We start from the raw sequence: 48,617 nt of genomic DNA on the forward strand, positions 1-48,617 counted from the left end.
TCTTTGATCATCCCAATGATTTGGACTTCCGTGAAACGGCTCTTTCGCATTCGTTTGCTCCTTCAAAAGGTTGAGCAAACTCTACATCAGAACGAGGGAAGTTTCGGGGGGCAGGTCAAAGGCTTTGCGCCAAACTCACTAATCGCCGCCAGTGGTTGCGTGTCGCCAGGGGAGAGCGATGCGCTACCTTGCTCTTTTTTGTCTACCTTGAATGCCTGCAATCTCAGCATGTCCTCGGTAATCTCAATTTCCGGTGGAAGCTCACGGTTAGGCAGTAAACGAGAAAGCCAGCCGCCATAAGAAGCCAGTTTTTCGAGGCTCGTGTCTTCCAGAGAAATTACCTGTGCAATGAAGGCATAAAAGCGGTTGAAACTCTTCAACAGCTGTCGAAATTCTTCTTGCCGCCCTTCGTCCTCATCTGCCTCGAAGCGGGCAACAGCTTGTCGGACAAGCCCCTCTAGGCGCGGTCGGTCTGCGGTGCTGAGCGCGCCTTTGAAATACGTCAGCGAAAACCGTTCGATCTCATCCCTGTCGAGATATCCAAACTTAAACAATCGCCCCTCCAAATCGTAGACTTGGTTGGGGTCTGACATCGCCTCGACGGTGGTCGCCTCGTAGAAGGGGCGGAATGCAGTCTGAATGTCCTCGATAGAGTTCTGGAAATCGAGAATGAAAGTGCGCTCTTTCCCCGCGCGGGTCCGGTTCAAGCGAGAGAGTGTCTGCACGGCCTGTAACCCGGAGAGCTTCCGATCAACATACATGGCGCAGAGCTTGGGTTGGTCAAAACCGGTTTGGTATTTTTCGGCCACGATCAAGATTTGGTACCTATCCGGATAAGGCGTCCCATCAGGCTTAAAGCCGTCGAAGCGTCCGGGGAGTTCAGTCTCGGCAAAACCATTGAGGTCAGCCTCGGTTGCGGGTTCGCCGTTCACATCCAGATCGCCGGAGAATGCAACAAGCGCTTTCAGGTCGGCATAGCCCTGCGACTTGATGTATGTCTGCACTCCGAAGAAGTATTTGAGTGCGTGCTCGCGGCTCTGCGTGACGATCATCGCTTTGGCTTGCCCGTTCAGCTCCTGCATGACGTGCCGGCGAATATGCTCGACGATGATCTCGACCTTCTGGCCGATGGCGGTCGGATGTAAGCTGGCATAGCGTGCGACCTTGCGCTGCCCCTTCCGCCCGCTCAGCTCCGGGTCATCCTCGATAGCCTTTTCGAGCTGATAGTAAGCCTTGTAGGTCATGTAATTCTGAAGCACGTCGAGGATGAACTTTTCCTCGATAGCCTGCCTCATGGAATACAGGTGAAACGGCTGGGGCAAGCCACCCTCACCTTTCACGCCGAAACGTTCCAAAGTCACGTTCCTCGGCGTTGCAGTGAATGCGAAGAAGCTGATGTTGGGCTGCGGGCCACGTGCCTTCTGGTATTCAGCGATCAGATCCTCGATGTCATCGCTCGAATTGGCGTCACGTGTCAGAGCATCAGTCATCGCCTGGGCACTCTTGCCCGATTGGCTGGAATGCGCCTCGTCTACGATCACTGCAAAGGTCCGGTTTCCCTGCCCCGATAGCTCTTTCAGGTGATCGGTCGAGAACTTCTGAATCGTTGTGACAATGATCCGTGCGCCTTTGGCGATGGCATCCTTCAGTTGGCGGGATGTACCGTCAATCTTCTTGACGACGCCAGTCGTCTGCTCGAACTGCGTGACCGTCCCCTGGAGCTGCCTATCGAGCACAACACGGTCAGTCACGATGATCGCAGTGTTGAAAACCTGATTGTCGGCCTCGTCATGCAGATTGATCGCATGATGTGCTAGCCAGCCGATGGTGTTGGATTTTCCCGAGCCTGCCGAGTGCTGGATCAGATAGTTATCCCCGGTGCCCTTGGCTTTGGCGTGCGCCATGATCTTGCGCACAGCGTCGAGCTGCTGGAAACGCGGGAAAATCATCACCTCGTTCTTGCCCGTCACTTCCATGACCATGAACTGTCCAATGACATCGAGGAGCACGGACCGCGAAAAGACCGCCTCACCCCATGCACCAGACTTATAAAGATAGGCAATGCGGTGTTCATCCTCGACATCAGGGTTGCCCGCGCCACCCTCGCGACCCCGATTGAACGGTAAGAAACGGGTCTTGCCATTCATCAGCCGAGTGGTCATCGAGACGTTGTCTTCGTCGAGCGCAAAGTGAACAAGCGCACCCCGCTTAAAGGTCAGAAGCGGCTCGCCCGCTGGAGAGCGGTCATCGCGATACTGCTTTTCAGCGTTGCGGAAAGTCGATCCGGTCAGAAGGTTTTTCGCCTCAATGGTGACAACGGGCAGGCCGTTGATGAAAAGAATAACGTCTAGGCGCCCACCGTGTTTCTGGCTGTATTCGACCTCATCTATCACAGACAGAATGTTGGCCTGATACTCGGCGACACGCTTGGGTTCCAAGGCGCTTGCAGGCCGGAAATAGCAAAGGCTGAGCGCAATGCCAGGGACGATCTTGATCCCCTTGCGCAGCACATCGAGCAGCCCGCGATCCTTCAGCGCCTTGTCGAGCTGCTTGAAGAGCACGCCTTCAGCCGAAGCGGCATAGTGCTGGCTGAGCTTCTTCCACGCTTCGGGCTGTGTGCTTTGGATGAAATCCAAGACAAGCGCCCGGTCCATCGCCAACGCACGATCATAGTCGGAGCTGGCCTGCCGACGCACATAGCCTGCACCATCGACCAACTCTGATATCAGATGATCTTGAAGGACTTTTTCCTTATGGAGCGAATGGGATGAAACAGGCATGTTGAACGGTCTTTTCTTTAAAATAGGCTTGGTTGGTGTGCAGAGATCGTATGTGGCCCACTGCCGTGGGGAACAAGGTCATTCCGGCGCATCCAGTCGAGCCAAGTGCTCAGGGTTTCTTCTGTGAAACGCTGTTTGGCCTCATGCCATTCTTCCCGAAAGCCGCGAATAATCCGGTCGCCGTCAGGTTGCTCCCCGTCGATAATTGCATCGTTCCAGACGGCGTAGAGCGTTGCGATAGCCTCGGTATTCTCGGTGCTAAAATCCTGCACGAGGCCAATAATCCGGCGCAGTTCGGCCACTCGATCTCCAAGCATGGCTTCCAGTGTCGGCTTGTGCCCCCCAGCATTGTCGAGAGGCGTGAAGGCGATCCTGCCACGCTGGCTACTTGGATCTTCAGCGGCATCGTAGAACCGATCTTGCCGAAGTCCCGCCTCAACATCGTCAATCATTGCTCCGTCATAAGGGCCAGCGGCGTGGCGACGGTAGCACCCGTTGATTTCGTTGATGTTGGCGTGTGCTTCCGCCAAGAACATGATTTTGTGAACCTTGATCCGGCCAAGATAGGCGACATTCCGGTGATCATGGATGATCTCGGCGGCCACCAGTCGGCGCACCTGGCTGGAATGGTCTTTCGGTACTGCCTGAGTCACCATCAATGCAGGCTGGTTACCATCAACCCCGACTTTCGTGCCACCTCGATCAAAGGTCTCTTTAACGTCAATCTGACCCGTGACTGCCGCAGTGATCAGGGCTGAACGAAATTCCCGCAACAGAGTTTCGGCGCGAGAATTTTTTTGCAAAAGCTCATCTTCTCGCTGTGCTCTCGACGAGATTTCATGGAGTAGCGCATCTTGCGTTTCCAGAGGTGGTATAGGCAAACGCATGTCTAGAAAGGCGTCTGGATACAAGCGCAATCGCGATGAATGAATGCCTTTGCTACGCCTTGTTGCTTCCGCAACAAAAGGCTTTGAGCGAACCATTTGATTGACAAACTCAGGTCGAAGAGAGTCTGAAATTGGTGTGTAGACGCCGTAAGAGGGGCTAATTAAGCCATGCTCTGAGCTAATCCCCATAGCCCCCATCCAAGCCCACATCGTATTGATGATCAGATCGCCAGGCGCAACAAGCTTGTAGCCCTCATTGCTCTCGGCCATGAACATATGAACGTCCTTTTCAGAACGTTTCGTCACACCGGTGATATGCGAAACAGTTAGAAGTTCTTCCTCTCCGGTCGCACTCCTTTTCTGGCTCTCACGAAAATGCACTTTGGCACGATCCGACTTCCAACCCTCTGGTAGGGTTTGAAGCCAAGGCACATCATCAGTCGTTCCAGTGATAGCCTTTGAAATCACGGCCAAACGCCGTTCGAGGAGCAGTTCAGCGAACTTTGATCTCTTCTCGATCAGTTGGTCGATGCGCGCGGTCTCGCGGTCGAGAAAATCCGCGATGGCTTTTTGGGTTTCAAGATCTGGATACGATACTTTGATCGAGCCGAGTTGCGACTGCGTAAGTTTATCCCGTGTAGATCCATTGATGTATTTCGCATATTCAACTTGGTTGAGGAAATAGCAGAGGAATCTGTCGTCAATAGCAGCTTTGACTGGCTTCAGGATGTGTATATGGTTGTTGGGCCAAATAGGCCCATCAGAAATGAAGGCAACATCTTTGTCATGTTCGAAGAATGGCGCGCCATCCTCTCCTATGAGCAGAACTCGTTCGCTGATCAGTGCTTCATCAACATGATCCACGATACCATTCGCTCCCCAATAGGGTACATCTCCCTGTCGTTCTCCCCTTTCTGTAGCGTTAAGTGGAATACGAACCGAATCTAAGTTCTTTGCTAACCAGCGCAGGCGTGTAGTTTTCATTGCGCTACCCTCCAAGCCGCTCTGGTCCGCCAGCCCGCCGGAAAGCCCATGCTGGCAGGATCGGCCAGCGGGCAGCCGTCGATCAGTGCGACAAGGCGCTTTTTCCATTCATTGTCCGGCGCGATCAGGGCCAGGAGGTAGTCGAGCATCACCAGAGTGTTGTGCAGATAGCGCGGATCGGCATCCCGCATGGCGACTGGAAGCTTGGCGGGAAATCTCGGTGCGGTCATCGTCACAGTAAAACGCTTGTTCCAAAGTCTGCCATGATGAGCGCAGATATTACGCACGTGACTGGTGTGATGCGCAACGGACGCGAGCACTTTCTCGTCAAGGCCGAAGGGTTTGGCAATGGCTTGCCGCTCAGCGCGAAGTTTGAGATCGCTGTAGAATTTTGACAAAAGCCCAAATGACATGACCTCAGCAGCCATCCACACAGGAGGAAGCTTGGGGGAGGAGTACTTTTTTCGATAGTGATCCGCAAAAGTATCGCGAGACCGGTTGAATTCCTTGCTCAGGTCAGCAACGGCCTTTGCGTGGCGCGCGATATGCGCATAGTGCCGCTGTTCCAGATAACCATGCGGTCCGTGGCTCATCGCCATGTGATGTGCCCATTGTGCGCGAAAAGCGACCTCAACACGCTCGATTGCATCCAGAACCAGCAACCGGAGCTCTCGATCAAAGATGTATAGCGCTAGGACATCTTCAAATGCTGTCCCTTTGCAGAAGGCATGGTCACCGTTACCAGCGGCGGGCACTTCGAAGGGTAGCCAGTAGGCTCGGAGCCGATAGTAGGAGATGAATTGCAAGTAGTGCTGAGCAAGCACGTCATCGCCGATTTCCATGCCGCGACATTTCAGCAGTTCAATTTGATCATCTATGGATACAGCAGGCTTTTCAAACTTCATGCGGCACCACCAAGCCGCGAAAGCGATGCCCTGAAAACAAGTAACCCGCCGGGGTGCGCAGTGCGAAACCGAGGTTCCGTCCGAGGCGTGGCGGGTCTTGTTGAGACAACAGATAGGGCAGGAATCCTACCAAAGCAATAAGAAACCGACCGGTCCGCGCCAAAAATCATGCCGCCACCTCCTTCAGGAGTCCAGCGATCTCGGCCTCCAACGCCTTCAGTTCCGCGTCGATCTCTTCAAGCGGGCGGGGTGGCACGTAATGATAGAAATAGCGATTAAAGTTGATCTCATAGCCGACGCGCCCAACCCGCTTGTCGCGGGCGTCCTTGTAACTCTCATCGACCCAGGCATCGGGCACGAAGGGCAGCACCTCGCGCTTCATGTAGTCGCGCCAATCTTCTGCCAGGGGCACAAGTTCGTGGTCGCGCAGATCGGTATCTGGTTCGGGGTTCCCGTTCTTGTCGGTGCAGATGTCGGCTTCGTCATCTCGCTCTGACAGTGCGGCCAAGATCGCCTTTTTAACAGGTGCCCCGATCTTCAACCCCGTGGTTTTCAGCGCCTTGTTCAGTGCTTCTTCGAAGACAGTCCGGTTGGTGAAGAGTTGATCGCCGATGGTAAGAAGCGCGGCCTCGATGGCCGCCTGGTTGGTTTCATCCTGCCGCGCGTAGGGTTTCTGGTTGGCCAGACGGGCAAGCCGCTCGGCGCTAACCTGGAAATTCAGCTTGAGCGGACGCTCAACGCGGATTTCGCGGTAGCCGAAGTCGGCAGTATCAAAGATGCTGGAGACCTCGCCTTCTCCGCTTTCGCCATTGAGGAAACCTGCATAGATGCGGACTATCTCAGCGCGGGCTTCCTCCGTAATTTCCCGGCGCTTGCTGCCCAACGACTTGCGCATGGATTTCCAGAAGCGTTCGCAACTGGCGTCGATGAGCTGCACCTTGCCATGCCGTTTAGCAGGCTTGCGGTTGGTGAGGAGCCAGACATAGGTCTGGATGCCGGTATTATAGAACAGGTCGGTGGGCAGTGCGATGATAGCCTCAACCCAATCGTTCTCAAGCATCCACCTCCGGATTTCGCTCTCGCCCGACCCCGCGCCGCCAGTAAACAACGGTGAGCCGTTCATGACGATGCCGATCCGCGAACCGATCTCGTCGTCGCGCATCTTGGAAATCATGTGCTGAAGGAACAAGAGTTGACCGTCAGAGATGCGGGGGGTGCCTGCGCCAAAACGCCCTTCCATCCCGAGGTTTTCAGCCTCGGATTTGATGGGTTCTTGGTACTTTTTCCAGTCCACACCGTAAGGGGGGTTGGAGAGCATGTAGTGAAAACGCTTGCCCGCATGGGCGTCCTGGGTGAGCGTGTTGCCGAAGGCGATCTGCTCGGGATCGTGCCCCGTGACCAGCATGTCAGATTTGCAGATGCCGAAGGACTCGCCGTTCAGCTCCTGGCCATAGAGTTCAACGCGGATGGCGTCGTTAAAATCCTTCAAAGCCTCCTCGGTCAGCGCCAACATCCCGCCAGTACCACAAGCAGGATCGTATACCTGACGGATGATGCCGCGCCCGGTGAGTTTTTCATCGTCGTTGGCGATGAGAAGCTCGACGATGAGCCGGATCACCTCGCGCGGAGTAAAATGTTCCCCGGCGGTTTCGTTCGAGATCTCCGAGAACCGGCGGATCAGTTCCTCGAAGAGGTAACCCATCTCAAGGTTCGAGATGGTGTTGGGGTGCAAGTCAATTTCACAGAAGCGTTCGAAGACATTCCAAAGAATACCGCCATCTTTCAGGCGCTTGAGCTGGTCGGTAAAGAGAAACTTATCAAGGAAGATGTCGCGAACGTTCCCTGAGAAATTGGTAATGTAGTCCACCAGATTGTCGTGGAGTTGACGGGGGTCTTGTCCGCGCAGCGTGTCAAAAGTGAAGCGGGATAAGTTGTAGACCCTCACATTGCCGCCCACCGCGCCAAACAGCATCATGTCGCGGGTTGCCTCATCTACCCTATCCGGCAGGGACTCTGCTGTGTCCAAAACATAGGTTTTCGTCAGTTCCAAAATGCAATCAAGGCGACGAAGCACCACAAAAGGCAGAATAACTTTGCCGTATTCTGACTGTTTGAAATCACCGCGCAAAATCTCGGCGATGGACCAGACGAAGCCACCTAGGTTTTGAATGTCTGCGGCCATCTGCTACTTACCCTTTTCTTCAGTGCCGGTGGCCGAGAAAGGCTCCAACGTGATCTTCGACGCCCTCAACATCACTTGGGCATAATCGTATTCCAGCTGGCATTGCATCCAGCCTTTTGCGGATGTGCCAAAAACCTTCTCCAGCCGCACAGCCATTTCAGCGGAGATACCGGAACGCCCATTTAGAAGATTGCTCAGTGTTCGACGATCTACGCCCAGTATTTGGGCTGCCTGCGTTACCGACAAACTATTCGCCGTGACGCAAACTCTTCGCACTTCAATCCCTGGGTGCATCATTCCTTAAATCCATTTCTGCTTAAGAGGGAGTAAGCTGTCTATGGACACTAGTCAATTCTGCGCCTGTTAGCCCATGATAATTTTTTGCTTATCACGCTGGCTGCGAGTCAGTCAGGCTCAACCAATTCTACATGGCTGACACCAAGCGCTTGGGCCAACTCGTACAGCGTAATCACTGTGGGGTTGCGCTTTCCGCGTTCCAAGCCGCTTAGATACTGCTGACTGAAGCCAGAACGCTCCTCAATCTGCTCCTGTGTAAGGCCTTTTTCTCTCCGTATCCGAGCGAAGTTCTGTCCAACTAATTTGCGCATATCCATGCGCAGGACGATTGTGGATTACATACTTTAATGTTATCAACTATAATATGTATTTGATAATGAGGACATGCAGTATGCACACCATCACCATTCATGCAGCTAAGGGCGGGTCCGGGCGGACGACGGCAGTTATGGCGTTGGCGTCGGGATTTCTGGCTTTGGGCAAGCGCGTGATGGTGATGGATTGCACCAGCCAGACCTGCAGGGGTCGAAAATGTCAGGAGCTTACCACATTGCAGGCATGGCTTGCTGCAATGGAGGCTTGCCGGTTTCTGCCGCCTCAACTGGAGTTAGCCGAATGCCCCTCGGACGAGCGTGTTGAGGATGCTTTGGCAGCCGCCGCGACACGCGGCTTTGATATCGTCCTGATGGATACACAGGTCTATCCTGAAGACGCCCTGTCGATGGCACTTGCGAAGGCTGATCTGGTTGTCGTGCCCGCTACAGGTTCGATAGAGGCGGGCCTCTCATCACAGAGCATCGATGAACAATTTGACTGCCCCGAACACATCATTGGCCTGATCACCGGCCATCGTCACGGTGGGGTAGAAGCTGCTGAGATACGTGCGGCCTTTGGCACGCTTCCCGTACTCCACTCAGAACTCCCTGTCTCAGAAGCGCTGGCTGAACAGATTCTGCATGGTGATGTCGCTCATTTCACCTCCATGCTGGCCTGCAAGTCTGGCCAGCCCGGATACGCCCGCTATCGCGAAGCGCAAACAGCCTGGTCCGAAGTACTTGCCCTGACCATAGAGCTCCAGTGGGCCCTGAAAGGCCTACGCCTTGAAGCCTTTGAAGGCGATATCTCTCCCTTTTCCTACATCAGAAAGTCCGTTGCATGATCCGTTTTGCATTTGTGCTTGGTTGTTGCCTGTCCGTTGCCTCCGCTGCTTTCGCGGAAAATACGTTGACCGCCATGCCAGCACCCGCTGAGCGTCCGTACCCCTATGAGATCCTCGGCCTGCAACCGGGCGATCCGCTGGATGATATTCTCGCTGTTTACGCTGAACGCAGCGACGCTGCCCCAACAAGCGAAAGCGAAGTTCTGCGGATACAATCCCCCGATGGCGCGGTGTTTGAGTTCACCTATCAGCTGCACTCACGGATCGGCGATGTCGGCATCAATGGACGCCTGGCCAAGGCAGCGCAGGATCAGATAACCGCGCGCCTGTCCTCGAATGTGATGGAGCAGCGTCCCATGGCGATTTATCGCAGCATTCGCCAGCCAAGTGACGAGTTACCCGAGCCACTGGAGCTGAAAGCCCAGATCGAAGAGACCTATGGTCCGCCCTCTCGCGTCGAGATCAATGGGCGCGACATGGTGCTGACCTATGCCTGGAGCACGGACGGCTTCATTCCCGACCTCGATGCGCTTGGACCGATCAGGCATGAGGAGACGACCCGTTCGGGCGGCAAGCTCATCACAGAATATGAGCTGTGTGGCTCGGCTCAGCACTATCGCAACACGGTCGAGTATCGGTTTGAGCACCCCCGCGACAAGCTGATCAAACCGGGCTGCATCGCGACCTTCAAAGTCAGCTATCGTGGTGAACCCGGCATGACCTCCATCACCTTCTCTCTGGAGGACTATGAGCTCGGCCGAATGCACACCGAAGAACTGGATCGTCAGATCGTCGAGGCGCTGACCGGTGAGGAGGTTGAAGCCTCGGACATGGATCTGTGATTTCCCGGATAGTCGGGCGGGTACAAAGCCGCTATGAACGCCACATGATCACAGTACGCGCAGATATCACCCTATTTTAGCGCCCGCAGAATGGCGGGCGGCTTCGAGCTGTTCGCCACGCGATGATCCCCCATCCCCGCACTGCCTCTGACGCCGCCGCCATTCATAACGGACGGGCATGACGGAGTTAAAGACATGACCAATTGGTATACGGCAGACCCGCATTTCGGGCACGAGAACATCATCAAGTTCTGTGACCGCCCCTTCCGCTCGGCGAACCACATGGATGCGGTTCTGATGCAGAATCTATGGGCCATGGTTGGGCCTAAGGATGCCCTGTGGATCGTTGGTGACTTTGCCTTTGGACAGAAGGCAAAGGATCGCGAATGGCTGACCAAACTGTTCGCCAAGCTGCCGGGAGCAGAGAAACACCTGATTGTCGGCAATCACGACTTGGAGCCGACGCTGGCATTGCCATGGGACAGCATCTCGCATCTGGCAGAGGTCAAGGACGGCCCTGACAACCAGATGCATACCTTGTGTCATTACCCGATGATCACCTGGAATCGAGCCCGGCGCGGTGCGCTGCAGATCTTCGGCCATGTGCACAAGAACTGGAAAGGCTCCAGCAACAGCGTCAATGCTGGCGTTGATGTGTGGGATTACATGCCGGTGCGCTTCGAGGATCTCGCGCGGCGCGCCAAGTCGCTGCCCCAGAACAAGCACTGGGCCGATGTCGAGCATAATGCGAGGGAGTTCTGAGATGTCCCGGTCTTATCGCAAGACGCCCATTTGCGGGATGACCGCCGCTGCAAGCGACAAGGCATTCAAGACAGCCGAGCACAAGCGGGCAATAAACCTATTCATTATAGAAATGGATCGTCATCGTGCAGGCGGCATCCCGCAAAGGGACTATAGCTTGATACTCTGGTGATCCGTAAAAAGCCTGCGCTGCTTCCATGCTAGGATATCGAAACACTGCAGCGATGTGCGGAGCCTTTTCGCTTCCCCGCATTGTCCCTTCAAATTCGCCCCGAACAACGACCTCAACATCATGCTGCGTCATCAGGACGGCGGCGGCAGAGACGTATTCGCGAAATTTCTGAGTATCTTTGACCTCAGCATATGAGAAATTCAGTACAGGCATCGGTGGTCCTCCACTTGGTCTTAAGTTGACGATTATCTGGTTTCGAAAGCGGGTTTGGATGGTTCAAATGGATACTTCCATTTGATGACGATGATCGCTGTAACAATGACCTGGACCACCGCAAACACCACCATCGCAGATGGAAGGCCGAGCATATCCGCAAGTGCTCCGCTGGCGATTACGGGAAGAGAGAAGCCAAAGTAGGCGTAGACAAATAACCCGGCTGTTGCGCGCGCCCGATCATCTGGTGCACGCAAGGAAACCTCAGCCAATGAGGCGAGATAGGTAAAACCGTAGCTCGCTGCGCTGGTGATGCAGGTGCCAAGAAGAACAAGTGCCAGTACCTTCAGCCAGACACCAGCCAGAAGAACCAGAAAACCAAGCGGGATCAGAATGAAACCTAGAGCGAGAGCACGCGCATTGGTTATGCGTCGTGCAATCGGCTGGCACAGGAACCCCACGAAGATGGCCAGAAAAATGACGAGACCGGTCCAACCTCCGAGATTGTTTTCAGCCAGTTCTAGCGGAACGACAGCAATGGTCATACCGGTTGTAGACCACGCCAGTGCCATCGCCGCTCCGAAGACCCACGTTCCTGCTGGGAACACCGGCAGGCGCAAGAGTGAAACCGGCCTCGGCTTGTCGATACGGGGCAGTGTCAGGGCAATCAATGCCAGTACCGGAGCGACTACGAAAAGCGCAATGTAGCTGGCTGGTAAGAGCGTATGACCTTGCAGGCCGAGACTGATACCGGTTGCCAGTGCGCTGCCGCCAAAACCAAGAGACGTAGCCGAAGTCACAATAAGAGCCGCGTTTCTAGCGCGATCTGCGCCCAGGATTTCAGTCATATAGGCGGTTCCGGATGTTGTCGCGAGGCCGGTGCCGATCCCGAGCATGAAACGTGCAATCACCAGACTGATCCAGCTGGGGGCTTGCACGAGAAGTGTTGTCGCAATGGTGCCAAGAATCAGTGCCAGGGCAATCGGAAACCGCCGCCCGATCCGGTCTGATAGGCCTCCGAGCAGCAAAAGCGTCGGCATAAGACCCCCCACATAGGCTGCAAATGCAACCGTTACAGCTGTCGCGCCCACATCACTTTCTGCCGCGTAGGAATCGTAGAGCGGGGCCTGTAGATTCACCGCAAATGTCACCGTAAACAGACCAAGGGCGAGAATTGAAACTGGGATCACTTTGGGCATGGGTGGACCTCGAAGATTGACTTGAGATCGAAATGCCACGATGAATAATATATGACAATTTTTCTATTGTACTAGATACAGTGAGATTATGAAGAAGCCCAAATACGTGCGTTTGGCAGATGTGCTTTCCAACGCGATCCAGAACGGCAAACTAGCTCCGGGCACGAAGCTTCCGACACATCGGGCCTTTGCGGAACAGGCTGGTGTGGCTCTTGCAACCGCGACAAATGCCTACAGAGAGCTTGAAAAGAGAGGTTTGATTATCGGTGAGGCCGGTCGTGGTACATTCGTGCGCGACCTCGGATTGCCTCCAACGCTTGGCGTTCAGCAGACTGCCGCCGACGGTCTTGTCGATCTTATCTTCAACATGCCTGGCGATGCGGGTGACGCGGAAATGCTGCGTGCAGGATTGCGGCAACTCGCAGTGGCGGGAGATCTGGAGGCCATGTTGCGCTATCAACCCCACGGTGGGCGAGCGCATGAACGCCGGATCATTGCCCGAAGTCTTACTTCAATTCTTGGTCCAACTGATCCGGAATGCCTTCTGATGACATCCGGCGCTCAGCATGGGCTGGCAACCATTGTATTGGGGCTGTTGCGGCGCGGGGAAGCGGTTGCGACCGATGCGTTGACCTATCCGGGCTTCAAATCCATCGCTGCCCTACAGGACCTCGAACTTGTTCCGGTGGAAGGGCAAGCCGGTATAATGGACCCTGAAGAACTGGACCGGCAATGTCGTGATAGAAAGATACGTGCGGTCTATTTGATGCCGACAGTCCATAACCCCCTAGGGTCAGTTATGGATGAAATGACGCGCCTGCGTATCATCGAGACCGCACAAAAGCATGACCTTCTGATCATCGAAGATGCGGCATATGCTTTTCTGGAGCCGAACCCGCCGCCAAGCCTGTTTTCACTCGCGCCTGAGCGAACGGTCTATGTGGGCGGTTTCTCGAAAAGCATCGCGACGGGGTTGCGATTGGGCTACGTGGTTGCCCCAGCCGCACATATCAACCGATTGCTCGAAATGATCAGAGCGACGACCTGGAATGCTCCGGCACTGATTTCCGGCCTAGTCACAAGCTGGGTCGAGGACGGCACACTCGCCAAATCCGAAGAGGCCCGAAAGCAGGACGGAGCGGAGCGCCAGCAGATTTGTCGAGCTGTTCTGGGTGAATCGGCAGCTCTCGGGCATCGCAACGCTGGCTTCGCTTGGTTGCCTCTTGAAAAGGGCGTTCGGGCCGAACCGGTGGTCACGCGCCTCAAAGAACTTGGCATCTCGGCGTCCGGTGCGGAACCCTTTGCAACAACGATTGCAGTGCCACAGGCGTTGCGGCTCGCTTTTGGCGGTATACCAATGGAGAAACTGGAAGGGGTGTTTCAGATCGTCCGTGATACTATCGACGAGGTTTCGGTATAGTAGAATTTTAGCAGGAGGCCTTCACACCCTGGCTGTGAAGGGCCGTTTCGGTCTCAATCGGATAACCGATACATACGCCCATTAAGGTGTGCGATCTCCGACAAACCTGCCGCCCGCCAACGCCGTAATCGGGCACCCTCTGGGACTACAATCACTGTTCGCCCCCGAAACTCGACGAGCTTGATGCCAACGCGCTCGCGCAGGGTTACAAAGTGCTCAAGCTCCTGACGTACCGCCTCTCTTTCCTCTATCATATTCTGGAGTTCAGCCCCGACTTCAAGAAGCTTGGCTTCAGTTGCGTCAACTTTCTGTGCCAAGTCAGCGTGTATCCTGGCGAGTTCCGTCTCACCTTCCTCTCGCACCGCTTCGATTTCTGCCGCGTATGTTGCACGCAAGAGGTCAGCTTCGTTTTCGGCTGCCGCTTTCACCTTCGCGCCAGACCACATCGCAAAGGAGACAATGATCAGCGCAAGAATCAAAGCGGCAGCGATACCGACGCGGGTTAATATCCAAATCTGGCGAAGGCGTTTCTCCAGGGCATAAGCACGCTCTTCAATGAGATCTGTTCGCGCATTCAATCCGCCGACAGACAATGACGCCTGACACACAGCACCTTTCAGTTCTTCAACGGCCTGCCCTGCATCATCTATTTCTGCTGTTCCGTTGGAGCGTCGTCTGGCCTCAAGGTCCGCGATTCTGTCATCGAGATTCTTTGTCACGGCTCAATACCCTTCGATACCGGTCTCACTACTGAATTCAAAGTCCCAGATTGGCGGTCGCGTTCGGATTTGATTTCTTCAGATGGCAATAACTGCGCGAGTCTCGACCAGACCCGACTGACTACGATAACTGCGTTCTGAATGATCGGAGCTATCTCAAGCTCTTGAACTTCGCGCCCGAGCTCAAGGTCCTCGAAACACAGTTTTGATTGCCGCCCATCGAACCGCACGCTCCCGGTCAGAACGCCAACCAGGACACGAGCTGTAGTCGCAGCAACATGCAAGACAGTATTTCTCAGAACCTCGCGCCTTTCCTGTTCGAAAGCACTGCGCTCGGATTGGACCTCCGCCACCCGATGTTCCAAACGCTTGGCTTCTTTATCCAGCTTTGCCTGAACTTCTTGCTTCATCGCAGCAATGTCCTCATTCGCCCTTGCGCGAACTTCTTGGGCCTCTTCTTCGGCTTGGCTTTGCGCTGACAAAGCTTCTGCAAACAACGCCTCAGCAGCATCGAGTTTTTTGACTATCTCCTCGGCTCTCCGGTCAGCATCAGCGTCGAGCTGTGCTTCAATGTCGGCAATTTGTTCAACACGCTCGGTCATCTGCCGGATCTGCGCTGCATCTCGTCGCGCTTGTTCTTTGCGCTGCTTCCATTGCTCCCGCGATAGCCGTTCCCGCTTTGGGCCGACGCGCGTCAACCCTGCCGGAAGGCCTACTTCGGCAAAGTACTGATCCTGCAGGTCACGGCCTCGCGCGCGATAGGCGAGGTTCCCGAGTTTTACCGCTTCCTTGGCCGATTTTCCGCTTTCTCTGGCGGTAGCTTCGGCGTCTTGCTTGGCTTTCCAGGCTGGGTTCAGGTGGCGCGCAGAACAACTGGGATCATCGAATGGCAAGATGAACGCATGGATATGCGGATGTTCTTCATCCACATGCTCGACCACGGAAATCAGGCGATCACCAAACGTTTCCTTGAGCCAACGGACGTTCAAATCGATCCAGCGCGCATAGTCCTCCCGACCAGCGGCTTCAGTGGCGACCTGCTTTGTTAAAAGAGGGTACGATGCAACAGCCGTCAGCAAAGTATGGCGATCTTTTCGGATACCGCGACGCGCAGATGTGCCGTCTTTCAGCGCAACTTCGACATAACCAGCTTCAACAATCACATCATGCTTTTCCCGCACTTGCTGAGGGGTTAACCCATAGATCAAATTTGGCGGCTCAGGGTTCTCAACGTGCTGACAAAACTCGGGCGCTCGGCCAGCTTCATCCAGTATCTGCTGAACACTTTGACCAATCTTGTTGGCTTTGCGCGAATAGCTTTGAATATGCAAAAACTGAGGGCCTGACATTATTGCCGACCCCAGTGAGATGAAACACAATATTGACCGACTATTGAGTTGATAAACAACTCGTCGGGCAAGACGCTGCGCCCCTGCACCCAGCCTGCGGCTTTGCCGCCGATCCATTCCGGATCGAAGCCACCGTTGGCGGCTGCAACACCAGCCCGCGCCAGCCTTTTGGTGGGCGCGCGGTCTGATGTTGCCAAATTGTTGTCAGCAAGCATGCGGGACCGAGCTATCCTAATATCAAACGGCATCTCGTTGCCTTTCGACATAGGTCATCAGTTCGCCGAACAGGCTATCTATCACTGCCCCTTGGCGTGCTTCCGATCTCGCCATACCAACAAACGCTGCCGCAGCGGTTTTTCGAACCCGATAGCCATCTGTGCGTTCAGTATTGCGATCAGCGATCATGAGGCAGAGTGCTGCTCGCTTCGGCCCTAAAGCGTCACAATGGCGCTGCCATATGCCCGTCTTGATCCCGAGCTGACCAGCCCTATCCCGCACCGCCTGCTGGATTGACTGCCAACTGAGCTGGCCACGGTTGTCTAGCGCGTTCCAGTACAGCTCGATGATCTCTCGCAGTGGCGCGCTCGCCAGCAGCGCCACTTGGGCAGGCGTTGTGCGGACCGGCTGAGTGGTAAGCCGTTTTTCAGCGGTACAAGTTTTATTGATATTTTCTTTACTTGTATTGAGTGCGGGTGAAATGTCGCACTGGTGGGACTTTTCACCCCTACGAATTTGTGCGGAAAAGTCCTCCCAGACTGCCTCCAGCGCTTTGGCCACCTGCCGCAGGCGTTCGAAGCTTTGAATGGTCGAAGGACGGCGATTGGGCAAGACCTCCTCGGCGGCTTCCATTGCACCCTCGAAGCACAGCCTGCGAATGTTGCCGAACAGAGTTTTGATCCGGATGCGAAGCCGTTCGGCCTCCTCCTCTTCAAATGCTGCCTTTCGTGCTGCAGCCTGAACTTCGGTGGCGCGCGCGATCAGGGGCGCGAGGTTGATCCCGAACTCACTGCCGATTTTACCATCTCTCCGGGAGCCGCCACGACGACTGTGGTCGGATGCCGTTTTAGCCAGCAGCCCTCTCTGAATCAGATCACCCTCAATGCGCGCGATCTGCCGTCTGTCCAGTCCGGCCTGAGCCGCAATCTTCGTGACCGAAGTCCAGAAGCTACAAATCCGGCCAGCGAGGAAGTCCTCGTCTATCGTGTTGGAGATCGCGACCTTCAGATAAGCGATTGCGCCTTTGCTGAGACCGAGCTGGCAACGTGCTCGTTCTATTAACCCAAAGAACTGCCAGCGCGTCATGCCCTCCGGCAAACCGCCATGTGTGAGGTGCTGTGTCATGACTGCACCTGCCATCCCGAGCTTGCGGGATTCTGGGGTTTCTGGTAGTGAGGAAGGGCAATGAACTTTTGTTTGTCGTCGGAAAGGGCTGCAACCCTTCCGGCGACTTTCTTTTTGATCGGTGTGTTCTCGGAAAAGTTGGAACCGTGCCTTGTAAGCCATTGATTCCTTATGACGGCACTATTTGGAACTTTCCGTTGTAAGCTCTTGTAATTTCGTGGTTCGCCCCGTTCTGCCGGGGTCGCCAAACCTGCCAATAAAATCAGGGCCTTGCGATTTTCACAGCGATGCGGTTTGCAACATCGTGCAGGATTTTGCAGCTTCTGTACGGGAACATGTAAAGAACACCCGTACAAATCCCGCACAGGATGAAGTGTCCTACAAAGAATTCTGCCGAACTCATACAACGAAAAATCCCGGCTCGGCGGCAACCGAAACCGGGATAAAATCTAAAATAAAAGCGTCCAGCTTTCGTCAGTACTGTACCTCAAGAACCGCCGTCAAAGCAACCGGCATTCAGGGCTGTCATCGGCTGTCAGGCGGTGCATCATGAGCGTTCGCCTTGTACACGGAGGCCTCCCCTCAGACATCACGTCTCATCAACTGAAGCGATTTCTGAAGCGAGCCAGAGTGTCGCTTGGCCTGTCAAAAGGTGCGATAGAGTATCTCGTCTTTGCCATCGACAACTGCCAAACATCAGATTTCCTTCAAGGCAGGATCTGTGCGATCTGGCATTCTCTGGAACGGCTTGCTCAGACCTTCGGGCTATCGAAAAGGCAGGTAGGGCGTATCGAGGCCGAGCTTGTTGACGCGGGGTTGATCCGTCGCACTTATCCTGAGCGTAAGAGCCGCTCCGGTGATCGAGTTGATGGTGTTATTACGCGCGCGGCGGGTATCAACCTCGCCCCGCTGATCGAACAAGCTGAGTATGTTCGTTTGTTGGTCAGCCGCCAAATGCAGAACGACGATGATCACAAGCGGCTACGTGAGCATATCCAAGGCCTCTTTCGGCAAATCAGAGAGCTGGGCAATGCTAATGCTGATGATGCCGCGACCAGCATTTTGCCCCGTCGTCGGCCAACAGAACTCACCGACATTGTCAAAATGCAGGAGGTTGCCGAAGCGCTTGAAGCGGTACTTTCCGACTTTTCGACGAACTGCGGTCAGCCAAACATGACCGTTGGGTCAGACGAAAATGTCCGACTCAATACGAACGAAGAAAAGAAAATCAAAACTCGTATGGCTGAGAAGCCGATGGAAGAACGCCGGTTGAACACCAGCCCAACCCACGCCCGGTTACTGGCTGGACCACAGTTGGCCGAGTACATTGACCTGTATGGCTGTGGTGGTCCGCTCGACTGGCAAACGGTCACAAGGGCTGCGCATGGGTGCGCCATCAGCACATGGGCAACGTTGAGCTGCATTTCCTGGTCCCACGTCTTGAGCTCTACGAGAACCGGTCATTCAACCCCGCGCCCCCAGGGTCGGAGCGCTTCTTCAATTCATTCCGTGACTATTGGAATTCCCGCGAAGGCTGGATCAGTCCAGAAGAGCCAGAACGGAAATGCGCATGATACGCCCGAGGGCCGCGCCCTGCTGACCGATTGGGAGGCGCCGATCAAAGGTGTGCCCCTGCTCATGGACCGGGCCTATGAAGGTGATGAGACGCGCCAGTTAGTGCTCGATCTGGGCATGGTTCCGGTTGTCCCTCCGAAGGCAAACCGGCGGGTCAAATGGGGCTACGACCGCACCCTCTACAAGAGGCGCAACGAAGTCGAACGCCTGTTCCGAAGGCTGAAAGGCTTCCGACGTATCTTCTCAAGATTCGAAAAGCTTGATGTCATGTACCGCGCCTTTCTGAACGTCACCCTCATCGTGGAGATGATTAAGTGTTAACAGGCCCTAGTAATGCGCGTTCGATTGTGTGCAGTTAGCCCAGGAGGATGGTGAACCCTTCATCGACACGGTACTCCTGCAAATTGTTACCTTCACCAACCCGGTCTATAACCATGAAGGTTTGCCCAGAAACAAGCGGGGTCAGCACACCGTGCCAGGTGTTTCGAAAATAGTTCACCGCCTGTCCTGATTGGGTCAGAAACGCCTTTGGATCATGCGGTTTTCCGTTGTCGTCCAAGGCGACGATGACCAGAAACGGATCTGGTGTCATCGGGATAAAGGCCTGCGACCCCAGCGGATGGCGTTCCAGCAAGTTGCATGTATAGGGCAATGTTACCGGCGTGCTGGCAAACAGGCTGATCGCAGCCCGGCCATCGCTGAAATCCAGCTTGGCGCGGTCATGAAACCGTCCGCAGCGCCCGTCATTGATGATCACATCGGGATCGCCGGACACCTCAAGCACATCGCCGAACGGCGCAAAGGCCTCTGCTGTCAGGGGCTGTATATGTATATCGGTCACAGGCGCAGGCCCGGATGCCGGTTCACGTCCTTATAGAGCAGATAGCGGAAGCGTCCGGGGCCGCCTGCATAGCAGGCCTGCGGGCAAAAGGCGCGCAGCCACATGAAATCGCCGGCCTCAACCTCAACCCAGTCACCATTCAGCCGGTAAACGGCCTTGCCTTCCAGTACATATAGCCCGTGCTCCATGACATGGGTCTCGGCAAAGGGGATGCTGCCGCCAGGTTCGAAATTGACGATGTTGACATGCATGTCATGGCGCAGGTCGTCTGGCTCGACAAACCGGGTGGTGGACCAGGCATCGGTGTTCGACATCGCGTTGGGCGCAACGTCTTTTTCGTTTGTGACGAAGGGGTCTGGCACGGCGATCCCGTCAACCGGTTCATAAGCTTTGCGGATCCAGTGGAACGTGGCCGGGCTGGTCCCTGGATTGCGCAGGGTCCATTGGGTTCCGGGTGGAATATAGGCATAGCCGCCCGGGTCCATCTGGTGTGTCTGGCCAGCAATGGTTAGGTTCAGGGTGCCGGAGACAACGAACAGAACCGCCTCGGCCCCCTGATCAGGCTCGGGCGCGTCCGAACCGCCGCCGGGCGCGACCTCCATCACATATTGGGCGAAAGTCTCAGCAAAGCCGCTCAGCGGGCGGGCGATGATCCAGGCGCGGGTATCGGTCCAGTGTGGCAGGGCAGAGGTGACAATATCGGTCATCACACCCTTGGGGATCACGGCATAGGCCTGGGTAAAGATGGCCCGGCCTGTCAAAAGCTGGCTTTGCGGCGGCAGACCGCCCGGTGGGGTGGCGTAGGTGTTCATGGCAGAATGTCCTTTAGCCGCAGTAGTGCGATGCGTTCCACCTGACGGCAGGCTTGGGCAAATTCAGTGTCCCGGTCATTGTCGATGCGGGTCTGGAAGGCAGACAGGATATCGTCCTTCCCCAGCCCTTTGACCGCAATGATGAACGGAAAGCCGAATTTTTCCGTATAACGGGTGTTAAGATCGGTAAACGCCGTGCGTTCCGCATCTGTCAGCGCGTCCAGTCCGGCAGAGGCTTGCTCGGCCGTGCTTTCGGCTGTCAGGCGTTTGGCGGCAGCCAGCTTTCCGGCCAGATCAGGGTGCGCCCGCAAAACACCCAGCCTTTCGTCGTTGCTGGCGGCGCGAAATGCACGGGCCAGTGCGTTTTGCAGACCTATGGCGGTATCATGCGACGGGCCGAGTTCCAGTTCAAATGCGCGTTCCGCCACCCATTGCGAATGCTCAAAGATGTTGCCGTAACGGGTGACGAAATCATCGCGGCCCATCTGGCTGGGGCGGTCCCAGGGCTTGGGCGCGGGATGTTCTGCCGCCCAATGGCGCGCGATGTCTATACGGCGCGGTAGCCAGACAGCGTCATGAGACTTCACGTAGTCGATAAAGCGCCGCAGCGCCTGCACCCGCCCCGGACGCCCGATCAGGCGGCAGTGCAGGCCGATGCTCATCATCGCGGGACGGCCTGCCTGACCTTCGGCATAAAGCGTATCGAAACTGTCCTTCAGATACGCATAAAACTGATCGCCAGAGTTGAAACCCTGCGGTGTGGCGAACCGCATGTCATTGGCGTCCAGCGTGTAAGGGATGATCAGTTGTTGGTGCCCGTCGACATCCCGCCAATAGGGCAGATCGTCGTCATAGGTATCCGAGACATAGGCAAAGCCGCCTTCGCGCGCCGCCAGCGCCACCGTATTGACCGAACAGCGCCCCGTATACCAGCCCAGAGGACGCTTCCCCACGACTTCGGTGTGCAGACGGATCGCTTCGTCCATATTTGCCTGCTCTTCAGCTTCTGTTGCGTCCTTGTATTCGATCCATTTCAGGCCGTGGCTGGCGATCTCCCAGCCCGCATCCTTCATTGCTGCGACCTGATGCGGCGACCGGGCAAGGGCTGTAGCCACGCCATAGATTGTCAGCGGCACCTCAGCCTCGGTGAACAGCCGGTGCAACCGCCAGAATCCGGCGCGTGCGCCATATTCATAGATCGATTCCATGTTCCAGTGGCGCTGGCCGGGCCATTGGGCAGCCCCGACAATCTCGGAAAGGAAGGCTTCGGACGCTGCATCGCCATGCAACACGCAGTTTTCGCCACCTTCTTCGTAGTTCAGTACAAACTGCACCGCGACAGCGGCCCCACCGGGCCAGCGCGGATCGGGCGGGTTGGGCCCATAGCCCTGCATATCGCGGGGATAGCGGGTCGTCATTCTGGATCACCTCGGCAAAGTCGTGCCGAACCTAGGCCGGGCGTGCGCGGATTGGCAAGGCAGTAGATTAGTCGATGGATGTAACCTCGTCCAACTGTCCAAAGCTGTGCTCCATGCCCTCTTCCATGCCGGTTTCCAGCATCGCGGTCATGGCTGCGGCGTCTGGCAGGCTCATTCGCAGCGTCATCAGGGTTCCGCTGCCATCTGCGACAAAGGCCGTCTCGATCCTGTTATCTGGAGTTGGATTAGGCATATGCATCCGTTCGACATGCAGAATGCGGTTCGGACGATCCATTTCTAGAAATTCACCAGTGATGGAGAAGCTTTGCCCCTCTGCATTCTGCCAGACATAGCGAAAACGACCGCCGGGCCGGGCGTCGCACTGGCATTCCAGCATTTGCCAGCCATCGGGACCTCGCATCCAGCGCTGGATGATGTCCGGTTGGGTATGGGCGTCATAGATAACCTCAGGCAAAGCGCGGAACTGGCGGGTGAAGACGATATGGTGATCGCCACGCTCGACGATTTTCAGCTTACTCATTGTGTCGGTTCCTCTGGGTTTGATGCAAGAACCTGATCCAGACGACTGTAGTTGCGTTCCATGGTGCTGGTGATCGTGTCGAGCCATTCTTGGATTGGGCCAAACGCGTTTGGGGCCAGCCGACAGGGTCGCCGCTGACCGTCAATGCGACGCTGGATCAAACCTGCGCTTTCCAGCACTTTCAGGTGTTGGGATACAGCCGGCTGGCTGATGGAAAAAGGGGCCGCGATTTCGGCAACCGTTGCCTCACTGGTCGCCAGCCGCGCAAGGATCGCGCGACGGGTCGGGTCTGCAAGAGCTGCAAGGTTCTGGTCTATCTGGTTCATATTTTGATTATCACTTATATAAGTAATTAATTATATTAAAGACACCAACACGTCAACCGCCCTTGCGATGGGCAAAAAATCCGTCCATTGCTGTGCCGCGCGGACAGGAGGACACCATGACCACCGGCTATCTGACCACTCATGTACTGGACACCGCGCGCGGCCTGCCCGCCGAAGGTATTGGTATCGCGCTGTATCGCGTCAGCGGCAATTCGCATAAGAAGATTGCGGAGGCTGTTACAAATGCTGATGGTCGCACTGACAGCCCGATCCTGCCTGCGGACAAGTTCAAAACCGGTGTTTATGAGCTGATTTTCTTTGCGGGTGATTATCTGGACAAGCACGGCCTGACCAATGCCGAGCCTAAGTTTCTGGATCAGATCCCGATCCGGTTCGGCATCGACGACCCAGACGCGCATTATCATGTGCCCTTGCTGCTCTCGCCGTTTGGCTATTCCACTTACCGGGGGAGCTAAGGCGCAAGATGTATGATCTCGTTGTTATCTGGGAATGGGTCGCGGCCTCGCTGCGCTGGTTGCATATCGTCACCGCAATCGCGTGGATCGGATCCTCGTTCTATTTCATTGCGCTCGATCTTGGCCTGAAGCGCGATATTCCCGGCCCCGCCGATGGCGAGGAATGGCAGGTCCATGGCGGCGGGTTTTATCATATCCAGAAATATCTGGTCGCGCCTGAGGCGATGCCCGAGCATCTGACCTGGTTCAAATGGGAAAGCTATGCGACCTGGCTCAGCGGTTTTGCGATGCTGTGCGTTGTTTATTATCTGGGCGGGGACCTCTATCTGGTTGATCCATCTGTGCTGGGTATTCCGGTTTGGGTCGCTATCCTGATTTCGCTGGGCTCCATCGCCTTTGGTTGGATCGCGTATGACCTGATCTGCAAGTCGAAATTCGGCGATGACAACACCCGGTTGATGATCCTGCTGTATGTCATTCTGGTGGCCATGGCCTGGGGCTATTCGCATGTGTTCTCGGGGCGCGCTGCGCTTCTGCATCTGGGGGCGTTTACGGCCACGATCATGACGGCGAATGTGTTCTTCATCATTATGCGGAACCAACGGATTGTTGTGGCAGACCTGAAGGCCGGACGCACGCCGGACCCGAAATACGGCAAGATCGCCAAGCAAAGGTCGACGCATAACAACTACCTGACCTTGCCGGTGGTGTTCCTGATGATGTCGAACCATTACCCGCTGGCCTTTGCGACGCATTACAACTGGATCATCGCCTCGCTTCTGTTCCTGATTGGCGTCGTTGTGCGGCACTATTTCAATACCAGCCACGCACGAAAGGGTACCCCGAACTGGACATGGCTGGTTGCGGCTCTGTTGATGTTGCTGATTGCCTGGCTGTCGACAGAACCCGGTGTGCCCGAGGCTGACGATGTCGCGCTAGAGATGTCGCCCCGTCAGCAGCATTTTGCCGCGACCGATGGGTTTGAGGAGGTGGTGGAGGTTGTGCAAACACGCTGCACCATGTGCCACTCCGCCTATCCGGGCTGGCCCGGTATCACCAAGGCGCCAAAGGGGGTTTTGTTTGATACCGAACAGCAAATCGCGGCACACGCGCAGATGATCTATCTGCATGCAGGACGCACTAAGGCAATGCCGCCGGCCAATGTCTCGGAAATGGAGACAGAGGAACGCGCCGCACTGGTCGCCTGGTTTCGCGCCGCGCAGGACAGGTAACCTGTGGTCCAGGTGAGAGAGAGCTTACCAAAGCGTATCCTCGTCACCGGAGGGGCCGGATTTCTGGGTAGTCATCTGTGTGACCGGCTGGTTGAACAGGGGCACGAGGTCCTGTGTGTCGACAACTATTTCACCGGCACACACAGCAATGTCGCCCATTTGCTGAACCGCCCGAATTTGGAGCTTTTGCGCCATGACGTCACCTTTCCGCTTTATGTGGAGGTGGACGAGATTTACAACCTCGCCTGTCCGGCCAGCCCGGTGCATTACCAGCATGATCCGGTGCAAACGACCAAGACGTCGGTTCATGGCATGATCAACATGCTGGGTCTGGCGAAGCGCTGTGGGGCGAAAATCCTGCAGGCCTCCACCTCTGAGGTTTATGGCGATCCGGTGGAGCATCCCCAGACCGAGAGTTACTGGGGCCATGTCAATCCGATTGGGCCAAGGTCTTGCTATGACGAAGGGAAGCGCTGCGCCGAAACCTTGTGCTTTGATTACCATCGTCAGCACGGGCTGCGGGTCAAGGTTATGCGGATTTTCAACACCTATGGCCCGCGTATGCATCCGCAGGATGGGCGCGTCGTGTCGAATTTTATCACTCAGGCCCTGAACGGTAAGCCAATCACGATCTATGGCGATGGCCATCAGACGCGGTCATTCTGTTATGTCGATGACCTGATCGACGGCATGATCCGGCTGATGAATACCGGGGATGAGGTGACCGGGCCGGTCAATGTCGGCAACCCGGATGAAGTCTCCATCCTTGATCTGGCGCATCAGGTGATCACGTTATGCGATGCCCAGTCCGCGCTGATCAACCGGCCAATACCAGCCGATGACCCGGTGCGGCGTTGCCCAGATATCACCCTGGCGCGGACGTTGATGGACTGGCAGCCGACAACCGGTTTGAAGGATGGGTTGGCCGCGACCATTGCCTATTTCCGGGATGTGCCAGCACCTACCGTTGCTGACAAACCTTCCTGATCATGTCCCGCATAGATGGGCTACGCATTTTCACAGACCGTTTCCAGATCAGATGCTTCCTGCTAAGCACTATTGACTAGATGGATTCCGCTATTCGATCACACACCGCCGCACCAAAAGGAGACAACCAATGCAAATTACGATGATTGGTGCAGGCTATGTCGGACTGGTATCCGGCGTTTGCTTCTCGGATTTTGGACATAACGTTGTCTGTGTGGACAAGGATCCGGCAAAGGTCGATGCGCTCAATGCGGGTGAGGTGCCGATCTATGAGCCGGGACTTGAAGACATGCTGCGGCGCAATACCTCGGCGGGCCGGCTGTCTTTCAGCACCGAATTGCCCAAGGCTGTGGCCGAGGCTGACGCGGTGTTTATCGCCGTCGGCACCCCCAGTCGGCGGGGCGATGGCCATGCGGATCTAAGCTATGTCTATGCCGCAGCAGCAGAAATTGCGCACCATCTTGACGGGTTTACTGTCGTGGTCACCAAATCTACCGTGCCAGCGGGCACTAATGCTGAGGTGGCCCGGATCATTGCCGAAACCAATCCCGATGCGGATGTCGAGGTTGCTTCCAACCCAGAATTTCTGCGCGAGGGTGAAGCGATTGATGATTTCATGGACCCGGACCGAATTGTGATCGGCATCAACTCAGATCGTGCAAAATCAGTTATGGAAGCGATCTATGGCCCGCTTCTACAACGCGAAGCGCCCATTGTGTTTTGCGATCCGGTCAGTGCGGAGTTGTCAAAATACGCGGCCAACGCATTTCTGGCCACCAAGATCACCTTTATAAACGAGATGGCCGCCTTGTGTGAGGCGACGGGGGCGGATGTCACTGCGGTGGCCAAGGCGATGGGCATGGATGACCGGATCGGCGCAAGATTTCTGAAGCCCGGGCCCGGCTATGGTGGGTCTTGCTTTCCCAAGGACACGCGCGCGCTGGCCCGCATAGGTCAGGATTTCGGACGGCCTCAGACGTTGGTCGAGACGGTGATTTCCGTGAATGAAGAGATCAAGCGCCGGATGATCGACAAGATCATGGAGCTTTGTGACGACAGCGTAAACGGCAAGCAGATCACTGTGCTTGGCGTGACCTTCAAACCCGAAACCGACGATATGCGCGAAAGTCCTTCGCTGACCATTGTGCCGTTTCTGGTGGGCAATGGGGCGCGGGTACATGTCGTCGATCCACAAGGTCGCCACGCAGGAGAGGCTTTACTGCCCGGGGTCGAATGGATGGAAGACCCTTATGAGGCGTCAAAAGAGTCAGATGCAATCGTCGTTTTGACGGAATGGAATGAGTTCCGCGGGCTTGACCTGCAGCGTCTGGCGGATGTCATGCGCACCCCAAGATTGGCTGATTTGCGCAACATTTATTCCTCAACCGCAGCGCGGGACGCTGGGTTCGACTATATTGGGATTGGGCGCGGCTTGCGCAAAGACATCGCTATTGGCGGCGTGAAACCAGCGCTAAAGGCTGTCAGCGATAGCTGATCGGTTTACAGTTCCGACAATTTGCGGGTTGGCAGGATCTGTTCTGGTTGGGTCACCAGTTCAATCAGCCCGCCCTCAGCATTGGTGAGCATCTGGTCGAATGCCTGGGCGAAATCTTTGGTCTGTGTTACCCGCTGTGCGGCAAAGCCATAGGCATGGGCCAGCGCCGTAAAGTCAGGATTTGTCATATCGGTGCCGCTGACACGGGTAGGATAGTCGCGTTCCTGATGCATGCGGATGGTCCCGTAGGTGCCGTTATTGACCACGATTGTAATGATCCCCGCGCCATATTGCCGGGCGGTGGCAAGTTCCTGACTGACCATCTGGAAACACCCGTCACCTGCCATACAGATCACAGGCCGGTCCGGATGCCGCAACTTGGCCGCGATCGCCGCAGGCAGGCCGTAGCCCATACTGCCGGAGGTCGGAGCCAATTGGCTGCGCCAGCCGCGATAGCGGTAGTACCGGTGCAGCCAAACGGCGTAATTGCCCGCGCCATTTGTCAGGATTGCCTCTGGGGGCAGCACGTCATTCAGATGCGCCATGACCAGCCCAAGATCGAGTGTATGCTCCTGCGGTTGGGGCGTTGACCAGTCCAGAAAGGCCTGCCGTGCAGCCTGTGTGTGATCGGACCAGACTGGTTGCGAGGGCGGGGTGGTTTCGCAAAGTGCGGCCAAGGCTGCCTCCATCCCCGCACAATAGGCAAGGGTAGGGGCAAAGACACGGCCTGGTTCCTCGGCGGAGGGGTGGATATGGATGATCTTTTGCTCTGGCACGCCCGGGTTTAGCAGGGTGTAGCCCGTCGTCGTGCAATCGCCCAGCCGTGCACCCAGAACCAGCAGCACATCTGCCTGCCGGACCCGCCCGGCCAATGAGGGATCAATGCTTAGCCCGACATGCCCGGCATGGTTGGGATGGTCGGCCGGCAGGCGATCCTGCGCGCGGAAACTGGCCCCGACGGGCAGGTTCCAATTTTCGGCAAAGCGCGCAAGGTCGTGGCGGGCGGCCTCTGTCCAGCCTTCACCGCCCACAATCACGAAGGGCGCTTGTGCCGTTCGCAGCAGATCAGCTACCTCGACTGCCTGTGCGGAGTTCATCCCGCCACTGACCGGCTCGGCGCGCGGCGGCACCTTGGTGTCAGCGGTGTCGCGCAGCATATCCTCGGGCAGACCGACCACAACCGGTCCGGGGCGACCCGACATGGCGGTGCGATAGGCCTGTGTCAGCAATTCAGGGATGCGGCCAGCATCGGTTATGGTGATCACCCGTTTGGCCATGGTGCCAAAGACCGCGCCAAGGTCAATTTCCTGAAATGCCTCCCGGTCAGTATCGCCCCGGCCAATCAGCCCGACCAGCACCAGCATTGGCGTCGAATCCTGCGCGGCCACATGCACGCCAGCCGCCGCATTGGTCACGCCGGGACCGCGGGTGACCATCACAACGCCTGGCCGTCCGGTCATCTTGCCATCGGCATCAGCCATGAATGCCGCAGCGCCCTCGTGCCGCGCGCCGACAAATACCGGAGCATCGACATCGCATAGCGCATCCAGCACCGCCAGATAGCTTTCGCCGGGGACACCGAACACCCGTTCCACGCCTTGGGCGCGTAGCACATCGACAACAAGTTCCCCACCCGTGCGCATCATTGATCCCCGAATATGTCTGCCATCAGGCGTTCCAGAAAAGCTGCATCTTCTGCGGTGAAGGCGTCCGGCTGATCACTGTCGATATCCAGCACGCCAATCAGGCCGGCCTGTCCAAAAACCGGCACGACAATCTCTGACCGGGTCGAAGACGCGCAAGCGATATGGCCCGGAAACGCGTCGACATCCGCGACCAGTTGCGTGGTGCCGGTTCGCGCCGCTGCCCCGCAGACACCGCGCGAAAACGGGATCGACAGACACCCATGCCCGCCCTGATACGGGCCAATCGACAGCATTTCCTTGCCTGTAACGCGATAGAACCCAACCCAGTCGAACCGGTCATCGGCATGGAACAATTCACACGCGACGGTCGCCATCCGCGCGATGATATCAACGTCGCCTTCGCATAAGGCGCGGATGCGGGTGGCAAGCTCTGATCGGTCTGTCATGGCGCGCATTTCGGCCCGATATAGAAGCCCCTGTCAAGCGGACCTGCGGGCCAAAAACGCATTCAGGCCGAAAACAATGACGCACCGTTCTGATTGACCCCGTTGGCCTGCCTTTGCTACCGAGTGTGGAAGCCAGCGAGGAGAATACCCCCATGAGCCAGGTCGAGCGTGAAAGCATGGACTACGATGTCGTTATCGTCGGGGCTGGGCCGTCAGGCCTGTCTGCCGCGATCCGGCTGAAGCAGCTTGACCCCGACCTGTCGGTCGTTGTGCTGGAAAAAGGCTCTGAGGTTGGGGCGCATATCCTGTCGGGTGCGGTGCTGGATCCATGTGGTCTGAACGCGTTGATCCCGGACTGGAAGGAAAAGGGTGCCCCGATCAAGGTGCCGGTGCGAAAGGACAAGTTTCTGTTCCTGGGGCCAGCCGGATCGATCCGCATCCCGAACTTTCCCATGCCGCCGCTGATGTCGAACCACGGCAACTACATCGTATCCATGGGCAATGTCTGCCGCTGGCTGGCAGAACAGGCCGAAGCGCTCGAGGTCGAGATTTTCCCCGGCATGGCCTGTTCCGAACTGGTCTATGGCGAGGATGGTCAGGTTGCAGGGGTGGTCGCCGGTGAATTCGGGATCGAGCCCGACGGCACCAAGGGCGACGGGTATGAGCCGGGCATGGAATTGCGTGGCAAATATGTCTTTCTGGCCGAAGGGGCGCGTGGGTCTCTGTCCAAGGAAGCTATCGCAAAATACGATCTGGATGCTGCGTCAGAACCGCAGAAATTCGGTCTGGGCATGAAGGAAATCTGGGAAATCAAGCCAGAGAACCACCAGAAAGGTCTGGTTATGCACACGATGGGCTGGCCTCTAGGTAAAAATGCCGGCGGCGGGTCCTTTATCTATCACGCGGAAAACAATCAGGTCTTTATCGGTCTGGTGACCCATCTGGGCTATGCCAATCCGCATCTGTTTCCCTATATGGAATTCCAGCGGATGAAGCATCATCCGGTCATTGCCAAGATGCTGGAAGGCGGCAAACGCGTTGCTTATGGTGCGCGTGCAATCACCGAGGGTGGATTGCAGTCGCTGCCGAAACTGACCTTTCCCGGTGGTGTTCTGCTGGGATGCTCTGCCGGTATGGTCAATCTGCCCCGGATCAAGGGCAACCATAACGCGATGTTGTCTGGTATTGCAGCGGCAGAGGCAGCAGTTGCTGCGATAAAGGCCGGGCGTGCCTCGGACGAGTTGACGGAGTACGAACAAAGCGTTCGCACCGGGGCCATTGCCAAGGATTTGTCGCGGGTGCGCAACGTCAAACCGATCTGGTCACGCTGGGGCACCATGGCCTCACTGGCGTTGGGTGGGTTTGATATGTGGATCGCCAATCTGTTCGGCGTTAATCCGCTGGGCACCATGAAACATGGCAAATCGGATGCAGAGGCCACCGGCAAGGCGGATAAATACAAGCCCATCGACTACCCAAAACCTGACGGCAAGCTCAGCTTTGACCGGCTGACAAATGTCAGCTTCTCAGCCACCAACCATGCGGAAGAGCAACCCTCTCACCTTGTGTTGACGGACCCGACCATTCCTATACAGGTCAATCTGCCCGAATATGCCGAACCCGCACAGCGCTACTGCCCCGCCGGTGTTTATGAGGTGATCGAGGATGCAGACGGCACGCCGCGCTTCCAGATCAATGCGCAGAACTGCGTTCATTGCAAGACCTGCGACATCAAGGATCCCAGCCAGAACATCACCTGGAAAACCCCGCAAGGTGGGGAAGGGCCGAATTATCCCAATATGTGATCTTGAAGCTGTGTTGCCTTCAAGTTGAGCGTTTGTAGCCTGCCGCACTTATTGTAATTGGCCGTCAGATTGCCATCTTTGGAATATACGCCTATCCTCAGGCGTTCTTGAGAAGAGGCAGGAGAGCAGCGGTTATGGATTTGCGCAGTGTTAAAGCGGGTGCTGTGGCGCTCGTTGCGTTGGTGGCAAGTGCGACGGGGCTTCAGGCTCAGGGTGTCGCGGGGCCATATCTTGCGGCCAGTCAGGCTGACCTACGCAATGACTATGACGAAGCCTCTGATTTCTATGCACAGCTTTTGCTGCGGGACTCGTCGAATGGCGTGTTGCTGCAAAATGCGCTGATGGCCAATATCGCCTCGGCACGGTTTGACCCGGCACTGCTGATCGCAGAGCGTCTGCTGGCCGTTTCGGAAGAGAATCAGATCGGCGCGCTGATGCTGCTGGCCGAAGCTTTTCGGGCAGAGGACTATTCCGCAGCACAACAAATTCTTGTGAACGACGATTACCGCCTCAGCCCGCTGCTGGCTGGCCTTTTGCAGGGCTGGGCCGCGGTTGGTCATGGCGATTACGAGGCGGCCGTCACCGCGTTCGATGCGCTGGATCAGAACGACACGCTGAAGGTTTACGGCCAGCTGAACAAGGCGCTAGCGTTCGCGCTGGCCGGGGATTGTGAGACCGCCGCGACCATTATCGATGGGGATGAAAACGGGCCATTGCATATGGACCGAATGGCGGTGCTGGCACATATCTCTTGCCTGTCACAAAGCGACCGGAGCGAGGAAGCGATCACGATGATCGACAATTTCCTGGGCGATGGATTCTCTGACACGCATCTGTCGGACTTGCGGGATATTCTGAAATCCGGGGAAACCATCCCGTTTGACGTGGTTGAAGATGCAGGCGATGGCGCTGCAATCACCTTTCACGTGATTGCCAGCGCGTTGTCGCGCGATCGCAATCAGCGTGTTGGCCTGATATATGCGCGTCTGGCCACACATATTGACCCGGGATTTGACGAAGCAACCGTGCTGACCGCGGAAATTTTGGACGCGCAGGAACAATACGATCAGGCGATCGAAGCCTATGCCCAGATCAAACCGGAATCGCATTGGTATATCAGTGCCGAGGTTGGCCGTTCGTCGGCGCTGGAAGCTTCGGGCAAGGTGGATCAGGCCAGTGAAGTGCTAAGCAATCTGGCCCGCGAAAAACCCAATAACCTGTCGATTCAGACCGCTCTTGGCGATGTGATGCGTCGGGCCGAGAATTTTGAACCTTCGGTCGTGGCCTATACCAACGCCCTGGATCTGATCGAGGAAGAGAACACCTCGCACTGGGTGCTGCACTATTCCCGTGGTATCGGGCTGGAACGCCTGGGCCGCTGGGAAGAGGCAGAGACCGGTCTGCGCCGTGCCCTTGAACTGCAGCCAGATCAGCCGCTGGTGCTGAACTATCTGGGTTATTCGCTGGTCGAACTGCGCCGGAACCTGGATGAAGCGCAGGGCATGATCGAAAAGGCCGTCGCCGCCCGGCCTGATGATGGCTACATCACCGACTCCCTGGGTTGGGTTCTCTACCGTTTGGGCAAGTACGAGGAAGCTGTCCCGCATATGGAGCGGGCGGTGGAACTGGTGCCGGTCGATCCGATCATCAACGATCATCTGGGCGATGTGCTATGGATGGTCGGCCGCAAGCTGGAGGCGGAATTCCAGTGGAAGCGCGCCCTGTCCTTCGATCCGGAAGAGGACGAGGCAGAGCGGATTCGCCGCAAGCTGCAGGTTGGTCTTGATCAGGTCCTCAAGGACGAGGCTGACGGGGCAGAGGAAACCGAAACCGCCCATGATGGCTGACTTCGGTGGCTGAATGTGTTGAGCTGGCGCGCGCCAAGCTCAACCTGACCCTGCATGTTACCGGGCGTCGCAATGACGGGTATCACCTGCTGGATTCGCTGGTGGTGTTTCCAGATATGGGCGACGAAATACGGCTTCGGGTCGCGCCAGAGACGCGGCTGACGATTGATGGCCCTTATGCACATGCCGTTTCGTCCCGGGAAAACCTGATCTTTGATATGGCGGCGCGGCTGGGGGTGACAGCCGACATACACCTGACCAAGAACCTGCCTGTGGCCGCCGGGATCGGTGGCGGCTCGGCCGACGCTGCGGCGACGGCTAGGGGGTTGTGCCAGCTTTATGGAAAGCCCTTGCCAGATCCGTCCGGTCTGGCCGATCTGGGTGCGGATATCCCGGTGTGCCTGTCCCAGAAGCCCAGCCGGATGCAAGGCATTGGTGAAAACCTGACGTCGGTGAACTTCCCCGACTGCGCCTGCGTTCTGGTCAATCCGGGCGTGGCCGTTCCTACCGGCCCAGTCTTTACCGCGCTGGAAAACGTGGAAAATCCACCTATGCCCGCGCTGTCGTCCCTTAAGGACTTTGATCGGGCGGTGGTTTACCTGTCCACTTGCCGGAACGATCTGCAATCCGCGGCCATTAACCTGGCCCCCCCGATCAAGGATGTCCTAACCATACTTGCGAAACAAAAGGACTGCGCCCTTGCCCGCATGTCAGGTTCCGGTGCGACATGTTTCGGGCTGTTTCGAAACCTGACTGCGGCGCAGAGGGCAGCAAGGACGCTAAGGGACGCCCATCCCGATTGGTGGGTGCAGGCCGCCTCCGTCTAAAGAGTCTCGCGAAATACCTGAGATATCCAGTATCATCGAACGCGTTGAAATCTATGATTTCAGGCAGTGTTAGATGGCTCAGTGCCTCGTATGGGGCTCCGACTGCTCAAGCAACGCGAGCGACGACCTCGTCCGCAAGTTTGTCCAGCAGGTGCCGTATCGGTGTGTCCGGCAGCGCCTCAAGCGCGCCTTTGGCGGTTTCGGACCAGATCAGCGCCTGCATCCGGGTCGTGCCCAGCGTGTCATAGCTGTCCATGATCCTAAGGGCGGTGTCCAGATCGCCGTCGCGCTGGTCACCCTTTTCAATCGTGCGGTGCCAGAAGGCGTGTTCCTCATCATCGGCCTGTTCCAGCGCCAGAATCAGCGGCAGGGTCAGCTTACGCTCCCGGAAGTCGTCACCGACATTCTTGCCCATCTGCGCGGTTGCCCCGCTGTAATCCAGCAGATCATCCACCATCTGAAAACTGATCCCCAGCGCATCGCCATAATCGCGCAGGGCGGTGACATGGGTTTCGTCTGCGCCGGAGATCACGCCACCAACCTCGCACGCAGCGGCGAACAGGGCGGCGGTTTTGCCGCGAATAACCTTCAGATAGGTGTCCTGCGTGGTGCTCAGGTTCTGCGCAACGGACAGCTGCAACACCTCGCCCTCAGCGATCACGGCCGAGGCATTTGCCAGAATATCCAGGACACGCAGGTTGCCGGTCTCGACCATCAGCTGGAACGACCGGGAAAACAGGTAATCCCCGACTAGAACCGAAGACTGGTTGTCCCACAGCAAATTCGCCGTCGGTCGCCCGCGCCGCTGCTGACTGTCATCCACCACATCATCATGCAGAAGGGTTGCGGTATGGATGAACTCCACCGTTGCCGCCAGCCGCAGGTGATGATCGCCGTCATAGCCGCACATCCGTGCTGTCGCCAATGTCAGCAAGGGCCGCAGCCGCTTGCCGCCTGCGTCTACCAGATGCGCGGTGACCTGCGGAATGCGCGGGGCATGTTCCGAGGCCATACGCTCGGCGATCAGTTGCCCGACAGCCGCCATATCATCGGCCAGTTCGGCCTGAAGTCGCTCTAATGCGCTGGTCACACCACTCTCCTTGTTTACTCGACCTTTTTACGTCGCCCCGATAGGGTGGCAAGCATGAAAGAGATACTGCGCTCAAACGACCCGACCGAGATTGCCTTCGCCACCGCCCTTTTGAAGGGGGAGGAGATCGCCTGTTTTGTGCTGGACGCGCATATGTCAGCGCTTGAAGGGTCCATCGGAATTCTGCCCCGCCGGTTGATGGTGCATAAGGATCATCTAGCTGCCGCCCAGCAGGTGCTGCGCGACAATGACTTGATCCCGGCGTGACGACGACCAGTTGTGATGCCTTTCTGGGTGGGCGTCTGCAGATCGAACAACCGACGGTGGGATATCGCGCGGCGACTGATCCGGTGTTTCTGGCCGCTGCCATTGATGCCAAATCTGGTCAGACCGCGCTGGAACTTGGGTGCGGTGTTGGTGTGGCGTCCTTATGTCTGGCAGCAAGAGTGCCGGGTTTGCATGTGACCGGGCTAGAGGTGCAGGCCGCCTATGCCGATCTGGCGCGCCTCAATGCTGCGCGCAACGATCTGCCCTTTGACGTGATCGAGGGCGACCTGACCCGCTCGCCGGAGGCGCTGAAAGCGCAGAGTTTCCACCACGTTCTGGCCAATCCGCCCTATTACCGCACACCAGATGCCACCGGGGCCGCTGATCCGGGTCGCGACGTTGCACATCGTGAACTGAACGCGGAGCTGGCGGATTTCATTGATGCAGGTCTGCGCCGGTTGCGGCCTGGCGGCTGGCTGACCCTGATCCAGCGCACGGACCGCCTGCCCGAGATGCTTGCCGCCCTGACCGGGCGCGCGGGTGACATGCGTATCCTGCCGCTTTGCGCCCGTCGTGGACGTGTGGCCAGCCGGGTGATCCTGCGGGCCCGCAAAGGCGCAAAGGCGCCACTGATTCTCTATCCACCTTTGGTTGTCCACAGGGCTGGGCGTCATATTGTGGATGGATCGGATTTTTCAGCGTGCGCAGAGAAAATTCTGCGCCATGGCAAGTCCCTGAAATTCTGAGGTTTGCCAGTTTGGCCCAAAATATTTTACGACTTAAGTAATCGTTAAGATGACAGTGCGACGTTTTTGTGATGCAATTGTTCCTGTTGCACAGCGAAACCATAAAGGAGGACTTTAATGAACCTCGAATCCCACCTGACTGAACTTCGCACCAAACACCAGAGCCTTTCTGAGATGATTGAACAGGAACAGCGTAGTCCTGGCTCTGATGACCTTCAGATTTCCGCGCTGAAGCGCAAAAAATTGCATATCAAGGAAGAGATCGAGCGTATCAACGCCCGCATGTAAGCGGCGCGACGTCCGGATCATCCGACCGCCGGGTCAGTGGTTGCTTTTTACCCGGCGGCTTTCCGAAAAAAGGTAACAATCGTATTCGCCCAGTCCGCATTGTTGACGGGTGTACCAAGCTTTGACGAAGCGTCCTCAAGCACGTCTGCGGGAACAACCTCGTGCAGGCGGGTGTCAATCAACCCATGCACGAAGGGCGCATCAAATTCCGGGTGTGGCTGGACCGATATCGCCAGCGGGTTGTCCGGATCGCCATAGGCCAATGCGGCATAGTTACAGAACTCCGACCGGGCCAGTACGGTTGTGTTCGGCGGCTGCGCAATCACCTGATCCTGATGCACGGCATGGGCAGACCAGCCGGCGCTAAGCCCGCTCATCCATTCTGGCACGCTCACGGCCTCATACTGATGCGGTCCCAGACCCCAGCCTTTTTCAGATTTGGCGGCCTTCCCGCCCATGGCCTCGGCCAGGATTTGATGGCCAAAACAGATGCCTGCGACCGGAACGCCTTCGTCCAGCGCGCGGCGCAGGAAGGCCTTCAGCGGCTCAATCCAGGGCAGATCGTCGTAAATCCCATGGCGAGAGCCGGTGATCACCCACCCATCCATGCACGCCGGATCGCCCAGTTCATCGCCGCCGACAACATCAACGGTGTGGAATTCAAGCGTCGGGTCCACAGCGCTGAGCATCCGGCGGAACATGTCGGGATACTCGCCATGGCTGTTTGCCAGTTGCGCCACTGCATTGCCAGTCTTCAATATGCCGATCTGCATTTTTACTGCCCTTGAACAGCGGGTGTTCCGCCAATTGTTTTACTCGTTCGGGATATGCACCAGCCGCCGACCCTCGGCAAGGGGTTGGTCCTTCGCAGCCTCTTCATGCAGCCATGTCCGGAAGGCGGCAATTGCGGGCTTCGTCTCTGCACCATGGGGACAGACCAGGCGGAACTGCGCATCTATTGTCAGCGCCAGATCGAACGGGGCCACCAATGCCCCGGTTCGCAGTGATGCCGCCCCAACAGAACTGCGGGCCAACACCGCGCCGCCGCCCTCCAGCGCCATATCAACCGCATGATCCGCCTGGCTGAAATGCAGGCCCTTCATCTCGGGCGCATCCACCCCTGCATGGCGAAACCACTCTGCCCAGTTCGGCACCCTGTTCAGAAACTGCAGGCTGTCGTCATGGATCAGCGGGATCGACAGCAGATCTTCGGGCCGTTTCACCTTCGCGGCGATATCGGGCCGCATCATTGGTGAAATCCAACCCTGATAGATCACCTCGGAAAACAGCCCCTCACTTGGTGTGTCGCCAAAGCGGATCGCGATATCCACTTCGTCCAGATCGAAATCCAGTACTTTCAGAGTTGCCGCAAAACGCAGGTCAATCTCTGGGTGTGATTGGGCAAAGCTGAACAGCCGTGGTGCCAGCCATTTTGCGGTGAAGGCAGGCCCGGCGCAGCGTATCGAACCCTTCGGCCGCAAACGGTTGCAGCGCACGGCCCGCCTCGGTCAGGGTGACGGCGCGGTTCAGCCGCAGGAACAGAGCCGCGCCCAGATGCTCCTCAAGGTTTTTGATCTGCAGGCTTAACGCGGCCGGGGTCACGGCCAGTTCCTCTGCAGCCGCGGCAAAGCTCATATGCCGGGCAGCCGCATCAAAGGCGCGGAGGGCAGTCAGCGGAGGTAGGTGGTCAGGCATGGATAAGTTTTTCTAAACTGATGCCGAGAAAGTCTCGTTTGTCAGCAATGCTATGCAAAGCCATATTCAACATCAAGATGGAAGCAGATTAGCGGGAGTTAATCATGCACGACATTGGCGAAGCCACCACTCATGCCGAAATCAAAAACGCCATCGACCGTGCGCACATGCTGCGCAGCCAGGCGCTGACACAAAGCTTTCGGTCGCTTTGGACCTGGCTATGGCGTCCTGCAGCCGCCCCGGCACAGCCAGAGGTCAGCTAAGGACCCGTACCGGCAACAAAAACGCCGCCCCAAAAGGAGCGGCGTAAGTCTTAAGACCAACCCCTATCAGACGAAAAACTGCCCGCCATTGGCTGAAATGGTTGAGCCGGTGATCAGCCCCGCCTCTTCCGAGGCAAGAAAAACAACGCAACGCGCAATCTCTTCCGGCTCACCCAGACGCCCGATCGGGATCTGGGGAATGATCCGCTCATTCAGCACTTTTTCATCAATCGCCTTGACCATATCAGTGGCAATATAGCCCGGACAAATCGCGTTCACCGTGATCCCCGAGCGCGCACCTTCCTGCGCCAGCGCCTTGGTAAAACCCAGATCACCGGCCTTAGCAGCGGAATAGTTCGCCTGCCCGGCCTGCCCCTTTTGCCCGTTGATCGAGGATATGTTGATCACGCGGCCAAATTTGCGCTCCCGCATGCCGGACCAAAGCGGATGGGTCATGTTGAACAACCCATTCAGGTTGGTGTCGATCACCTCATTCCACTGGTCCGGCGTCATCCGGTGAAACATGGTGTCCCGTGTGATGCCTGCATTGTTCACCAGCACATCAATCGGCCCCAACGCCTCTTCCACCTGCCTGATCCCGGCAACGCAGGCGTCATAGTCCGCGACCGACCATTTATAGGCCGGGATCCCGGTCTCTTCAGTAAAGGCCTTTGCAGCCTCGTCATTGCCGCCATATGTGGCCGCAACGCTATAGCCCGCCTCTTTTAGCGCCACCGAAATCGCCGCGCCAATCCCGCGCGATCCGCCGGTCACCAATGCAACACGTCCCATATCTTTCCTCCCGCTGTAGGGTGGGTGAAACCCACCACCTTTTGCTACCGTTCGACACACATGGCGACGCCCATGCCGCCGCCAATGCACAATGTCGCCAGACCTTTCTTGGCATCCCGCCGCTTCATCTCAAACAAAAGCGTGTTCAACACACGGCAGCCAGACGCGCCGATCGGATGGCCGATGGCAATTGCGCCGCCATTGACGTTCACAATCTCCGGGTTCCAGCCCATATCCTTGTTTACGGCGCAAGCTTGTGCCGCAAAGGCCTCATTCGCCTCCACCAGGTCCAGATCGTCGACAGACCAGCCCGCCTTTTCCAGTGCCGCCCGAGAGGCCGGGATCGGTCCGGTGCCCATGATGGCCGGGTCGACCCCGGCGGTGGCATAGGACGCGATGCGCGCCAGCGGTTCGATGCCGCGCTTTGCGGTTTCGTCAGCATGCATCAGCAGCGTTACAGCAGCCCCATCATTGATGCCGGACGCATTCGCCGCCGTCACCGACCCGTCCTTGGAAAAGGCCGGGCGCAGCTTCTGCATGCCCTCCAGCGTCGCGCCGTGACGAATATACTCGTCCCGATCCACCACAACATCGCCCTTGCGGGTGGTTAGCGTCACCGGTGTGATCTCATCATCAAAGCGCCCGGCTTTCTGTGCCGCTTCGGCCTTGTTCTGACTGGCCAGCGCGAAGGCGTCCTGCTGATCGCGGCTGATTTGCCACTTCTCGGCGACATTCTCAGCAGTATTGCCCATGTGATAGCCGTTGAACGCATCCCAAAGGCCATCCTTGATCATCGAATCGATGAACTGCATATCGCCCATTTTCTGGCCCCGGCGCAGGTTGGCGACATGGGCGCTGCGGCTCATGCTTTCCTGACCGCCAGCAACAACAATCGCCGCATCGCCAAGCTGAACATGCTGTGCGCCGATGGCGACAGCCCGCAGGCCAGACCCGCAGACTTGGTTAACTCCCCAGGCGGATGCCTCAATCGGCAACCCGGCAGCAACATGTGCCTGACGGGCAGGGTTCTGCCCCTCGCCCGCAGTCAGCACCTGTCCAAGAATGGTTTCCGAGACCTCACCCGGCGCGACACCCGCGCGGTCCAGCGCGGCAGAGATCGCCGCAGCACCCAGCGTATGCGCGGGCGTGTCCGCAAAGGATCCAAGAAAACTGCCAACGGGCGTGCGCGCGGCAGAGGCGATAACGACATCAGTCATAAGAAAAACCCCCTGAGAAAGACGATAGGTCCGGTTGCGTTGATCTTGGTCGGCTTGTGTCCCGGTTGCAAGGGTGTGGGGTCAGCCAAATTGCCTCAGGAAGTCGAAAACGTCCCGCCAGACCAGATTCGGCGCGCGTTGTCCCATTATCATCCCGACATGACCCATATCGGGCTGGGAGAGTGTGGCACCAGGAATGGCTGTAGCCAGTGGCTCCGCGCTGGCGGGCGGGGCGATGATGTCACGTTGCCCGGCCAGGACCAGCGCGGGGCATGTCACATCACGTGCCAAAACCGGGCGGGCCAGCACCTGCCAGCCGCCGCTGGCCAAACCATCGCCAAGCTGCCAGTCGATCAGCAGATCCTCGGCTGCGAGTCCGGCCAATGCCATGCCGTCGGCCAGCCAGTCCTCAAGCGCAACGAAAGTCTGCGCCTCTGCGCTGTCTGGGGGCAATTGGGCCAGCTTGCGGAATTTGACAGCAGCGTCGACGGGGCGGATCAGGGCGAACAAATGCTGCAGCATCAGGTCCGGCACCACGCCAAAAGCCTGTACAAGAGCATGTAGTTGCGCGCGCAGTTTTGCGATACCGGTTTGGCGTAACACGCCTCGCATCTCGGCGGCCAGTCCGGTGGTATTGCCAAACGACCAGGGCGCGCCGATGGTAACCAAGGCAGAGACCGGCACCCGGGTCGCCAGCGCCACCGCCAGCGCACCGCCCATGCAATAGCCAAGGATTGCAGGCGGGCGACCGGTCTGCCCGGTTAGAAAAGCGGCCGCAGGTAACAAGCGCGCGGTGACATAGGCATCAAGGTCAAAGCGCGCCTCATCCATGCCCGGATCGCCCCAATCGACCAGCACCGGGCGCAATCCTGCAGCGGCCATGCTGCGCAGCATCGACCGCTCGGCCGTCAGATCCAGTACATAGGCGCGGTTGATCAGCGAGGGCACCACCAGAACCGTTGGCCCTGCCGCATCCGGTGCGTAATCCAGCAGCCGTGTGGTTCCCGCCTGCCAGATCACCGGTGGTTCGGTCAGATCACGGCGATAAGGATGTTGCTGCCATATCGAAATGCCTGCCAGCATCCCGCGCAGACGGGTCAGTGCCCGTTCAGCAACGGCCATCGGATCGGGCGACATCGGCGCGGTGGGTCGCAGGCTGTCATGCCAGGGAAATGCGCTGTCCCCGGCCATCGGGGCAGCCAGTATGGCCTGTTGATAGGCAAGGATCGCACTGCCCAGATGAAAGGTCAGCGGATCGGGCTTGCCGGTTCTATGCGCGGCGGGCGGATGGGTCATTCCGGCTTGGGCTGTTTGACGGCGCGGGTCCCGTCAACGGCAATCAGGCGCAGGTTGCGTTCCCACAGATCAAGGTAATCTGCCGCCTGCTGCGCCGCCTCTTGCTGCTGGTCTTTAGCGTTCTCTGCCATCGCCTGCCCCTTTCCCGCAGCCCATATCATGCTGCAGCATTGCTGCGCACAATAAATTTATGTTGCGGTGCGACACTTCCCGGCGATAATGCCGCCCTGTCAGGAGTATTGGAGTTTACCGGACATGGCCAAGCAAAAGGCTGCCGACACCGATCCCGTCGTGATCAAGAAATACGCCAATCGTCGGCTCTATAACACCGATGTATCGGCTTATGTGACGCTGGAGGATCTGGCCGCCATGGTGCGCGAGGGCCGTGATTTCGTTGTACATGATGCCAAGTCAGGCGAGGATATCACGCGGTCTGTCCTGACACAGATCATCTTCGAGGAAGAGGCCAAGGGCGAGACGATGCTGCCCGCGAACTTCCTGCGGCAGTTGATCCGGCTTTACGGGGATACGCTGCAAGGTGTGGTGCCGGGCTATCTTGAAACCTCGATGGAGACGTTCCTGCACAATCAGGAACAACTTCGCGAACAGGTGACCAAAGCGTTTGGCGCCAATCCGGCCATGGCAGGGCTGGAAAATATGGCCCGGGCCAATATGGAAGTCTTTGAGAACGCCATGCGGATGTTTACGCCCTTCGGCGGCGCGCCAGAGCAGAAACCTACCGAAGATGCCTCGCGCAAGGACGAGTTGGACGCGCTGAAATCGCAGTTGAAGGATATGCAGGACCAGCTTTCAAAACTGGCGGGAAAGCCCTAAGCCGACTGACCGCGCCATCAAGCGCTGTCGCGCTGCGCCCAGGGGTCAACCAGTTCCTGCAAGGGGCGGCCGATCAGATAGCCCTGAATTGCGTCCACACCCAGTTCGGTAGCTTTGGCGGCGTCGTCCTCGGTCTCGATATATTCGGCGACTGTCATCATCTCAAAATGCCGGGCCATCTCCACCAGCGCACGAACAAGCGCCTGCGAATCAGCGCTACCTGCCAGGCCGCAGCAAAAGCTGCCGTCAATTTTGATGATATCGAACCGATAGGCCCTGAGATGCCGGAACGAGGTTGTGCCAGCGCCAAAATCATCCAGCGCGGTAGAGCATCCCAGCGCCCGCAACTCTGTGATGAAGTCCAGCGCCTTGGGTTGATCCAGCAGGCTTGAGGATTCGGTAATTTCCACAATCAGGCGAAAAGCGATGTCCGGCGCGGCTTGCGCTGCTGCTTTCAGCGTTGCGATCCAGTCGTCATTTGCAACCGTGAAGGGGGTAATGTTGACCGACAGCCGCAGCCAGGGATTGTCGGCCAGCGCGCGAATGGCCAGACGCAGCACCTCTACATCCAGGGCAAGGCTGAGGGTCGTCCCCTCGACAAAAGGCAGGTAGGCGTCTGGTTTGATCAGGCTTCCATCGGTATCACGCAGACGCATCAACCCTTCGTAGAATGTGACCGGGCGTCCGGCATGGGTCGAAACCACCGGTTGATAGACAAGACATACCCGATCCTCTGCCAGGGTATGGGCCACGACGCTGCGCATCTTGGCGCGCTGAGCCAGGGATGCCTCGCATTTCGTGGTCAGATAGGGGACCGCATCACCGATGCTTTGCCAGACTGCAATTCTGTTCCGCTCACTGACCATTACGCTACCTCTTTCTTGTACGCAGGGGGCACTCTGGACCAAACACGATTAAATCATCGTAAAGGCTAAGAAAATGTTCTATAAATGTTCCAAACTGACGCCGAAGGGGAACGATGATGGAACGCTGTCCATGGTGCGAGGATGATCCGCAATATATCGAGTATCATGACAAAGAATGGGGTGTGCCGGATTATGACAGCCGCTCTTTGTGGGAAATGCTGATCCTTGAGGGGTTTCAGGCGGGGCTCAGCTGGATCACCATTTTGCGCAAGCGAGAGAATTTTCGCGCTGCTTTTGCCGGGTTCGACCCGGACAAGGTAGCGGCCTTTGATGACGCGGATGTGGAGCGGCTGCTGGCAGATCCGGGTATCGTGCGGCATCGTGGCAAGATCAATGCGGCCATCAAATCCGCCCAGGCTTGGCAGCGGATCGAGGCGCAATCGGGATTTTCCGATTTTCTGTGGCGCTATGTTGATGGCAAACCGATCCAGAACACCTACGCCTCATTGGCCGAAGTGCCAGCCAAAACCCCGCTGTCCGAGCAGATATCAAAGGACTTGCGCAAGGCAGGGTTTAATTTCTGCGGCCCGACGATCACCTATGCTTTCATGCAGGCCGTGGGGATGGTGAATGATCACCTGACCACCTGTCCGCATCATGCAAAGGTCCAGAAACTCGTGCGTTAAAGCGTCTCACGAAATACCTTAAACATCACGCATCATCGAACGCGTTGAAATCTTTGATTTCGGGCAGCGTTAGATGATTCAGGCTTTTGCATGACGCGTCAGTCGGCTGTATCGAGCCGTTCAAGGAGTATGCTTGCATTTGGTGCGCCCGTGCGGCTTGCAACTTCGGCGTAGTTGCGCGCCTCCTCCGTTCGATCTTTCTGCGCCAGCCAGTGGGCAACACGCAGAGCGGCCGGGCCCTGCAGCGGAGACATTGCATCGGCCTTCAAAAAGCTGTCGATGGCACTGTCGATATCTTTCATATCGAAATACAGGTTTCCGATCCGCCGCCATAGATCTGCTGACGGCCAGCGATCGATCACTTGCAGTGACAGGTCAATGGCATCCTGATGCTGTCCTGATCGCCGCTTCAGTTCTGCGGCCTGATTGAACAGATAAGCCCATTCGCGATGCGTCTTGTCGCGGCTTTCAGCCACCTGCATATCGGCATCAATCATCTTCGAGGCGCCCTCAAGCCGATGTACCCGAAGCTGAGAGGCGTAGACCGAGGCCGTCATACCCACATCAAACCGATCCTCGGGTGCGCGGTCCAGATAGCGCTGCAGAGAGCTTTCAACGACCAGAATGTCACGCTTCAGATGCAGATATAGCGCGACCGTCATCAACGGAGAGCCGTCAATGATGGCCAGGTCCTTGTCCATCGCCAGACCCATTCGGTCGGCAGAAATGTCCGTCAGACGATTGTTCTCAAGCGCCTCATCTAGGCGCGGTAGCAGCTCGACCAGCCTTTCGCACTCGGCCATCTCCTCTGGTGTAAGTGTACCGTTGCCGGTACGCTGCAACCCATCTGTAGTACCTGCAGCCACAGCAAAGAAATCCCACCGGCGTTGCTCACGCCGTTCGCGATGTTCAAAGATCAGCACCTGATCGTCGCGGCGGATTGGCAGGAAAATGCGGGTGGTCAAGGTGTACCTCGTGTCCGGGCGCTAAGACGTTTGAGTTGCGTTAGCACATCTTGGTCATCGCGGGCCAGTGGTCTTGGCGCTGGATGCGGTTTTCCTGTCATTCGGGGCGCTCGACGTAAATGCACGCTCGCCTAAAGGCAGGCGTCGAGTGCGCTTTCCAGCTTGTCTGTCAGTTCCTCGATCTGCGCGTCCTCCAGAATGAACGGCGGGGCCAGCAGAATGTGGTCGCCGCTGCGCCCGTCTATGGTGCCGCTCATCGGATAGCAGATCAGCCCAGCTTCAAACGCGGCCTTCTTTAGCCGCGCGGCCAACTTCTGCGATGGGTCGAAGGGGGCTTTGGTAGCCCGATCCTTTACGAGTTCCAGCCCCAGGAACAACCCACGTCCACGGATATCGCCGATATGCGGGTGCTGCCCGAACCGGTCCGTCAGGGCTGTGCGCAGTCTTGCACCCTGCGCCTGCACCCGGTCAAGCAGACCGCGGTCGAGAATGGCATTCACCACCGCCAGACCGGCAGCGGTTGCAACCGGATGGCCCAGATAGGTGTGGCCGTGCTGGAAAAAGCCGGAGCCGTTTGAGATCGCATCGTAAATCTGTTTGCTACACAGCATCGCGCCGATGGGCTGATATCCAGCACCCAGGCCTTTGGCGATACAGACAATATCCGGCACGACGCCGTCCTGTTCACAGGCGAACAGGCTGCCGGTCCGGCCTATGCCACACATGACCTCATCCAGTATCAAAAGAATGCCGTGGCGGTCGCAAATCTCGCGGATACGTTTGAAATAGCCGGGGGCCGGGGGAACCGCACCGGCGGTCGCGCCCACCACCGGTTCCGCAATAAAGCCCATGACGGTTTCAGGACCCAGCCGCTGGATTTCCGCCTCAAGCGCATTGGCGGCACGAATGCCATAGGCCTCGTCGCTTTCGCCTGCCTCCTGCAGCCGATAGGCATAGCAGGGGTCGATATGGCTGATATCCAGCAAGAGCGGGCCGAATTGTGCCCGCCGCCATTCATTGCCACCGGCAGACAACGCGCCGATGGTGTTGCCGTGATAGCTTTGTTTGCGGGCAATCAGGCGGCCGCGCTGCGGCTCTCCGGTTTCTACGAAATACTGCCGGGCCAGTTTGATCGCCGCTTCGGTCGCCTCGGACCCGCCGGAAACGAACATCACCCGGTCAATCCCTGTTGGTGCATGGCGCACCAGCAGTTCCGCCAATGCCTCGGCCGGGGCGGAGGTAAAGAAACCGGTATGTGCAAAAGCGATCTTGTCCAGCTGGTCTTTGATCGCCGCCGTTACCTCAGCATCGCCATGCCCCAGACAAGACACCGCCGCCCCGCCCGAGGCGTCAAGATACCGTTTCCCGCTTTGGTCGATCAAATAGCAGCCCGCGCCATCGGCAATAACGGGTAGCTGGCTGTGGCAATGGCGGGGAAAAACATGGGACATGGCGGCGACCTTTGATGACGCTTTGACCGACCCTAGGGGAGGTCAGGCCAAAACGTCCAGTTCAAAAGCGCCCTTGGGGTCAGTACTGCACCACTTCGAATTCCACCCCGTCATGATCCCTGAAATAGAACCGCCGGCCGGGTTCGTAATCGGCGTGGTTATGCGGCTCAAACCCGGCAGCGGTGACCTTTCGTTCGGTTGCGTCAAGATCATCGACGGTTACGGCGATATGGTTCAGCCCGCCGACGGTTTCGTAACTGCTGGCCCCGGGTTTTGGCGCCTCTTTCGGGGAATACACCGCGACATAGTCGATATCCGTCCCGACATGAACGCTGTAGCCACCGCCCAGTGTGGCACCCTGCCAGCGTATCTTCCAGCCAAAGACTTCTTCCATCCAGGCAGCGGTTTTCAGCGGGTCGCTGGCGGTGAAATTGGTGTGTTCCAGATGAGCCTGAAGCATGATCCGATCTCCTTTTGATATTGATCGGACAGGTTTGTAGTTGCTAAAGCTAACTTTAGGTCAAGGTTTATTTTGAGAATCCCATGCCCATAGCAGAACTTACCATCGGACAGGTCGCCCGCCGCACAGGGCTGGCGGTCTCGGCCATCCGCTATTACGAAGCGCAGGGGCTGGTCCAATCGAACCGTAACGCGGGCGGTCAGCGCCGCTTCCGCAAGGCCGATCTGCGGCGGTTGTCTTTCGTTATTATTGCGCAGGGCTTCGGCTTCACCATTGCGCGCATCCGCGAGCTTTTGGAAAACCTTCCTGATGCCCGTACTCCAACGGAGTCAGACTGGAACCGCATCGCCGGAACTTTCAGGGCAGAACTGGATCAAAGGATTGAGACACTGACCAAATTGCGCGACAGTCTTGATGGCTGTATCGGTTGTGGCTGCCTGTCGATGAAAAAGTGCGCACTTTATAACCCTGCTGACCGTGCTGCACGAAACGGTTCAGGGCCACGCTATTTGATGGGAGACCGGGCAGAGGCCGTAGAACCTGACGCTTAGTCCCATGCGGTTCGGCCACTGTCGCTGTTTCAGCACTTTAAGAGGTGCATGTAGATAACATGCGAGACCGCTACCGCGACAAGTCAAACACCGTCAGTTGAAACTTTAGCGGGTTATCCTGCAAAAGTGCCCCATAGCTTTCAACAACTGCCAACCGGGTTCTTTGCTTTCAGCATCCAAGTCAATCACATGCAGGCTATAGCTCAGTCCGGACATAGCCTCATTCCAATCGTACCGCAGCAGTGCCAGGCGGCCGTTGTCCGGAGATATCACCGGACCCTTAAAGCCCATATTACCGCGCTGTTTGCCACGCTCATCCAGCAGGTAGCGGCCATCCCTCTTTTCAATCAGCTGCTCATCCGAACGGATTAAAACATAGGTTGCGTTCCCGTTCATCTCAGAGCCGGTGGTCGCATGGGCCAGCCAGCCATCACTTATCCAATGTGAAATAGCTATCCCGTGATCATCCACACCAAGCTGTTCTTCGTTAAGGATGAAGTCTGTGCCTTTGACACTGCTATCCTTGGGATTGATGAAAAAGGCATCACCTGGCTCATAGCCCGGGAAATAGAACTGAAGTTCGGCGCCGACCCGCAGCCAGCCGTCTGCAAATCTGATGGCGTTTGAGCGTTGAGACTGGCACAGGGTTGCCACCGCAGTTCCGCTGGGGGTGCCGATCAGCTTGGCAGACCCATCGAATACTTCGATCTTTTGGTTTGGGTCCCAGGTATCTTGCCCGCAGAAGACGAGCGCGGACGCATCTGGCGTGACCTCTGCCCATAGTGGCTTGCTCAGATCGGCTGCGATTGGTGCCAAGATCTCGGTTTTAAAGCGTTTCGGGATAAACCTGAGACACAAGCTTATCCCGAAACGCGGTGATAAGCCTATAGAGTGTACGCGTTTCGATTTTAGGTGATGTCTCATGGTAAACTCGAAACGCTTTAATACTGTTGAGGGCCGTCCTCATGTGAAATGCGCGGACGGAACCATCGTCAGATTTTCTAAAGCCGACGAAATGAAGATCATTCCCAATGGCCACCGGATTGCTCAGCAGGGCAATACCGTCATAGGCTGCAGCGGCTACACAGGCCTTGGCCGGTGTCTTGCTTTCACAGCTTATTGCAGTGCCATCCAATCCATCAGCGACTGCTGTAAGCGGAAGCATGGCAAGTGGAAATAGAACAGCTCTCATTGTTTCCCCCGGAAGCGCCAAGCGTCGTTGGGCTCTCAAATTCAAGAGATCGCATGTTAGGGCGCAGACATCTAGAGAAGAAGGCTCTTGGCACTAGTCATTTAGATGTATGCGCTTTTACAACAGGTCAGGCCCCGGCCGCGAGGACATAGCAGTTGGTGGACGATACCCGGATTGATGCCTCTCGGCGAATACGCTGTTAGCTTAGAGACACAATCGGCCAGAAACGATAGAAAGTGGATCATAATCATGGTTTGGCCGCTTATCTGTACGCCCCCACTTTTCCCAAGCAGCTTGCTTCGATAGATCAGACAGGTCGGTCAGCTGATGTTCTGCCGGTCTGAACCTGCGGTGCTAGAGCACCGTCCATTTAATCTGCAACATACCCGGCAGCCTTGAAGAGATTTCGGCACTCGTCTGGTGGGAAGAGGTCGCATGTTTGTGCAACGGATTTGAAAAGCGCTTCGAAGGTG

Annotated in this window: 52 protein-coding genes and 1 pseudogene; 20 read left to right on the top strand and 33 right to left on the bottom strand. The window is 57.1% G+C overall.

Annotated elements, in window-relative coordinates; translation table 11 throughout:
• Nucleotides 1–86: 86 nt before the first annotated feature.
• From ACW9UQ_RS10140 to ACW9UQ_RS10165, 6 genes are all read right to left on the bottom strand, one after another.
• Nucleotides 87–2,780, bottom strand: a complete 2,694-nt coding sequence (locus ACW9UQ_RS10140) for a type I restriction endonuclease subunit R (RefSeq protein WP_458930904.1) — start codon at nt 2,778–2,780, stop codon at nt 87–89.
• A gap of 17 nt (nt 2,781–2,797) precedes the next feature.
• Complete coding sequence (locus ACW9UQ_RS10145) at nt 2,798–4,651, bottom strand: restriction endonuclease subunit S (protein WP_458930905.1); 1,854 nt, start codon at nt 4,649–4,651, stop codon at nt 2,798–2,800.
• Nucleotides 4,648–5,556, bottom strand: a complete 909-nt coding sequence (locus ACW9UQ_RS10150; RefSeq protein WP_458930906.1) for an Abi family protein — start codon at nt 5,554–5,556, stop codon at nt 4,648–4,650. The genes ACW9UQ_RS10145 and ACW9UQ_RS10150 overlap by 4 nt, the downstream gene beginning before the upstream one ends.
• Nucleotides 5,557–5,722: 166 nt before the next feature.
• Nucleotides 5,723–7,738: a type I restriction-modification system subunit M gene (locus ACW9UQ_RS10155; RefSeq protein ID WP_458930907.1), complete on the bottom strand. Its 2,016-nt coding sequence runs from the start codon at nt 7,736–7,738 to the stop codon at nt 5,723–5,725.
• Between the two features lie 3 nt (nt 7,739–7,741).
• Complete coding sequence (locus ACW9UQ_RS10160) at nt 7,742–8,035, bottom strand: HigA family addiction module antitoxin (protein ID WP_458930908.1); 294 nt, start codon at nt 8,033–8,035, stop codon at nt 7,742–7,744.
• Between the two features lie 107 nt (nt 8,036–8,142).
• Nucleotides 8,143–8,352: a helix-turn-helix domain-containing protein gene (locus ACW9UQ_RS10165; RefSeq protein WP_458930909.1), complete on the bottom strand. Its 210-nt coding sequence runs from the start codon at nt 8,350–8,352 to the stop codon at nt 8,143–8,145.
• A 74-nt stretch (nt 8,353–8,426) separates the two neighbouring features.
• Here ACW9UQ_RS10165 and ACW9UQ_RS10170 point away from each other — a divergent pair, with 74 nt between their 5' ends.
• The 3 genes from ACW9UQ_RS10170 to ACW9UQ_RS10180 all read left to right on the top strand — a co-directional run bounded on the left by ACW9UQ_RS10170 (nt 8,427) and on the right by ACW9UQ_RS10180 (nt 10,798).
• Nucleotides 8,427–9,194, top strand: a complete 768-nt coding sequence (locus ACW9UQ_RS10170) for a ParA family protein (protein ID WP_458930910.1) — start codon at nt 8,427–8,429, stop codon at nt 9,192–9,194.
• Entirely contained in the window at nt 9,191–10,036 is an 846-nt protein-coding gene (locus tag ACW9UQ_RS10175; RefSeq protein WP_458930911.1) for a hypothetical protein, read from the top strand. The genes ACW9UQ_RS10170 and ACW9UQ_RS10175 overlap by 4 nt, the downstream gene beginning before the upstream one ends.
• A 195-nt stretch (nt 10,037–10,231) precedes the next feature.
• A complete protein-coding gene (locus ACW9UQ_RS10180) occupies nt 10,232–10,798 on the top strand; it encodes a metallophosphoesterase (protein ID WP_458930912.1) in 567 nt (188 codons plus the stop codon).
• A 97-nt stretch (nt 10,799–10,895) separates the two neighbouring features.
• Here the strand turns inward: ACW9UQ_RS10180 and ACW9UQ_RS10185 are convergent, their stop codons facing one another.
• Together ACW9UQ_RS10185 and ACW9UQ_RS10190 are read right to left on the bottom strand one after the other, a co-directional pair.
• Entirely contained in the window at nt 10,896–11,183 is a 288-nt protein-coding gene (locus ACW9UQ_RS10185) for a DUF1330 domain-containing protein (protein WP_458930913.1), read from the bottom strand.
• 32 nt (nt 11,184–11,215) lie between these two features.
• Nucleotides 11,216–12,382 (bottom strand): MFS transporter, encoded by a 1,167-nt coding sequence (locus tag ACW9UQ_RS10190; protein ID WP_458930914.1) that lies wholly within the window; start codon nt 12,380–12,382, stop codon nt 11,216–11,218.
• Between the two features lie 88 nt (nt 12,383–12,470).
• Here ACW9UQ_RS10190 and ACW9UQ_RS10195 point away from each other — a divergent pair, with 88 nt between their 5' ends.
• The gene (locus tag ACW9UQ_RS10195; protein WP_458930915.1) at nt 12,471–13,802 is read left to right on the top strand and encodes an aminotransferase-like domain-containing protein; all 1,332 of its coding nucleotides are present in this window, start codon (nt 12,471–12,473) and stop codon (nt 13,800–13,802) included.
• 53 nt (nt 13,803–13,855) lie between these two features.
• Here the strand turns inward: ACW9UQ_RS10195 and ACW9UQ_RS10200 are convergent, their stop codons facing one another.
• Genes ACW9UQ_RS10200 through ACW9UQ_RS10215 form a run of 4 tightly spaced genes read right to left on the bottom strand, consistent with a single transcriptional unit; the run spans nt 13,856 to nt 17,211 of the window.
• Nucleotides 13,856–14,521: a hypothetical protein gene (locus ACW9UQ_RS10200; protein WP_458930916.1), complete on the bottom strand. Its 666-nt coding sequence runs from the start codon at nt 14,519–14,521 to the stop codon at nt 13,856–13,858.
• Nucleotides 14,518–15,870 (bottom strand): plasmid recombination protein, encoded by a 1,353-nt coding sequence (locus ACW9UQ_RS10205; protein ID WP_458930917.1) that lies wholly within the window; start codon nt 15,868–15,870, stop codon nt 14,518–14,520. Before ACW9UQ_RS10205 ends, ACW9UQ_RS10200 begins: the two co-directional genes overlap by 4 nt.
• Nucleotides 15,870–16,085 (bottom strand): hypothetical protein, encoded by a 216-nt coding sequence (locus ACW9UQ_RS10210; protein ID WP_458930918.1) that lies wholly within the window; start codon nt 16,083–16,085, stop codon nt 15,870–15,872. Before ACW9UQ_RS10210 ends, ACW9UQ_RS10205 begins: the two co-directional genes overlap by 1 nt.
• A 22-nt stretch (nt 16,086–16,107) precedes the next feature.
• Nucleotides 16,108–17,211: a helix-turn-helix domain-containing protein gene (locus tag ACW9UQ_RS10215; RefSeq protein ID WP_458930919.1), complete on the bottom strand. Its 1,104-nt coding sequence runs from the start codon at nt 17,209–17,211 to the stop codon at nt 16,108–16,110.
• A 549-nt stretch (nt 17,212–17,760) separates the two neighbouring features.
• Between ACW9UQ_RS10215 and ACW9UQ_RS10220 the strand changes: the two are divergent.
• Nucleotides 17,761–18,225: pseudogene (locus ACW9UQ_RS10220) on the top strand (helix-turn-helix domain-containing protein); the annotation flags it as partial.
• A gap of 240 nt (nt 18,226–18,465) precedes the next feature.
• Entirely contained in the window at nt 18,466–19,107 is a 642-nt protein-coding gene (locus ACW9UQ_RS10225; RefSeq protein WP_458930954.1) for a transposase, read from the top strand.
• Nucleotides 19,108–19,141: 34 nt separating this feature from the next.
• Here the strand turns inward: ACW9UQ_RS10225 and ACW9UQ_RS10230 are convergent, their stop codons facing one another.
• The 5 genes from ACW9UQ_RS10230 to ACW9UQ_RS10250 form a co-directional block, all read right to left on the bottom strand.
• On the bottom strand, nt 19,142–19,627 hold the full coding sequence (locus tag ACW9UQ_RS10230) for an ureidoglycolate lyase (protein ID WP_458930920.1): 486 nt from the start codon (nt 19,625–19,627) through the stop codon (nt 19,142–19,144).
• Nucleotides 19,624–20,439 (bottom strand): bifunctional allantoicase/(S)-ureidoglycine aminohydrolase, encoded by an 816-nt coding sequence (locus tag ACW9UQ_RS10235; RefSeq protein ID WP_458930921.1) that lies wholly within the window; start codon nt 20,437–20,439, stop codon nt 19,624–19,626. Before ACW9UQ_RS10235 ends, ACW9UQ_RS10230 begins: the two co-directional genes overlap by 4 nt.
• Nucleotides 20,436–21,857, bottom strand: coding sequence for an allantoinase PuuE (puuE, locus tag ACW9UQ_RS10240; protein WP_458930922.1), 1,422 nt, complete (start codon nt 21,855–21,857; stop codon nt 20,436–20,438). The genes ACW9UQ_RS10235 and puuE overlap by 4 nt, the downstream gene beginning before the upstream one ends.
• 67 nt (nt 21,858–21,924) lie before the next feature.
• Nucleotides 21,925–22,398, bottom strand: a complete 474-nt coding sequence (locus ACW9UQ_RS10245; RefSeq protein ID WP_458930923.1) for an SRPBCC domain-containing protein — start codon at nt 22,396–22,398, stop codon at nt 21,925–21,927.
• Nucleotides 22,395–22,724, bottom strand: coding sequence for an ArsR/SmtB family transcription factor (locus tag ACW9UQ_RS10250; protein WP_458930924.1), 330 nt, complete (start codon nt 22,722–22,724; stop codon nt 22,395–22,397). The genes ACW9UQ_RS10245 and ACW9UQ_RS10250 overlap by 4 nt, the downstream gene beginning before the upstream one ends.
• A gap of 116 nt (nt 22,725–22,840) precedes the next feature.
• Between ACW9UQ_RS10250 and uraH the strand changes: the two genes are divergently transcribed.
• From uraH to ACW9UQ_RS10270, 4 genes are all read left to right on the top strand, one after another.
• The gene (uraH, locus tag ACW9UQ_RS10255; RefSeq protein WP_458930925.1) at nt 22,841–23,200 is read left to right on the top strand and encodes a hydroxyisourate hydrolase; all 360 of its coding nucleotides are present in this window, start codon (nt 22,841–22,843) and stop codon (nt 23,198–23,200) included.
• 8 nt (nt 23,201–23,208) lie between these two features.
• Nucleotides 23,209–24,432: a urate hydroxylase PuuD gene (locus ACW9UQ_RS10260; RefSeq protein WP_458930926.1), complete on the top strand. Its 1,224-nt coding sequence runs from the start codon at nt 23,209–23,211 to the stop codon at nt 24,430–24,432.
• A gap of 3 nt (nt 24,433–24,435) precedes the next feature.
• A complete protein-coding gene (locus tag ACW9UQ_RS10265; RefSeq protein ID WP_458930927.1) occupies nt 24,436–25,419 on the top strand; it encodes a UDP-glucuronic acid decarboxylase family protein in 984 nt (327 codons plus the stop codon).
• A gap of 130 nt (nt 25,420–25,549) precedes the next feature.
• The gene (locus ACW9UQ_RS10270) at nt 25,550–26,914 is read left to right on the top strand and encodes a UDP-glucose dehydrogenase family protein (protein ID WP_458930928.1); all 1,365 of its coding nucleotides are present in this window, start codon (nt 25,550–25,552) and stop codon (nt 26,912–26,914) included.
• A 5-nt stretch (nt 26,915–26,919) separates the two neighbouring features.
• On the opposite strand, the gene ACW9UQ_RS10275 is transcribed toward ACW9UQ_RS10270, so the two are convergent.
• Together ACW9UQ_RS10275 and ACW9UQ_RS10280 are read right to left on the bottom strand one after the other, a co-directional pair.
• Entirely contained in the window at nt 26,920–28,557 is a 1,638-nt protein-coding gene (locus ACW9UQ_RS10275; RefSeq protein WP_458930929.1) for a thiamine pyrophosphate-binding protein, read from the bottom strand.
• Nucleotides 28,557–29,006 carry a GAF domain-containing protein gene (locus ACW9UQ_RS10280; RefSeq protein WP_458930930.1) on the bottom strand — a complete coding sequence of 150 codons (450 nt, stop codon included), beginning with the start codon at nt 29,004–29,006 and terminating at the stop codon, nt 28,557–28,559. The genes ACW9UQ_RS10275 and ACW9UQ_RS10280 overlap by 1 nt, the downstream gene beginning before the upstream one ends.
• Before the next feature lie 152 nt (nt 29,007–29,158).
• On the opposite strand from ACW9UQ_RS10280, the gene ACW9UQ_RS10285 reads away from it, so the two are divergent.
• The 3 genes from ACW9UQ_RS10285 to ACW9UQ_RS10295 all read left to right on the top strand — a co-directional run bounded on the left by ACW9UQ_RS10285 (nt 29,159) and on the right by ACW9UQ_RS10295 (nt 33,485).
• A complete protein-coding gene (locus ACW9UQ_RS10285; protein ID WP_458930931.1) occupies nt 29,159–30,811 on the top strand; it encodes an electron transfer flavoprotein-ubiquinone oxidoreductase in 1,653 nt (550 codons plus the stop codon).
• A 134-nt stretch (nt 30,812–30,945) separates the two neighbouring features.
• A complete protein-coding gene (locus ACW9UQ_RS10290) occupies nt 30,946–32,658 on the top strand; it encodes a tetratricopeptide repeat protein (RefSeq protein ID WP_458930932.1) in 1,713 nt (570 codons plus the stop codon).
• Nucleotides 32,659–32,663: 5 nt separating this feature from the next.
• On the top strand, nt 32,664–33,485 hold the full coding sequence (locus ACW9UQ_RS10295) for a 4-(cytidine 5'-diphospho)-2-C-methyl-D-erythritol kinase (protein ID WP_458930933.1): 822 nt from the start codon (nt 32,664–32,666) through the stop codon (nt 33,483–33,485).
• A 106-nt stretch (nt 33,486–33,591) separates the two neighbouring features.
• On the opposite strand, the gene ACW9UQ_RS10300 is transcribed toward ACW9UQ_RS10295, so the two are convergent.
• The gene (locus ACW9UQ_RS10300) at nt 33,592–34,530 is read right to left on the bottom strand and encodes a polyprenyl synthetase family protein (RefSeq protein WP_458930955.1); all 939 of its coding nucleotides are present in this window, start codon (nt 34,528–34,530) and stop codon (nt 33,592–33,594) included.
• Between the two features lie 99 nt (nt 34,531–34,629).
• Here ACW9UQ_RS10300 and ACW9UQ_RS10305 point away from each other — a divergent pair, with 99 nt between their 5' ends.
• From ACW9UQ_RS10305 to ACW9UQ_RS10315, 3 genes are all read left to right on the top strand, one after another.
• Nucleotides 34,630–34,842 carry a putative signal transducing protein gene (locus ACW9UQ_RS10305; protein ID WP_458930934.1) on the top strand — a complete coding sequence of 71 codons (213 nt, stop codon included), beginning with the start codon at nt 34,630–34,632 and terminating at the stop codon, nt 34,840–34,842.
• A complete protein-coding gene (locus ACW9UQ_RS10310; protein WP_458930935.1) occupies nt 34,839–35,588 on the top strand; it encodes a tRNA1(Val) (adenine(37)-N6)-methyltransferase in 750 nt (249 codons plus the stop codon). Before ACW9UQ_RS10305 ends, ACW9UQ_RS10310 begins: the two co-directional genes overlap by 4 nt.
• Nucleotides 35,589–35,705: 117 nt before the next feature.
• Entirely contained in the window at nt 35,706–35,876 is a 171-nt protein-coding gene (locus ACW9UQ_RS10315; protein WP_458930936.1) for a YdcH family protein, read from the top strand.
• A gap of 47 nt (nt 35,877–35,923) precedes the next feature.
• On the opposite strand, the gene ACW9UQ_RS10320 is transcribed toward ACW9UQ_RS10315, so the two are convergent.
• From ACW9UQ_RS10320 to ACW9UQ_RS10330, 3 genes are read right to left on the bottom strand one after another with little or no spacing between them, the layout of a single operon-like run.
• Nucleotides 35,924–36,649, bottom strand: a complete 726-nt coding sequence (locus ACW9UQ_RS10320; protein ID WP_458930937.1) for a type 1 glutamine amidotransferase — start codon at nt 36,647–36,649, stop codon at nt 35,924–35,926.
• Nucleotides 36,650–36,688: 39 nt separating this feature from the next.
• Nucleotides 36,689–37,357, bottom strand: a complete 669-nt coding sequence (locus ACW9UQ_RS10325; protein ID WP_458930938.1) for a LysR substrate-binding domain-containing protein — start codon at nt 37,355–37,357, stop codon at nt 36,689–36,691.
• Nucleotides 37,257–37,571, bottom strand: coding sequence for a LysR family transcriptional regulator (locus ACW9UQ_RS10330; protein WP_458930939.1), 315 nt, complete (start codon nt 37,569–37,571; stop codon nt 37,257–37,259). The genes ACW9UQ_RS10325 and ACW9UQ_RS10330 overlap by 101 nt, the downstream gene beginning before the upstream one ends.
• Nucleotides 37,572–37,675: 104 nt before the next feature.
• On the opposite strand from ACW9UQ_RS10330, the gene ACW9UQ_RS10335 reads away from it, so the two are divergent.
• Nucleotides 37,676–37,834 (top strand): RSP_7527 family protein, encoded by a 159-nt coding sequence (locus ACW9UQ_RS10335; RefSeq protein ID WP_458930940.1) that lies wholly within the window; start codon nt 37,676–37,678, stop codon nt 37,832–37,834.
• Nucleotides 37,835–37,900: 66 nt separating this feature from the next.
• Here ACW9UQ_RS10335 and phbB read toward each other — a convergent pair whose 3' ends face one another.
• From phbB to ACW9UQ_RS10355, 4 genes are all read right to left on the bottom strand, one after another.
• Nucleotides 37,901–38,626 (bottom strand): acetoacetyl-CoA reductase, encoded by a 726-nt coding sequence (gene phbB / locus ACW9UQ_RS10340; protein WP_458930941.1) that lies wholly within the window; start codon nt 38,624–38,626, stop codon nt 37,901–37,903.
• Between the two features lie 44 nt (nt 38,627–38,670).
• A complete protein-coding gene (locus tag ACW9UQ_RS10345; protein WP_458930942.1) occupies nt 38,671–39,843 on the bottom strand; it encodes an acetyl-CoA C-acetyltransferase in 1,173 nt (390 codons plus the stop codon).
• An 81-nt stretch (nt 39,844–39,924) separates the two neighbouring features.
• Nucleotides 39,925–41,139, bottom strand: coding sequence for an alpha/beta fold hydrolase (locus ACW9UQ_RS10350; protein ID WP_458930943.1), 1,215 nt, complete (start codon nt 41,137–41,139; stop codon nt 39,925–39,927).
• The gene (locus ACW9UQ_RS10355) at nt 41,136–41,270 is read right to left on the bottom strand and encodes a hypothetical protein (RefSeq protein WP_458930944.1); all 135 of its coding nucleotides are present in this window, start codon (nt 41,268–41,270) and stop codon (nt 41,136–41,138) included. Before ACW9UQ_RS10355 ends, ACW9UQ_RS10350 begins: the two co-directional genes overlap by 4 nt.
• Before the next feature lie 124 nt (nt 41,271–41,394).
• On the opposite strand from ACW9UQ_RS10355, the gene phaR reads away from it, so the two are divergent.
• A complete protein-coding gene (phaR, locus tag ACW9UQ_RS10360) occupies nt 41,395–41,973 on the top strand; it encodes a polyhydroxyalkanoate synthesis repressor PhaR (protein WP_458930945.1) in 579 nt (192 codons plus the stop codon).
• A 17-nt stretch (nt 41,974–41,990) separates the two neighbouring features.
• Here phaR and ACW9UQ_RS10365 read toward each other — a convergent pair whose 3' ends face one another.
• The gene (locus tag ACW9UQ_RS10365; RefSeq protein ID WP_458930946.1) at nt 41,991–42,839 is read right to left on the bottom strand and encodes an EAL domain-containing protein; all 849 of its coding nucleotides are present in this window, start codon (nt 42,837–42,839) and stop codon (nt 41,991–41,993) included.
• A 116-nt stretch (nt 42,840–42,955) separates the two neighbouring features.
• Here ACW9UQ_RS10365 and ACW9UQ_RS10370 point away from each other — a divergent pair, with 116 nt between their 5' ends.
• Nucleotides 42,956–43,525, top strand: a complete 570-nt coding sequence (locus tag ACW9UQ_RS10370; protein ID WP_458930947.1) for a DNA-3-methyladenine glycosylase I — start codon at nt 42,956–42,958, stop codon at nt 43,523–43,525.
• Between the two features lie 98 nt (nt 43,526–43,623).
• Here ACW9UQ_RS10370 and ACW9UQ_RS10375 read toward each other — a convergent pair whose 3' ends face one another.
• From ACW9UQ_RS10375 to ACW9UQ_RS10385, 3 genes are all read right to left on the bottom strand, one after another.
• A complete protein-coding gene (locus ACW9UQ_RS10375; protein ID WP_458930948.1) occupies nt 43,624–44,490 on the bottom strand; it encodes a tetratricopeptide repeat protein in 867 nt (288 codons plus the stop codon).
• A gap of 131 nt (nt 44,491–44,621) precedes the next feature.
• Nucleotides 44,622–45,941 carry an aspartate aminotransferase family protein gene (locus tag ACW9UQ_RS10380; RefSeq protein WP_458930949.1) on the bottom strand — a complete coding sequence of 440 codons (1,320 nt, stop codon included), beginning with the start codon at nt 45,939–45,941 and terminating at the stop codon, nt 44,622–44,624.
• 79 nt (nt 45,942–46,020) lie between these two features.
• Nucleotides 46,021–46,401, bottom strand: a complete 381-nt coding sequence (locus ACW9UQ_RS10385) for a VOC family protein (protein ID WP_458930950.1) — start codon at nt 46,399–46,401, stop codon at nt 46,021–46,023.
• A gap of 83 nt (nt 46,402–46,484) precedes the next feature.
• Here ACW9UQ_RS10385 and soxR point away from each other — a divergent pair, with 83 nt between their 5' ends.
• Nucleotides 46,485–46,952: a redox-sensitive transcriptional activator SoxR gene (soxR, locus tag ACW9UQ_RS10390; RefSeq protein WP_458930951.1), complete on the top strand. Its 468-nt coding sequence runs from the start codon at nt 46,485–46,487 to the stop codon at nt 46,950–46,952.
• A gap of 105 nt (nt 46,953–47,057) precedes the next feature.
• Here the strand turns inward: soxR and ACW9UQ_RS10395 are convergent, their stop codons facing one another.
• Both ACW9UQ_RS10395 and ACW9UQ_RS10400 read right to left on the bottom strand, forming a co-directional pair.
• The gene (locus ACW9UQ_RS10395; protein ID WP_458930952.1) at nt 47,058–47,768 is read right to left on the bottom strand and encodes a hypothetical protein; all 711 of its coding nucleotides are present in this window, start codon (nt 47,766–47,768) and stop codon (nt 47,058–47,060) included.
• Between the two features lie 10 nt (nt 47,769–47,778).
• Complete coding sequence (locus ACW9UQ_RS10400; protein WP_458930953.1) at nt 47,779–48,144, bottom strand: hypothetical protein; 366 nt, start codon at nt 48,142–48,144, stop codon at nt 47,779–47,781.
• Nucleotides 48,145–48,617: the final 473 nt, after the last annotated feature.

Source organism: Halovulum sp. GXIMD14793 (assembly GCF_054457435.1).

Coding starts and splice junctions, on each gene's coding strand:
- ACW9UQ_RS10140 (WP_458930904.1), bottom strand. CDS start 2,780: ATGCCTGTTTCATCCCATTCGCTCCATAAGGAAAAAGTCCTTCAAGAT.
- ACW9UQ_RS10145 (WP_458930905.1), bottom strand. CDS start 4,651: ATGAAAACTACACGCCTGCGCTGGTTAGCAAAGAACTTAGATTCGGTT.
- ACW9UQ_RS10150 (WP_458930906.1), bottom strand. CDS start 5,556: ATGAAGTTTGAAAAGCCTGCTGTATCCATAGATGATCAAATTGAACTG.
- ACW9UQ_RS10155 (WP_458930907.1), bottom strand. CDS start 7,738: ATGGCCGCAGACATTCAAAACCTAGGTGGCTTCGTCTGGTCCATCGCC.
- ACW9UQ_RS10160 (WP_458930908.1), bottom strand. CDS start 8,035: ATGATGCACCCAGGGATTGAAGTGCGAAGAGTTTGCGTCACGGCGAAT.
- ACW9UQ_RS10165 (WP_458930909.1), bottom strand. CDS start 8,352: ATGGATATGCGCAAATTAGTTGGACAGAACTTCGCTCGGATACGGAGA.
- ACW9UQ_RS10170 (WP_458930910.1), top strand. CDS start 8,427: ATGCACACCATCACCATTCATGCAGCTAAGGGCGGGTCCGGGCGGACG.
- ACW9UQ_RS10175 (WP_458930911.1), top strand. CDS start 9,191: ATGATCCGTTTTGCATTTGTGCTTGGTTGTTGCCTGTCCGTTGCCTCC.
- ACW9UQ_RS10180 (WP_458930912.1), top strand. CDS start 10,232: ATGACCAATTGGTATACGGCAGACCCGCATTTCGGGCACGAGAACATC.
- ACW9UQ_RS10185 (WP_458930913.1), bottom strand. CDS start 11,183: ATGCCTGTACTGAATTTCTCATATGCTGAGGTCAAAGATACTCAGAAA.
- ACW9UQ_RS10190 (WP_458930914.1), bottom strand. CDS start 12,382: ATGCCCAAAGTGATCCCAGTTTCAATTCTCGCCCTTGGTCTGTTTACG.
- ACW9UQ_RS10195 (WP_458930915.1), top strand. CDS start 12,471: ATGAAGAAGCCCAAATACGTGCGTTTGGCAGATGTGCTTTCCAACGCG.
- ACW9UQ_RS10205 (WP_458930917.1), bottom strand. CDS start 15,870: ATGTCAGGCCCTCAGTTTTTGCATATTCAAAGCTATTCGCGCAAAGCC.
- ACW9UQ_RS10210 (WP_458930918.1), bottom strand. CDS start 16,085: ATGCTTGCTGACAACAATTTGGCAACATCAGACCGCGCGCCCACCAAA.
- ACW9UQ_RS10215 (WP_458930919.1), bottom strand. CDS start 17,211: ATGACACAGCACCTCACACATGGCGGTTTGCCGGAGGGCATGACGCGC.
- ACW9UQ_RS10225 (WP_458930954.1), top strand. CDS start 18,466: ATGGAAGAACGCCGGTTGAACACCAGCCCAACCCACGCCCGGTTACTG.
- ACW9UQ_RS10235 (WP_458930921.1), bottom strand. CDS start 20,439: ATGAACACCTACGCCACCCCACCGGGCGGTCTGCCGCCGCAAAGCCAG.
- puuE (WP_458930922.1), bottom strand. CDS start 21,857: ATGACGACCCGCTATCCCCGCGATATGCAGGGCTATGGGCCCAACCCG.
- ACW9UQ_RS10245 (WP_458930923.1), bottom strand. CDS start 22,398: ATGAGTAAGCTGAAAATCGTCGAGCGTGGCGATCACCATATCGTCTTC.
- ACW9UQ_RS10250 (WP_458930924.1), bottom strand. CDS start 22,724: ATGAACCAGATAGACCAGAACCTTGCAGCTCTTGCAGACCCGACCCGT.
- uraH (WP_458930925.1), top strand. CDS start 22,841: ATGACCACCGGCTATCTGACCACTCATGTACTGGACACCGCGCGCGGC.
- ACW9UQ_RS10260 (WP_458930926.1), top strand. CDS start 23,209: ATGTATGATCTCGTTGTTATCTGGGAATGGGTCGCGGCCTCGCTGCGC.
- ACW9UQ_RS10270 (WP_458930928.1), top strand. CDS start 25,550: ATGCAAATTACGATGATTGGTGCAGGCTATGTCGGACTGGTATCCGGC.
- ACW9UQ_RS10275 (WP_458930929.1), bottom strand. CDS start 28,557: ATGCGCACGGGTGGGGAACTTGTTGTCGATGTGCTACGCGCCCAAGGC.
- ACW9UQ_RS10280 (WP_458930930.1), bottom strand. CDS start 29,006: ATGACAGACCGATCAGAGCTTGCCACCCGCATCCGCGCCTTATGCGAA.
- ACW9UQ_RS10285 (WP_458930931.1), top strand. CDS start 29,159: ATGAGCCAGGTCGAGCGTGAAAGCATGGACTACGATGTCGTTATCGTC.
- ACW9UQ_RS10290 (WP_458930932.1), top strand. CDS start 30,946: ATGGATTTGCGCAGTGTTAAAGCGGGTGCTGTGGCGCTCGTTGCGTTG.
- ACW9UQ_RS10300 (WP_458930955.1), bottom strand. CDS start 34,530: ATGGCGGCTGTCGGGCAACTGATCGCCGAGCGTATGGCCTCGGAACAT.
- ACW9UQ_RS10305 (WP_458930934.1), top strand. CDS start 34,630: ATGAAAGAGATACTGCGCTCAAACGACCCGACCGAGATTGCCTTCGCC.
- ACW9UQ_RS10315 (WP_458930936.1), top strand. CDS start 35,706: ATGAACCTCGAATCCCACCTGACTGAACTTCGCACCAAACACCAGAGC.
- ACW9UQ_RS10320 (WP_458930937.1), bottom strand. CDS start 36,649: ATGCAGATCGGCATATTGAAGACTGGCAATGCAGTGGCGCAACTGGCA.
- ACW9UQ_RS10330 (WP_458930939.1), bottom strand. CDS start 37,571: ATGCCTGACCACCTACCTCCGCTGACTGCCCTCCGCGCCTTTGATGCG.
- ACW9UQ_RS10335 (WP_458930940.1), top strand. CDS start 37,676: ATGCACGACATTGGCGAAGCCACCACTCATGCCGAAATCAAAAACGCC.
- phbB (WP_458930941.1), bottom strand. CDS start 38,626: ATGGGACGTGTTGCATTGGTGACCGGCGGATCGCGCGGGATTGGCGCG.
- ACW9UQ_RS10345 (WP_458930942.1), bottom strand. CDS start 39,843: ATGACTGATGTCGTTATCGCCTCTGCCGCGCGCACGCCCGTTGGCAGT.
- ACW9UQ_RS10350 (WP_458930943.1), bottom strand. CDS start 41,139: ATGACCCATCCGCCCGCCGCGCATAGAACCGGCAAGCCCGATCCGCTG.
- ACW9UQ_RS10355 (WP_458930944.1), bottom strand. CDS start 41,270: ATGGCAGAGAACGCTAAAGACCAGCAGCAAGAGGCGGCGCAGCAGGCG.
- phaR (WP_458930945.1), top strand. CDS start 41,395: ATGGCCAAGCAAAAGGCTGCCGACACCGATCCCGTCGTGATCAAGAAA.
- ACW9UQ_RS10365 (WP_458930946.1), bottom strand. CDS start 42,839: ATGGTCAGTGAGCGGAACAGAATTGCAGTCTGGCAAAGCATCGGTGAT.
- ACW9UQ_RS10370 (WP_458930947.1), top strand. CDS start 42,956: ATGGAACGCTGTCCATGGTGCGAGGATGATCCGCAATATATCGAGTAT.
- ACW9UQ_RS10380 (WP_458930949.1), bottom strand. CDS start 45,941: ATGTCCCATGTTTTTCCCCGCCATTGCCACAGCCAGCTACCCGTTATT.
- ACW9UQ_RS10385 (WP_458930950.1), bottom strand. CDS start 46,401: ATGCTTCAGGCTCATCTGGAACACACCAATTTCACCGCCAGCGACCCG.
- soxR (WP_458930951.1), top strand. CDS start 46,485: ATGCCCATAGCAGAACTTACCATCGGACAGGTCGCCCGCCGCACAGGG.
- ACW9UQ_RS10400 (WP_458930953.1), bottom strand. CDS start 48,144: ATGAGAGCTGTTCTATTTCCACTTGCCATGCTTCCGCTTACAGCAGTC.